Annotated in this window: 48 protein-coding genes (2 of these 48 cut by a window edge); 36 read left to right on the forward strand and 12 right to left on the reverse strand. The window is 32.8% G+C overall.

The features are described 5' to 3' along the window. From ACNQGO_RS04610 to ACNQGO_RS04655, 10 genes are all read left to right on the forward strand, one after another. A protein-coding gene (locus tag ACNQGO_RS04610; RefSeq protein WP_417984411.1) for an amino acid ABC transporter substrate-binding protein crosses the window boundary here: on the forward strand, window positions 1-1,522 show its 3' portion. It extends 437 nt beyond the left edge of the window; 1,522 of the gene's 1,959 nt are visible here — the last part of the coding sequence; its start codon lies off the left edge, out of view; the stop codon is at window positions 1,520-1,522. Beyond that, window positions 1,522-1,923: an OsmC family protein gene (locus tag ACNQGO_RS04615; protein ID WP_417984413.1), complete on the forward strand. Its 402-nt coding sequence runs from the start codon at window positions 1,522-1,524 to the stop codon at window positions 1,921-1,923. Before ACNQGO_RS04610 ends, ACNQGO_RS04615 begins: the two co-directional genes overlap by 1 nt. Window positions 1,924-2,002: 79 nt before the next feature. After that, window positions 2,003-2,236, forward strand: a complete 234-nt coding sequence (locus tag ACNQGO_RS04620) for a DUF3820 family protein (protein ID WP_309757516.1) — start codon at window positions 2,003-2,005, stop codon at window positions 2,234-2,236. Between the two features lie 152 nt (window positions 2,237-2,388). Next, the gene (locus ACNQGO_RS04625; protein WP_417968711.1) at window positions 2,389-4,002 is read left to right on the forward strand and encodes a CTP synthase; all 1,614 of its coding nucleotides are present in this window, start codon (window positions 2,389-2,391) and stop codon (window positions 4,000-4,002) included. Between the two features lie 65 nt (window positions 4,003-4,067). After that, window positions 4,068-5,972 (forward strand): membrane protein insertase YidC, encoded by a 1,905-nt coding sequence (gene yidC / locus ACNQGO_RS04630; protein ID WP_417984415.1) that lies wholly within the window; start codon window positions 4,068-4,070, stop codon window positions 5,970-5,972. A gap of 276 nt (window positions 5,973-6,248) precedes the next feature. Next, the gene (locus ACNQGO_RS04635; RefSeq protein WP_417984417.1) at window positions 6,249-6,965 is read left to right on the forward strand and encodes a toxin-antitoxin system YwqK family antitoxin; all 717 of its coding nucleotides are present in this window, start codon (window positions 6,249-6,251) and stop codon (window positions 6,963-6,965) included. Window positions 6,966-7,037: 72 nt separating this feature from the next. Next, the gene (mnmA, locus tag ACNQGO_RS04640; RefSeq protein ID WP_417984419.1) at window positions 7,038-8,225 is read left to right on the forward strand and encodes a tRNA 2-thiouridine(34) synthase MnmA; all 1,188 of its coding nucleotides are present in this window, start codon (window positions 7,038-7,040) and stop codon (window positions 8,223-8,225) included. Between the two features lie 123 nt (window positions 8,226-8,348). Then, window positions 8,349-9,965 (forward strand): S8 family peptidase, encoded by a 1,617-nt coding sequence (locus ACNQGO_RS04645; protein ID WP_417984421.1) that lies wholly within the window; start codon window positions 8,349-8,351, stop codon window positions 9,963-9,965. Between the two features lie 12 nt (window positions 9,966-9,977). Next, the gene (locus tag ACNQGO_RS04650) at window positions 9,978-10,922 is read left to right on the forward strand and encodes an NAD(P)H-dependent flavin oxidoreductase (protein ID WP_417984423.1); all 945 of its coding nucleotides are present in this window, start codon (window positions 9,978-9,980) and stop codon (window positions 10,920-10,922) included. Between the two features lie 3 nt (window positions 10,923-10,925). Then, window positions 10,926-11,336 carry a hypothetical protein gene (locus tag ACNQGO_RS04655; protein ID WP_417984425.1) on the forward strand — a complete coding sequence of 137 codons (411 nt, stop codon included), beginning with the start codon at window positions 10,926-10,928 and terminating at the stop codon, window positions 11,334-11,336. 91 nt (window positions 11,337-11,427) lie between these two features. On the opposite strand, the gene ACNQGO_RS04660 is transcribed toward ACNQGO_RS04655, so the two are convergent. Continuing rightward, window positions 11,428-11,868 (reverse strand): DUF4268 domain-containing protein, encoded by a 441-nt coding sequence (locus ACNQGO_RS04660; RefSeq protein WP_417984427.1) that lies wholly within the window; start codon window positions 11,866-11,868, stop codon window positions 11,428-11,430. A gap of 94 nt (window positions 11,869-11,962) precedes the next feature. On the opposite strand from ACNQGO_RS04660, the gene ACNQGO_RS04665 reads away from it, so the two are divergent. Further along, on the forward strand, window positions 11,963-12,610 hold the full coding sequence (locus tag ACNQGO_RS04665) for an NUDIX hydrolase (RefSeq protein WP_417984429.1): 648 nt from the start codon (window positions 11,963-11,965) through the stop codon (window positions 12,608-12,610). Between the two features lie 126 nt (window positions 12,611-12,736). Beyond that, window positions 12,737-13,546, forward strand: a complete 810-nt coding sequence (locus ACNQGO_RS04670; protein ID WP_417968699.1) for a 1-acyl-sn-glycerol-3-phosphate acyltransferase — start codon at window positions 12,737-12,739, stop codon at window positions 13,544-13,546. Between the two features lie 66 nt (window positions 13,547-13,612). Here ACNQGO_RS04670 and ACNQGO_RS04675 read toward each other — a convergent pair whose 3' ends face one another. Together ACNQGO_RS04675 and ACNQGO_RS04680 are read right to left on the reverse strand one after the other, a co-directional pair. Further along, on the reverse strand, window positions 13,613-14,245 hold the full coding sequence (locus tag ACNQGO_RS04675; RefSeq protein ID WP_417984431.1) for a hypothetical protein: 633 nt from the start codon (window positions 14,243-14,245) through the stop codon (window positions 13,613-13,615). After that, window positions 14,242-14,745 (reverse strand): RNA polymerase sigma factor, encoded by a 504-nt coding sequence (locus ACNQGO_RS04680; protein ID WP_309758835.1) that lies wholly within the window; start codon window positions 14,743-14,745, stop codon window positions 14,242-14,244. Before ACNQGO_RS04680 ends, ACNQGO_RS04675 begins: the two co-directional genes overlap by 4 nt. A 323-nt stretch (window positions 14,746-15,068) precedes the next feature. Between ACNQGO_RS04680 and ACNQGO_RS04685 the strand changes: the two genes are divergently transcribed. Further along, complete coding sequence (locus tag ACNQGO_RS04685; protein WP_417984433.1) at window positions 15,069-16,373, forward strand: NAD(P)/FAD-dependent oxidoreductase; 1,305 nt, start codon at window positions 15,069-15,071, stop codon at window positions 16,371-16,373. Between the two features lie 50 nt (window positions 16,374-16,423). Continuing rightward, window positions 16,424-17,554, forward strand: coding sequence for a DUF2971 domain-containing protein (locus ACNQGO_RS04690; protein WP_417984435.1), 1,131 nt, complete (start codon window positions 16,424-16,426; stop codon window positions 17,552-17,554). Window position 17,555: 1 nt separating this feature from the next. On the opposite strand, the gene ACNQGO_RS04695 is transcribed toward ACNQGO_RS04690, so the two are convergent. Continuing rightward, on the reverse strand, window positions 17,556-18,617 hold the full coding sequence (locus ACNQGO_RS04695) for a DUF3810 domain-containing protein (RefSeq protein WP_417984437.1): 1,062 nt from the start codon (window positions 18,615-18,617) through the stop codon (window positions 17,556-17,558). A 110-nt stretch (window positions 18,618-18,727) separates the two neighbouring features. Between ACNQGO_RS04695 and ACNQGO_RS04700 the strand changes: the two genes are divergently transcribed. Beyond that, entirely contained in the window at window positions 18,728-20,191 is a 1,464-nt protein-coding gene (locus ACNQGO_RS04700) for an aminoacyl-histidine dipeptidase (protein ID WP_417984439.1), read from the forward strand. A 333-nt stretch (window positions 20,192-20,524) separates the two neighbouring features. Here the strand turns inward: ACNQGO_RS04700 and ACNQGO_RS04705 are convergent, their stop codons facing one another. From ACNQGO_RS04705 to ACNQGO_RS04725, 5 genes are all read right to left on the reverse strand, one after another. Further along, the gene (locus ACNQGO_RS04705) at window positions 20,525-21,292 is read right to left on the reverse strand and encodes a carboxypeptidase-like regulatory domain-containing protein (protein ID WP_309755009.1); all 768 of its coding nucleotides are present in this window, start codon (window positions 21,290-21,292) and stop codon (window positions 20,525-20,527) included. Window positions 21,293-21,376: 84 nt separating this feature from the next. After that, window positions 21,377-23,308, reverse strand: a complete 1,932-nt coding sequence (locus tag ACNQGO_RS04710) for a DEAD/DEAH box helicase (protein ID WP_417984441.1) — start codon at window positions 23,306-23,308, stop codon at window positions 21,377-21,379. 205 nt (window positions 23,309-23,513) lie between these two features. Then, a complete protein-coding gene (locus tag ACNQGO_RS04715) occupies window positions 23,514-24,092 on the reverse strand; it encodes a non-canonical purine NTP diphosphatase (protein WP_417984443.1) in 579 nt (192 codons plus the stop codon). Window positions 24,093-24,209: 117 nt separating this feature from the next. Further along, window positions 24,210-24,974, reverse strand: a complete 765-nt coding sequence (locus ACNQGO_RS04720; protein WP_309755000.1) for an NYN domain-containing protein — start codon at window positions 24,972-24,974, stop codon at window positions 24,210-24,212. A 70-nt stretch (window positions 24,975-25,044) separates the two neighbouring features. Further along, a complete protein-coding gene (locus ACNQGO_RS04725; protein WP_417984508.1) occupies window positions 25,045-25,281 on the reverse strand; it encodes a non-canonical purine NTP pyrophosphatase in 237 nt (78 codons plus the stop codon). Between the two features lie 228 nt (window positions 25,282-25,509). On the opposite strand from ACNQGO_RS04725, the gene ACNQGO_RS04730 reads away from it, so the two are divergent. The 8 genes from ACNQGO_RS04730 to ACNQGO_RS04765 all read left to right on the forward strand — a co-directional run bounded on the left by ACNQGO_RS04730 (window position 25,510) and on the right by ACNQGO_RS04765 (window position 34,153). Further along, entirely contained in the window at window positions 25,510-26,700 is a 1,191-nt protein-coding gene (locus ACNQGO_RS04730) for an aspartyl protease family protein (protein ID WP_417947501.1), read from the forward strand. 30 nt (window positions 26,701-26,730) lie between these two features. Further along, window positions 26,731-27,741, forward strand: coding sequence for a sensor histidine kinase (locus tag ACNQGO_RS04735; protein WP_417947502.1), 1,011 nt, complete (start codon window positions 26,731-26,733; stop codon window positions 27,739-27,741). 3 nt (window positions 27,742-27,744) lie between these two features. Next, window positions 27,745-28,512 (forward strand): LytR/AlgR family response regulator transcription factor, encoded by a 768-nt coding sequence (locus ACNQGO_RS04740; protein ID WP_417947503.1) that lies wholly within the window; start codon window positions 27,745-27,747, stop codon window positions 28,510-28,512. 193 nt (window positions 28,513-28,705) lie between these two features. Beyond that, the gene (locus ACNQGO_RS04745; RefSeq protein ID WP_417979024.1) at window positions 28,706-29,968 is read left to right on the forward strand and encodes a cysteate-C-fatty acyltransferase; all 1,263 of its coding nucleotides are present in this window, start codon (window positions 28,706-28,708) and stop codon (window positions 29,966-29,968) included. Between the two features lie 111 nt (window positions 29,969-30,079). Continuing rightward, entirely contained in the window at window positions 30,080-30,538 is a 459-nt protein-coding gene (locus ACNQGO_RS04750; RefSeq protein ID WP_417948162.1) for a hypothetical protein, read from the forward strand. Between the two features lie 228 nt (window positions 30,539-30,766). Beyond that, window positions 30,767-31,519, forward strand: coding sequence for a GLPGLI family protein (locus tag ACNQGO_RS04755; RefSeq protein WP_417984445.1), 753 nt, complete (start codon window positions 30,767-30,769; stop codon window positions 31,517-31,519). A 277-nt stretch (window positions 31,520-31,796) separates the two neighbouring features. Further along, window positions 31,797-32,933 (forward strand): hypothetical protein, encoded by a 1,137-nt coding sequence (locus ACNQGO_RS04760; protein WP_417984447.1) that lies wholly within the window; start codon window positions 31,797-31,799, stop codon window positions 32,931-32,933. A gap of 185 nt (window positions 32,934-33,118) precedes the next feature. Continuing rightward, on the forward strand, window positions 33,119-34,153 hold the full coding sequence (locus ACNQGO_RS04765) for a hypothetical protein (protein WP_417984449.1): 1,035 nt from the start codon (window positions 33,119-33,121) through the stop codon (window positions 34,151-34,153). A gap of 75 nt (window positions 34,154-34,228) precedes the next feature. Here ACNQGO_RS04765 and ACNQGO_RS04770 read toward each other — a convergent pair whose 3' ends face one another. Further along, window positions 34,229-35,347, reverse strand: a complete 1,119-nt coding sequence (locus ACNQGO_RS04770; RefSeq protein ID WP_417984451.1) for a GTP cyclohydrolase — start codon at window positions 35,345-35,347, stop codon at window positions 34,229-34,231. Then, complete coding sequence (locus ACNQGO_RS04775; protein ID WP_417984453.1) at window positions 35,347-36,288, reverse strand: transporter; 942 nt, start codon at window positions 36,286-36,288, stop codon at window positions 35,347-35,349. Before ACNQGO_RS04775 ends, ACNQGO_RS04770 begins: the two co-directional genes overlap by 1 nt. A gap of 136 nt (window positions 36,289-36,424) precedes the next feature. On the opposite strand from ACNQGO_RS04775, the gene ACNQGO_RS04780 reads away from it, so the two are divergent. The 7 genes from ACNQGO_RS04780 (at window position 36,425) to ACNQGO_RS04810 (ending at window position 43,679) form a co-directional block, all read left to right on the forward strand. Then, entirely contained in the window at window positions 36,425-36,706 is a 282-nt protein-coding gene (locus ACNQGO_RS04780; RefSeq protein ID WP_417984455.1) for a DUF4834 family protein, read from the forward strand. Between the two features lie 48 nt (window positions 36,707-36,754). Beyond that, window positions 36,755-39,169 carry a YfhO family protein gene (locus tag ACNQGO_RS04785; protein WP_417984457.1) on the forward strand — a complete coding sequence of 805 codons (2,415 nt, stop codon included), beginning with the start codon at window positions 36,755-36,757 and terminating at the stop codon, window positions 39,167-39,169. A 58-nt stretch (window positions 39,170-39,227) separates the two neighbouring features. Then, window positions 39,228-39,392, forward strand: coding sequence for a hypothetical protein (locus tag ACNQGO_RS04790; RefSeq protein ID WP_309755303.1), 165 nt, complete (start codon window positions 39,228-39,230; stop codon window positions 39,390-39,392). A 6-nt stretch (window positions 39,393-39,398) separates the two neighbouring features. After that, window positions 39,399-39,872, forward strand: a complete 474-nt coding sequence (locus ACNQGO_RS04795; RefSeq protein ID WP_417948087.1) for a nucleotidyltransferase — start codon at window positions 39,399-39,401, stop codon at window positions 39,870-39,872. A 327-nt stretch (window positions 39,873-40,199) separates the two neighbouring features. After that, the gene (locus ACNQGO_RS04800; RefSeq protein WP_417984459.1) at window positions 40,200-41,489 is read left to right on the forward strand and encodes a glycosyltransferase family 4 protein; all 1,290 of its coding nucleotides are present in this window, start codon (window positions 40,200-40,202) and stop codon (window positions 41,487-41,489) included. A gap of 40 nt (window positions 41,490-41,529) precedes the next feature. Next, a complete protein-coding gene (locus ACNQGO_RS04805) occupies window positions 41,530-43,002 on the forward strand; it encodes an oligosaccharide flippase family protein (protein WP_417968675.1) in 1,473 nt (490 codons plus the stop codon). Window positions 43,003-43,379: 377 nt separating this feature from the next. Further along, window positions 43,380-43,679 (forward strand): hypothetical protein, encoded by a 300-nt coding sequence (locus ACNQGO_RS04810; protein ID WP_417943457.1) that lies wholly within the window; start codon window positions 43,380-43,382, stop codon window positions 43,677-43,679. Between the two features lie 5 nt (window positions 43,680-43,684). Here the strand turns inward: ACNQGO_RS04810 and uvrA are convergent, their stop codons facing one another. Beyond that, window positions 43,685-46,480, reverse strand: coding sequence for an excinuclease ABC subunit UvrA (uvrA, locus tag ACNQGO_RS04815; RefSeq protein ID WP_417984461.1), 2,796 nt, complete (start codon window positions 46,478-46,480; stop codon window positions 43,685-43,687). Between the two features lie 185 nt (window positions 46,481-46,665). Between uvrA and ACNQGO_RS04820 the strand changes: the two genes are divergently transcribed. The 6 genes from ACNQGO_RS04820 to bglX form a co-directional block, all read left to right on the forward strand. Then, complete coding sequence (locus tag ACNQGO_RS04820) at window positions 46,666-49,467, forward strand: helix-turn-helix and ligand-binding sensor domain-containing protein (RefSeq protein ID WP_417984463.1); 2,802 nt, start codon at window positions 46,666-46,668, stop codon at window positions 49,465-49,467. A 237-nt stretch (window positions 49,468-49,704) separates the two neighbouring features. After that, window positions 49,705-52,764, forward strand: a complete 3,060-nt coding sequence (locus ACNQGO_RS04825; protein ID WP_417984465.1) for a SusC/RagA family TonB-linked outer membrane protein — start codon at window positions 49,705-49,707, stop codon at window positions 52,762-52,764. A gap of 11 nt (window positions 52,765-52,775) precedes the next feature. Further along, complete coding sequence (locus tag ACNQGO_RS04830) at window positions 52,776-54,254, forward strand: RagB/SusD family nutrient uptake outer membrane protein (RefSeq protein ID WP_417984467.1); 1,479 nt, start codon at window positions 52,776-52,778, stop codon at window positions 54,252-54,254. Between the two features lie 19 nt (window positions 54,255-54,273). Beyond that, window positions 54,274-55,869 (forward strand): hypothetical protein, encoded by a 1,596-nt coding sequence (locus ACNQGO_RS04835; protein WP_417984469.1) that lies wholly within the window; start codon window positions 54,274-54,276, stop codon window positions 55,867-55,869. An 86-nt stretch (window positions 55,870-55,955) separates the two neighbouring features. Continuing rightward, complete coding sequence (locus tag ACNQGO_RS04840; RefSeq protein WP_417984471.1) at window positions 55,956-57,587, forward strand: glycoside hydrolase family 16 protein; 1,632 nt, start codon at window positions 55,956-55,958, stop codon at window positions 57,585-57,587. 72 nt (window positions 57,588-57,659) lie between these two features. After that, window positions 57,660-57,671, forward strand: partial view of a beta-glucosidase BglX gene (gene bglX / locus ACNQGO_RS04845; protein WP_417984473.1) — the 5' end (the start) only. 2,283 nt of this gene lie beyond the right edge of the window; the window shows 12 of its 2,295 coding nt (coding positions 1-12); the start codon lies at window positions 57,660-57,662; its stop codon lies beyond the right edge, outside the window.

Genomic DNA, 57,671 nt, shown 5'->3' on the forward strand with positions numbered 1-57,671 from the left:
TCAAGTTGTTTTTCATGAAGTTTTACCAAAAGAAACTAAGTATTCCATTGCTAAAAAATACGATATTAGCATTGATGAATTAGAGAAAAAAAATCCTGAGATAGTTGGCAATTTACCAGTTGGTTTCAAATTGATTATTAAAGGGAATCCTTCAACTTCGCTACCAAAAGTAGAGAGAAGTACAGTTAGGGATCCTGCCAAAGAAATGGTACAAGTACTTACTCCTGAGCCGAGTCCAAAAATTAAATATATAGAGTATACGGTTAAGCCGAAAGAAACCTTGTTCAGGTTGTCTAAAATGGCTGGATTATCGCAAGAAGAAATGATTGCATTAAATCCTGATTTAGCTAAAGGTGTAGAAGTAGGTATGGTTTTAAGAGTTCCAGCATCAGCGGCTATTCCGCAAGAAACAGAAACTAAAAAGGCTTATATTTCATTGTCAAAACAAAACGGTTTGAATGACAGAAAAAAACTGGTTTTGCTTTTGCCTTTCAACCTTTCAAAAATTGAAGGCGATACGATTAATTCGACTGCAATGCGTCTAAAAAAAGACAAGTTTTTAAACATGACATTGGATTTTTATGCTGGCGCTTTGATCGCAATTGATTCGGCTAAACAATTAGGACTAGCCATTGATGTGAGTATTTTTGATTCCCAAGAAACTAAAAATAGCTCTAATGTTGCAGCTCTTATAAAAGCTAATAATTTAGAAAATGCCTCTGCTATAATTGGGCCTTTTTATCAAAGTAACGTAGAGAAAACAGCCGAATTACTCAACAGCTACGAAGTGCCGGTGATTTCGCCATTATCAAAGGATACAGGCGCTTCCTTTAGTAATATGTTGCAAACGATTCCAACAACTACTGTAGTTAAAAATGCGGTATTCGATTTCATGAGAGCTAAAAATGGTAATATTATAGCGGTCGTAGATAAGAAAAAAGGTTCAGTGATACAATTTATTCAAGAAAATCATAAGGACGTTAAGTTTTCAACGCTTACTGCAAATGGTGGTGTATCTGCCGAAAATCTTAAAAGTTTATTTGTTAAAGATCGTATCAATTATGTAGTAATGGAAACAGAAAATACAGGGATGATCAAAGCTACGATGTCTGTTTTGTTGAATGCGATGGCAGCATTTAAGGTACAATTGGTTATTTTAGAACCCAACGAAACATTAGACACTGATGAGATTAATTTTCAGAGTTTGGCCAAATTGAAATTAATGTATCCTTCTGTTACTCGTGAGAACCAATCGCCTGAAGCCATGATTTTTGAGAAAGAATTTAAAAGAAAAAATAAAATATATCCGAGCACTTTTGCAACACGCGGATTTGATATCACTTTTGACACGATGATGCGATTGTCGCAAGATAAAAAATACCAAGAAACTATAGAAAGTACAGCAACCGAACAAGTAGACAATAAGTTCGAATTTTATAAAAAAGAAGACGGTGGCTATATTAATAAAGGCGTGTATATTTTATACTACGATACCGATTTAACCATAAAACAAGCCAACTAATGACATCAAAAGTAACGTACTTGGGGGATTTAAGGACTTCATCTGTTCACCTACAATCAGGAACTGAAATACTATCTGACGCTCCACTTGACAATAACGGAAAAGGAGAAGCCTTTTCTCCAACGGATACAGTAGCCAATGCTTTAGCAAGTTGTATGATGACAGTTATGGGTATAAAAGCGCGTGATTTTAACATTGATTTAGTAGGTTCTACTGCTGCAGTGACTAAAATCATGAATATAGATCCAAGACGTATAGGCGCCATAGAAATTATGTTTGATATGTGCGGTACAACTGATCTTAAAAACAAAACTATTCTAGAAAGAGTTGCCATGACTTGTCCAGTATTTTTGAGTTTGCACCCTGAAATAGAAAAACGCATTAGTTTTAACTGGAAATAAACAGATTTGTATTTCAAGAGACAAGAAACAAGATTCATTAGTAGTTCTTGTTTCTTGTCTCTTGATTTTTTTTAAAATAATGGAACAAAATCAAAAACAACTTATCAAATTAGCGCATACCAAAATGCCTTTTGGTAAATATGAAGGAAGGTACCTCATTGACTTGCCAGAATACTACGTAGTATGGTATAGTAATAAAGGATTCCCAAAAGGAGAGTTAGGACAACAACTGCAACTCATTTACGAACTGAAACTAAATGGATTAGAGGAATTGATTCGAAATATTAAAAAAAGATACCCGAAACCACTATAAATTAGGAAATCTATACTATTCTGAAGTTAAAATTAGTGTCTGATTGGAAACTTAAATTTCCAAATTATCTCATTTTCAAATTAGCTTTATCTCAATTTATAATTGTATTTTTGCCAAGTTTTTTACACAACTACAACACAAACAACAACAGAATGAATCAAACGAAATATATTTTTGTCACTGGCGGTGTGACTTCTTCTCTAGGGAAAGGAATTATAGCGGCATCATTGGCAAAATTGTTACAAGCAAGAGGATACCGTACAACCATCCAAAAGTTTGACCCCTATATTAATGTAGATCCAGGAACATTAAATCCTTATGAGCACGGAGAATGTTATGTAACTGATGATGGCGCAGAAACCGATTTAGATTTAGGTCATTACGAGCGTTTTTTGAATGTTCCCACTTCGCAAGCCAATAATGTTACAACTGGGAGGATTTATCTCTCGGTTATTGAAAAAGAAAGAAGAGGAGAGTTTCTTGGTAAAACGGTTCAAGTTGTCCCTCATATTACTAATGAAATCAAAGATAGAATGCAATTGCTAGGAAATTCTGGCGATTATGATATTGTGATTACAGAGATAGGTGGAACAGTAGGTGATATAGAATCCCTTCCTTATATTGAATCGGTTCGTCAACTGGTTTGGGAGTTAGGAGAGCATAACGGAATTGTTATTCACTTAACTTTAGTACCCTATTTAGCTGCTGCAGGTGAGTTGAAAACAAAGCCAACACAGCATTCCGTAAAAACCTTGATGGAAAGCGGTATCAAAGCAGACATTTTAGTTTGTAGAACTGAGCATGAAATTTCAGAGGAATTGCGTAATAAATTGGCTTTATTTTGCAATGTAAAAAGAGAAGCTGTTATTCAATCTATTGATGCGTCTACAATTTATGAGGTTCCAAATTTAATGTTAGAGGAAGGACTAGATGTAGTGGCTTTGAAAAAATTAGATTTGCCTAAAAAAGCAGCTCCAGATTTAAAGAATTGGAATATATTTTTAAAGCGATTGAAAAACCCTAAGCATACGGTAAACATAGGTTTAGTTGGGAAATACGTAGAAATGCAAGATTGTTATAAATCAATTTTGGAGGCATTTATTCATGCAGGAGCTGCCAATGAAACCAAAGTAAATGTAATTTCGATCCATTCAGAACATATTGATGCCAACAACATCAAAGAAAAGTTCTCTAATTTAGACGCGATTCTTGTAGCTCCAGGTTTTGGGGAAAGAGGAATAGAAGGGAAAATAGCTGCTGTACAATACGCTAGAGAAAATAAAGTTCCGTTTTTCGGGATTTGTTTGGGTATGCAAATGGCCATTATAGAGCACGCTAGAAATGTGTTGGGGTTTGTAGATGCCAATTCAACAGAAATGAACGAACATACAGCTCATCCGGTTGTAAACCTTATGGAGGAGCAAAAAACAGTTACTGATAAAGGTGGAACAATGCGACTTGGAGCATGGAAATGCGACATCAAGAAAGAATCATTGGCCTATAAAATATATGGGAAAGAGACTATTTCAGAGCGTCACCGTCACCGTTATGAGTACAACAGCAGTTATGTAGAACAATTGCAAAAAGCAGGATTGCTGGCTACTGGAGTAAATCCAGATACCGGATTGGTTGAGATTGTAGAAATTAAAGATCATCCGTTTTTCATAGGAGTACAATACCATCCAGAATACAAAAGTACCGTTGCCAATCCGCACCCTATTTTTGTTAATTTTGTTGCAGCGGCTGTACAAGCAAAGAAGAAATAGTAAGGATGTAGTGAAACATTTACCGAAATTTGGTACTAATAGATTAAACACTTTTAAATATTATAATGGAACAAAAAAAATTTGACCTCAATTCGATTATCGGTTTTGCCTTAATTTTTGGTATTTTAGTTTTTATCATGTACCAAAACCAACCGGATCCAAAAGTGGTTGCAGCTGAAAAAGCTCAAAAAGAGTTACAGATCAAAACAGCAAAAGCCAAGGCTATAGAAGCAAAAATTGTTGAAAAAGCAGCTATTGCTGTAGCAGCAACTGGAGATTCTACCCAATTAGCTCAATTGCAAAAAACATTAGGGAATTTTGCTTATTCTGCTACCTTGCCTTCTGCAAAAGCCGGAGTGACTACTATCGAAAATGAATTGGTAAAATTAACAATAGCCAACAAAGGAGGTTATATTGTTGAAGCTACTTTAAAAAAATTCGAAAAATTCAAAAAGGGTTCAGGTCAGTTAGTTCAACTGATAAAAGATAATAATGCGAACTTAAACGTACAATTACTCACTTCAGATAATCGAACTTTAAATACTAAAGATTTGTATTTTGAACCATCATTAACAAAAATTGGTTCAGACCAAGTTTTGTCTATGAAATTAAAGGCTGGTGCCAATGAATTTCTAGAATACAAGTATATTTTAAAACCAAATGATTACATGATTGGTTTTGATATTCGTTCACAAGGACTTCAAAAAGTTTTGAATACCTCAAAACCTTTAGACTTAGAATGGAACCTAAAAGCAAATAGAAATGAAAAAAGTATTTCATACGAAAATAAATATACTGAAATATATTTTGAGCACAAAGACGGTAAAGTAGACTATGCCGGACTTGGAGCTGCTGAGAATGAGCTGCTTGAAAAACCAACATTTATAGCATTCAAACAGCATTTTTTCTCTACTATATTAGTTTCCAAAACTCCATTTGAAAACGCGCAAGTAACATCAACTAACTTGATGAATGATGAAAAAGTAGATACAACATTTACTAAATCATTTAAAGCAAATATTCCTTTAGCTTTTACTAATGGTGAAATTGATCATAAATTAAGTTGGTACATGGGGCCATCTGATTTTAAAACATTGGCTAGTTATGATTTGAATTTAGAGAAAATTGTAACTTTAGGTTGGGGAATAATCGGTTGGATCAACCGTTTTATATTTGTACCATTATTTGGTTTCTTAGGATCGTATATTGCGTATGGTATTGCAATTATTATTTTTACAATACTGATAAAATTGGCCATGTCACCGATAACTTTCAAATCATTCTTGTCTCAAGCAAAAATGAAGTTATTGCGTCCAGAAATTGCAGAATTGGGTGAGAAATTCAAGAAAGATCCCATGAAAAAGCAACAAGAAACAATGAAATTATACAACAAAGCGGGAGTTAATCCTATGGCTGGTTGTATACCTGCATTGATTCAAATGCCTTTTTTGATGGCTTCTTTTCAGTTTTTTCCATCCGCATTTGAGTTGAGACATAAAAGTTTTCTTTGGGCAGATGACCTTTCCTCTTTTGATGAAATTGTAAAATTGCCTTTTTACATTCCTTTTTATGGAAATCATATCAGTTTGTTTCCTATTCTTGCAGCGATAGCCATTTTCTTTTATATGAAAATGACATCCGGTGATCAACAAATGGCTGCTCCACAACAAGAGGGAATGCCAGATATGGCAAAAATGATGAAAATAATGATTTATGTTTCGCCCATAATGATGTTGCTTTTCTTTAATAGTTACGGTGCTGGATTGAGTTTGTACAACTTCATTTCAAATTTGATTACTATCGGAATTATGATTGTCATCAAAAGGTACTTTATCGACAGTGATAAGATTCACGCTCAAATTCAAGAAAATAAGTTGAAAGAGCCGAAAAAACAAGGTAAATTCCAGAAAAAACTACAAGAAGTGATGGAACAAGCCGAAGCTCAAAAAGCACAACAAAAGAAAAAGTAATTCCTATACAAGCTCTCAGAAATGAGAGCTTTTTTTTTGTTTCCATAATTCAAATTAACAGTTATGGTCTTCGTATGTATCGCTGTTAAGGATTTGAATTCTACTTTTAAATAAGTTAAGTTATATCTGTAGTGAATTGAAATTTGTATCAGGAATGCAACAGTGTTACAGTGTCCTTTATAGTTGTATCCGTACTCTTTGTAAATAATTTGTAAATTTGCTAAAATAAAAATGTAAATTATCAGTTTCATAAGTATGTTCAAACACTAAGTAATAATGAAAAAACACCACATTAATTTTATTGTCCTTTTAGCTGTAATGTTTTTTAGCCAAAATATTTTAGCCCAAACCGAATTCAACAAGTTGGATGTAAACGGAAAAAAGCATGGACTCTGGAAAGGCGTTTTTGAGGAATCAAAAAGACCTCGATACGAAGGGACGTTTGATCATGGTAAGGAAATAGGGATTTTTAATTTTTATGATGATACAAAAGCCAGATCTATCATAGCCACCAGGGAATTTAATGTAAAAGACAATTCAGCCTACACAATTTTTTATGATCAAAATAAAAATAAAGTTAGTGAGGGTAAAGTAGTTAATAAATTATTTGAAGGACAGTGGAAATACTACCACCAGGCTTCAAAAAATATAATGACTACGGAGAATTATAATAAGGGTAAGCTCGATGGATTGCGTACCGTTTTTTATATCAGTGGTAAGGTAGCTGAAGAAATAAGTTATAAAAATAATTTGAAAAATGGTTTTTACAAAAAATATACTGAAAAAGGGGTTATTCTCGAAGAGTCGATTTTTAAGAATAATATTTACAATGGTTTAGCTATTTTTAGTGATGCAAATGGCAATATTGTTTCAAAAGGACAATTTGTAAACGGCAAAAAATCAGGTATTTGGCAGTTTTTTGAAAAAGGAAAATTAGTCAAAGAAACGAACATGAGTTTTCCTGAAAATGCAACGAAATCCAAAAATAAATAACGATATTCTTAACAAGTTCTGTTGTAAATGTTTTGTAACTTTGCCTCCTTATAAAATTGTAATTTTTTAAAGATGAAGCGTGTAGTTGTAGGACTTTCTGGAGGTGTAGATTCAAGTGTTGCAGCGTACTTATTGCAGCAACAAGGGTATGAAGTTATTGGACTTTTTATGAAAAATTGGCATGATGATTCGGTAACGATTTCAAATGAATGCCCATGGCTCGAGGACAGTAACGATGCCTTATTGGTGGCCGAAAAATTAGGAATTCCTTTCCAAACGGTTGATTTAAGTGAAGAATACCAAGAGAAAATCGTTGACTATATGTTTAGCGAATATGAAAAAGGGCGTACTCCAAATCCTGACGTACTTTGTAACCGCGAAATAAAATTTGAAGTTTTTATGAAAATTGCATTAAGTCTTGGAGCTGATTTTGTAGCGACAGGGCATTATTGTCAAAAAAGTGAAACCGAAGTTAACGGAGAAACGGTTTATCAACTTAAAGCAGGTGCAGATTCTAATAAAGACCAATCTTATTTTCTATGTCAATTATCGCAAGAGCAATTAGCGAAATCTTTGTTTCCTATTGGGGCATTAACCAAGCCTGAAGTTCGAGAAATAGCAACTGAAATGGAGCTAATCACTGCCGAAAAGAAAGATTCGCAAGGTTTGTGTTTTATTGGGAAAGTACGTTTGCCAGAGTTTTTACAGCAAAAATTGCAACCCAAAGAAGGCTTAATCATTCAAATCGATAAAAATGATTCGGTTTACAATACTGAAATCCCCACAGGTTTATCAATTGAAGAAGAACTAAAAGTGGTTGCTGCTCCACTACTTTATACTCCGCAAATGGGTAAAGTAGTTGGGAAACATCAAGGAGCGCATTATTTTACAACTGGACAACGCAAAGGCTTAAATGTGGGTGGAACAACAGATCCCTTGTTTATTATCGCTACCGATGTTGATACCAATACAATTTATACGGGATTAACGAGCCAGCATCCTGGACTTTTCAAAAAAGCCTTATTTATTGATAAAGCAGAGGTGCATTGGATTCGAAAAGATTTATCTTTACTCAATGGAGCAACAATGCAGGTAATTGCAAGGATTCGCTACAGGCAGCCATTGCAGCGTGCTACTTTGCATCAATTTGAAAATGGGATGTACGTAGCTTTTGATGAACCACAATCTGCAATAACCAAAGGGCAATTTGTAGCTTGGTATTTAGGGGAAGAATTAGTTGGATCAGGAGTAATTTCTTAATGTAGTGTTTCATTAAAGATAAGATCTAAGAATAGATTTTTTTGAAATTTAGTAAATTAAATGAGGTTTAAAAATAATCAGGTATTCGCATTTATCAGCTGAATCCACTTAACAAATTTAAATATGAAAAAATTTTACCTTTATCTTTTTTTACTATTGAGTGCAACTGGTTTTTCGCAACAAGATGCTTGGGTTTATTTTAACGGCAAACCTAATTCTCAAACGTTTACTTCTGATCCATTAAAAATGCTATCTCAAAGAGCGTTGGATCGAAGAACCAACCAAAATATACCATTAGATTTAAAAGATGTTCCTGTAGAGTTAACATATATTAGTCAGGTAAAAAATGCTTCGGGGATAACAGTTATGGCAAAATCGAGGTGGCTGAATGCGCTCCATATTCGAGGATCTCAAGCTAATATTAATGCCTTAGCTTCGTTACCTTTTGTTAGTAAAGTTGATTTTGCGGATAAATCATTAAACCAAACTGCAAGAATAGCAAAGAATTCAAAAACTCAAAAGGTAAATAAAGTACAGAAAATAAAGATTGACTACGCCTACGGTTCTTCATCGAATCAAATTCAGATGCTCAACGGACAAGCTTTGCACCAACAAAACTATACAGGCTCGGGTAAAATTATCGCAGTAATGGATGGTGGTTTTCCCGGTGTAAATACAGCACAGCCTTTTCAGAGATTACGAATCAATAATCAGATTTTGGGTGGTTATAATTATGTAGCACGAAATCCAAATGTGTATACTGCAGATTCACATGGAACTTTAGTGCTTTCTACAATGGGAGGCTACAAGGAAAATTCATTAGTGGGTACTGCGCCAGATGCTTCTTATTATTTATTTATTACAGAAGATGTTGCCTCAGAAAATCCTGTCGAAGAATCACTTTGGGTTGAAGCAGCAGAAAGAGCAGATAGTTTAGGAGTCGATATTATCAATACCTCTTTGGGGTATTTTGAATTTGATAATAAAGCGTACAATCACACGTATAACGAAATGAATGGAAGCACTGCTTTTATGACCCGTGGATCAGAAGTTGCATTCAGTAGAGGTATGTTGTTAGTCACTTCTGCTGGAAATTCAGGTAACTCTTCTAATCCTTATATTGGAGTTCCTGCAGATGGTATTTCAGTATTAGCCATAGGTGCTGTGAATTCTATAGAAGTTTTAACTTCATTTAGTTCGAGAGGTCCTTCTTTTGATGGAAGAATTAAACCCGATATCATGGCTCAAGGACAAGCAGCTGTAGTCTCAGATCCGGCTGGAAATATTGTAACGGCCGATGGAACTTCTTTTTCTAGTCCAATCATGGCAGGTATGGTTGCTTGTTTGTGGCAGGCCTTTCCTCAAAAAACAAATAAAGAAATTAGAGAGTTAATTGTGAAGGCATCAGATAGATTTTCTGCGCCCAATAATCAATATGGCTATGGTATTCCTGATTTTGCTTTGGCTGTTCGTAATCAATTAGCAATCGAATCAAATAATGATGATGATTTTGTAGTGTATCCTAATCCAGCTAGTGATACCATCTCGTTTGCATTACCTGCAAAATTTACAAACGGAATACTTGGTATTTACTCTATTTTAGGACAAAAAGTATTGGAGCAAAGAATCACGCCGGAAACAACAGCTATTTCTTTAAAATCATTACAAGAAGGGTTGTATTTTTATATTTTGGAAACGGATGGTTTTTCAAAAAAAGGGAAAATAATTAAAAAATCATAGTTCAATTTGTTCATGAATAAAATCACAACACTTTTTAAGATTAAATATCCAATTGTCCAAGGCGGAATGATTTGGAATAGTGGTTATAAACTTGCCAGTACAGTAAGTAATGCTGGAGGTTTAGGCTTGATTGGTGCAGGTTCTATGTATCCCGAAGTATTGCGCGAACACATTCAAAAATGTCAAAAAACCACTTCAAAACCCTTTGGTGTAAACGTTCCGATGTTGTATCCCAATATCGAAGAAATCATGAAAATTATCGTTGATGAAGGTGTAAAGATTGTTTTCACATCGGCAGGAAATCCAAAAACATGGACAGCTTACTTGAAAGAAAATGGCATAACTGTTGTTCATGTAGTTAGTAGCTCTGTTTTTGCATTAAAAGCACAAGACGCAGGAGTTGATGCAATTGTTGCTGAGGGTTTTGAAGCTGGAGGCCATAATGGAAGAGAGGAAACTACTACCCTTGCTTTAATTCCGATAGTGAAAGAAAAAATTACAATTCCCTTAATAGCCGCAGGAGGTATTGCAACCGGACGCGCAATGCTTGCCACTATGATTTTAGGAGCTGATGGAGTACAGGTAGGAAGTAGATTTGCAGCATCGATTGAATCTTCAGCACATGATAATTTCAAGGAAACAATTCTTAATGTTAAAGAGGGCGATACTCAATTGACTTTAAAAGAGCTTGCTCCAGTTCGCTTAATTAAAAATAAATTTTATCAGGATGTGCAGCAATTGTATGAAAAAGGGCCGAGTAAAGAGGAATTACTAGAATTATTAGGAAGAGCAAGAGCAAAACGCGGTATGTTTGAGGGTGATTTAATCGAAGGAGAGTTAGAGATTGGTCAAGTAGCAGGATTAATTCATGACATTAAATCAGCCGCTTCAATTATAGAGGAAATGATAACTGATTTTGAATCAGCTAAGAGAGAGGTGAATAATTTTGATTTTTAATAAATGACGAAAGCTAAAATATTTATCGGATTTTTGTTTTTACTAATGGGATTACAGCAATCTTATGGGCAAAATTATAAGTTTAAAACCACCGGCTTTAGTGTTTTAGAAAAAACAGAAAAAGGGAAATGGGGTAAATGGACTGATTTAGATTTGGTTAACATTTTAGTCTCTTTGGATACTAATAAAAATAGAATTGTAGTCTATTCTCAGATTATTCAATTATTTGAAATCATAGATTATCAGCCTATAGAAGAGAATGATACCGACATTGTGTATTCGTTTACTTGCAAAGATAATGAAGGCCTAGATTGTACCGTTTCTATCATTACTAGAAAAAAACAAGAAAATAGGAAGCAATTGTATATTAATTATGAAGATCGGATTATTGTGTATAATATTTTTAATGTGTGATGATTTGGATAAAAAACGCTTCAATTTGATTAGTAAAATCGTTCAAATTGAAGCATTTTTATTAAATATTAATTTCTATAGAGTTTGTAATTTAAAGCTTTTCAATATCTTTTATAAAATCATCATACTCTAAATAAAACAATTCCAGAGCATTCATTTTTTCATAATAAAAGGCAAATATTTCATCCCAGTAATTGCGATTACTAACTCCGACTCCTAGTTTTTCAACCCAAATTCTGCTAATTGTTTTGCCGCTTTCTAGTGTATGTTCTTTTTCGAAAACTAAATCTTTGATAAATTCTTCTTGCAAAATGTTTTTTAACGCTTCGAGTTTTTCAAAATAAGCAATTCTTTTTTCGTCGTTGCGATGCTCAATATCGATTAACACTTGCGCTTTCTTATTGTCAACATAAAATTTAAAAGAAAAATCTTTTATTTTAGTGTCGTATAGAACCCATTTTCTGGGATATTTTTCTGCAAATTCTATCCAGAATTCTCTTTTTAATCGCTGTGTTTCTTCTTTACTGTACATTTGTGATAACTTTTTGGTTTTAGAAAAACTTGCGAAAATGTATTTTCTAAACTATATTTATATGCTATTTAAAATGCAAAAATAGACTTTGATTATGGATTTTCAAGAATTTTTACAGTATGTTCCTAAATTAATTGACGCAAAGCTTCCAGCTTTTGATGCACATGTAAAAATGGCTCCACTAGAACGATTAGATAGCTTGAAAAGTTGTAATCATGATAATAAAAAGCCAAGAACAGCCGCAGTAATGATGCTTTTTTATCCTAAAAATGAAATAACACATTTGGTATTAATAGTCCGGAATTCCTATGAAGGGGTTCATTCTGCTCAAATAGCATTTCCAGGTGGAAAATACGAATTAGAAGACGAAAATTTTGCTCAAACAGCATTGCGGGAAACGCATGAGGAAATAGGAATACATCCTAATAAAATTGAAATTCTAAAACCATTTACTGAATTGTATATTCCGCCTAGCAATTTCATGGTGTATCCTTTTTTGGGTATTAGTCAGGAAGAATTGGTTTTTACACCACAGCCTTCTGAAGTGGCACATATTATAGAATTACCTTTATCTGTTTTTTTAGATGATGCGCTTGTAGTAGACACAAATATGTCCACATCATACGCTGATAACATCAGTATTCCGGCTTTCAAAATTGAGGAACATATTGTTTGGGGAGCAACGGCAATGATAATGAGTGAGTTAAAAGAGGTGGTAAACGAGGTGCTAATTCGAAAATAGGAATACTTGAGTAAAAAAAGCATTAGGTCTATAGTTTTATTATAATAACGTTATGATTGAGTCCTAAACTTCAAATATAATTTTCGTAGATTTGTAGACCAAATTCACAAAAAAACACACAATTTTATGGGATTGTTGAAGAGAAATCCTTTCGGACACCTATTATTTATAAAAAAATGGCTCATCCGAATCTTCGGAGTTGTAACGCACAGACGGTATAGAGGATTTAATGAATTGCAAATCGAAGGTTCGGAGATTATTAGAAATTTACCAGACACGAATGTACTTTTTATTTCCAATCACCAAACTTATTTTGCTGATGTTGTTGCGATGTTTCATGTTTTTAATGCAAGCTTAAGTGGTCGCGATGATACTATCAAGAATGTTTGCTATTTGTGGCAACCTAAAATGAATATTTATTATGTAGCCGCTAAGGAAACGATGCAAGCTGGTTTTTTGCCACGTATTTTGGCATACGCAGGTGCGATTTCTGTAGAACGGACTTGGCGCGCCAAAGGTGTTGATGTCAAGGAGAAAAAAGATATCAATCCAAACGATACGGAGAATATCAAAATTGCGCTGGCAGATGGTTGGGTTATTACATTTCCACAAGGGACGACTAAGTCTTTTAAGCCCGTTCGCAAGGGAACAGCGCATATTATAAAACAACACCGGCCTATTGTTGTCCCAATTGTTATCGATGGTTTTCGCCGTTCGTTTGATAAAAAAGGACTACGCATGAAGAAGAAAGGAATCCTACAATCTTTTATCATTAAAGAACCGCTGGACATTGATTACGATAACGATACCATTGAAGAAATTGTAGAAAAAGTAGAATATGCAATAGAGCAACATGCTTCATTTCTAAAAGTTATTCCAGCTGAAGAAATTAAAGAACAAGAGGAATTGAATAAATTAAGAAAATGGGAGTATTAAAAATATAATTCTAAAAAAAAAGTCTTAAAATTGAATGATTTTGAATTTTAAGACTTTTTTTTTACACTAAAGATCGATTTTCTTTAATTCTTTGTAATTGGCATACAATCGACGAAGTAGGATTCCGTATAATAATCTGTAAAACAACCAGAAAAAACCAAAAAACATCATAAAAGCAATTAGAATGCTTACTATTGTTATTGCGATAGCTTTTCCGTTATGGGCAATTTTTTCAGTTAAAGCAATAGTTTCAGGATTGTAGGAGAAAGCAATTGCAGAAGCAATTATAAAACTAATTACAATCATTCCAAGATTATACCAAACATAATATTGAACCGTTCTTCGAGTTTTTAGAATATCTTTAAGTAACTGCTTAGTGGAAACGGTTGTCGTGATAGTTATATAATTTTTATAGAAAAAATAAATAAAAACCAACATTACTCCATAACCGAAATAGCTGAAAATATCTATGTAAAGAATGATTTCATCATGATTCATTTTCTTAAAATATTCATCACTGCTAAAACATACGTTAAGTGTTGTCCACAATAAAACTTCTAAAATGCTTATTATCAAAATCCACTTCACAATCGAAGATGATTTTTTATGAATCATTTTATAAATCTCGGTTTCCGATATTTGATTAAAAGAATTATCACTCTTTTGCCAATCTTTTTTTAATAAATCCAGCTCTTTCATATTCCCATTGGATTTAAAATTTTCTTTAATTTCCCTTTTATTCTATTCATTTTCACTCTTGCATTTACTTCGCTAATTCCTAAAGTTTCTGATATTTCTTGATAATCCTTATCTTCAAGGTACATAAATATTAATGCCTTTTCAATGTCATTCAGCTGGTAAACAGCTTTGTACATTAATTTTAATTGTTCTTCCTCTTCATAATCGTATTCTACATCATTCAGGAAATGTTGTCGACCCTCAAATTCAACTGTATTTATCGATCGTTTGGTTTTTCGGTACAAAGTAATCGCCGTATTCAGCGCGACTCGATAGGCCCAAGTCGAAAATTTACTTTCGCCTCTAAATTTTGGGAAAGCTTTCCATAATTGAATCGTAATTTCCTGAAACAAATCCTTATGCGCATCGTCACCATTAGTATATAACCTACAAATCTTGTGGATTATATTCTGATTTTCTTGCAATTGCTTGACAAAAGTTTGTTCTAGGTCCGTACTCATATATACGTTAGTATTTCAATAGTAGATTTTGTTACAAAGTAAACGCTAAATTGATTATTTTCATATTCAGTTTTACTTGGTGCGAAGCCATCAGGAGCACAAACTTTTTTTTCTTCATTCAAACCAGTCCCGCTGTACATTAGAATCTTTATTTTTTTTGAAAATCAAAAAAAATAAAGGATTTCCATTGCCATCGGGGCTATTTTACACGGGTATTTTTCTGAAGACTTTTTCAAAAAAAACAAAAATTTCAAAACTATTGGATGAATTTCAACAGAGGAAAACATTGTATCTTTGAAACAACAATGCTCAACCTATAAAAAATGAACATCCCAAATTCAACTTTACCTAGAATAGTTATTATCGGAGGCGGGTTTGCAGGAATTGCATTAGCCAAAAAATTAAAAAATAAAAAAGTACAAGTAGTGCTTTTAGACAAACATAATTACCATACTTTTCAGCCTTTATTATATCAAGTAGCCACAGGCGGACTCGAAGCCGGTTCCATAGCCTACCCAATCCGTAAAGTGATTCAAGAATATGATGAATTTTATTTTAGGCTTACTAATGTCCAAGAAATAGACACTAAAAACCAAAAAATAATTGCCGAGATTGGCGAATTAAGTTTCGATTACCTCGTTATTGCTACCGGTTCTAAAACTAATTATTTCGGCAATAAGGAAATTGAGCGTAATAGCATGGCCATGAAAACCATACCGCAGTCGCTCAATATTAGGAGTCTGATTCTTGAAAATTTTGAACAAGCCGTTTTAACTACCGATGTAGCCGAACAAAACAGTCTCATAAATTTTGTACTCGTAGGTGGCGGACCAACAGGAGTAGAGCTTGCAGGAGCTTTGGCCGAAATGAAAAAAGCCATTCTGCAAAAAGATTATCCCGATCTTGATATTACCACAATGCAAATAAATTTGATTCAAAGTGGCGACAGAATCCTGAATACCATGAGTGAGAAATCCTCTCAAGCTGCCGAAGAATTTCTAACCAGTTTGGGTGTGAAAATCTGGAAAAACGTCCGTGTAACAAATTATGATGGCCGAACCATTACCACAAATTCCGATTTGACTTTTGAAACCGCAACGGTAATCTGGACAGCAGGCGTTCAAGGGGCTCTTGTTGCAGGATTGGATGGTAACTCTTTAGTTGAAAAAGTAGAACGCATACGTGTCAATGAATTCAGTCAAGTAGTAGGCTACAAAAACATTTTTGCAGTAGGAGACATTGCTTCCATGGAATCTGAAACTTATCCGCAGGGACATCCCATGATGGCGCAACCAGCTATGCAACAAGGCGAATTATTGGGTGAAAACGTAGTGAAATTAATTGAAAATAAATCCATGCAAGCTTTTGAATACAATGACAAAGGTTCTATGGCAACCATTGGAAGAAATAAAGCGGTTGTCGATTTGCCAAAATACCATTTCAGTGGTGTTTTTGCATGGTTTGTCTGGATGTTTGTTCACTTGTTTTCCCTTATTGGATTCAAAAATAAAGCTGTCGTATTCCTGAATTGGGTATATAATTACATTCGTTTTGATCGTGAAGGAAGATTAATCATTAGGCCTTACAAAAAGAAAAGTTTTACCACTTTTACGAGTGATGAAATGTAATTATATCCTGCAAGGTTCCCAAAACCTTGTAGGTGTGTAGTGATATAAATATGAAAAAGAAGAACCCTTTTAAATACAATAAATTTAAATATACTGAAAAAGGAATTGAATATCCTTCGGATAGAATTTTACCTAATGAATTATATAAGTACTATTCATTAAATAAAAATTCTTTTGATTGTGTAGTAAATGAATTTTTATTTTTCTCACATCCAGAAATGTTGAATGATTTAATTGATTCAACAAAATTTTTACTTGATTTCAGTAATTGTGATGAAGAAAAGTATAATGGCATAATGAAATATCTTTCAAAAACTTATGAAGGGCGCATTGAAAAAAGTACAATACCAAGCTTTGAAGAGGCAAAGTCTAATAATTTTGAGGAAATGTCAATATTAATTAATTACGATAAATTTTCTAATAAAGGGACACTTTCTTTATCTGAAAACAAATACGATACATTAATGATGGCTCATTATGCTAATGAATCAGGTTTTGTACTTGAATTAGATGTTGCTAAATTGGAAAAACATTTGAATGATGTTTATGCTAAAAATAATATTTTTATTTATCCTATGAACTATGATAAAAAAGTTGCTAGAATAGATTATTTTAAAAATGTAAAATATATTAAGAAACAAACAATCGATGTTTCGGATACTTATAATTCAAAGCTTATTACGAAACATGATATAATTGATTTAGTTCCAACATTATATATGACAAGTATCAAAGATGATGTTTGGACATATGAAAAAGAATGGAGAATTTTATTAAGAAAAGGCAGTATGGGAATAGCAAAAGATCCTCTACGATTTTCTGAATATCATGAAGATAATTTAAAGACTGAGAAAAGAAAAATAAATTATAATGGGGAGTGTTTAAAAAAGATAATTTTAGGGCCATTATTTCTGAATAATAAATTTTTCAAAGAAAAAATATTTGATATAAATAAGATAAATAATTATTTTTTAAATATTGAGTATCTAACAGATGAAAAATTATTAGATTCATTTAGACAATTTTTAAAAATTATTAGTTCAGAAAAATTTGTAGAGAAAGTTTACCTTCAAAACATACAAATTGATGAAAAAGGTTTTAAACGTTATAGCTTAAAATTAAAAGGGTTATCCTTTAAAAATGATGTTTTCTCTTTTATCTCTACTGATGAAAGATATTAAATCACAACTCTTTTCCCTTGTAATAATTCACCATCAAATTCACAAATTTGCTGTAGCCTTCCATACCGTCTTTTTGTTGGTTTACTTTCAAGAATTGGTCGTAAAAAGCATGGAAACCTTTATCGATAATTGTGTCGTATTGCTTCCAGAACTGCTCGCTTTCCTTGTAGTTTTTTAAAATTCCGGGATGAACTGTTTTTAATAATTGCTTAAAAATAGCCTCGTCTTTGGCTTGCCAATTGCTTAAACAATACCGCAAAGCCATGCTGTAACCTGAATATTGGATGTGTAAATTATCGTTTTTTACAGAAGCCAGAAAGCCAATAAAATTGCATTCACTTTCACTAGCATAACCCATTTGGTGCGCCATTTCATGATTAGCAGTCATTGGGAAACTATACATTGGGCCCAAATAATTAACCTGTGCTTCATTAGTAAACGGATTCAAATAGCCGCCAAAACCCATATAGGTCAAGGGCAAACTGATCAGTGATTTTTTAACGCTTAAATGGGTGTAGGTGAAATACGAATGTTCTTCAGCTAGTTTTTTGTATCCATTTAAATTCATCTTAAAAACTTGATTTTGGGAGTAAGGAAATACTACTTTCAAATTATCATTTTTTGCAAGTTGTTTTTGAATGGCGTTTGTTTTAGTGATTAACTTTTTGGTAAAAGCCAATAAATCAGCATCAGAATAGTCTTTTTTAATTTCCATTTTTTCAAAAAGCGGTTGGCGGTAATAATTCAAAGCCCACAGCGAATGAAACAAAAAATAGAATACCGAAACAAAACTTAACAGCGATAACATATTGCTTTTCCATTCTAATTTCCACGATTTTCGTTGGTTCCAAAACCATTTCAAAATGAAGGCGATGACAACAACATAAATTAAATCGCCTAGAGAAAATGGAATACGACCTATCATTAATCTGGAAAATTGTGAAACTATTGGATAGAAACCGTTGCTATAAAATTGTTCCACTTGTAACGGAAAATAAGGGAGGACTTGTAGGACTAGTATCTGGACAAAAAGTAGGATAGAAAGAATATATTTTGTTCGCACAAGTTGAATTTTAGTCTTGTAAATATAATTACAATATCAATTAGTATCAATAAAGAATTTAAACTTTGTAACTTTGAGCTTTGTAAATATAAAACCTCAAATATTAATAAATGAGTCAAGAAATAAGAAATCTGGAACCAAAAGCGCTTTGGAATAAGTTTGCCGATTTAAATGCTGTACCGCGACCTTCTAAAAAAGAAGATCGAGTAATTGCGTTTATGAAAAACTTTGGCGAAAGCCTTGGATTAGAAACTTTTGAAGATGAAATTCGCAATGTAATTATCCGTAAACCTGCAACGGCTGGGATGGAAAACCGAAAAGCAATTGTGCTTCAAGGACATTTGGATATGGTGCATCAAAAAAATTCGGATACTGTATTTGATTTTGAAACACAAGGAATCGATATGTATGTTGATGGAGATTGGGTTCGTGCTCGCGGAACCACTCTTGGTGCTGATAACGGTCTTGGAGTTGCGGCTATCATGGCAATTTTAGAAAGTACTGATATACCGCATCCTGCGATAGAAGCTTTGTTTACTATTGATGAAGAGACCGGAATGACGGGTGCATTGAACTTAAAAGGAGATGTTTTGCAAGGACAAATCTTGTTGAACATGGATACTGAAGAAGACGATGAAATAGACATAGGTTGCGCAGGAGGAATTGATGTTACGGCCACTGCGGAGTATGATGAAGAGGAAACTCCAGAAGGATCTGTAGGATATACGATCACCGTAAAAGGCTTGAAAGGCGGGCATTCCGGAATGGATATTCATAAAGGGTTGGGTAATGCTAATAAAATTATGAACCGCTTGTTATTTGATGGTTTTGATAATTTTGGTTTGCAGATCTCGGAAATAAAAGGCGGGAGTTTACGCAACGCGATTCCGAGAGAAAGTCAGGCAAAAGTAATTATTGCTGAAGTGTATGACGAAGCTTTTGTTTTTGACATGCAGCAAATTGTAAACGAAATCAAAACGGAGTTAAAAACAACAGAACCATCTTTAGAAGTTGTTTTTGAAAAAATGGATGCAACTCCTGCTAAAGTAATGCCTTCAATTGCGCAGTTTTACTTTGTAAGAGCAATGTACACAGCTCATAATGGCGTTTATAGAATGAGTGCTGATTTTGATAATTTGGTGGAAACATCAAACAATATTGCAAAAGTAATTGTTGGCGAAGGACAACTTTCAGTACAATGTTTAACACGTTCTTCGGTTGAAACTTCAAAATTTGATTTGGCTAATGGGTTGCGTTCTGCTTTTGAATTAATGGGCTGCGAAGTGGAATTTTCGGGTTCCTATCCGGGTTGGACACCAAATTCTAATTCAGAGATTTTAGATGTTTTAGTGCCAATTTATGAAAAACAAAACGGCGAAAAACCAAAAGTAGTGGCGTGTCACGCAGGATTAGAATGTGGAATTCTAGGAACGAATTATCCAGAAATGGACATGATTTCTTTTGGACCAACGATTCACGGTGCACATTCCCCTGATGAAAGAGCAAGTATTTCTTCTTCTCAGAAATTCTGGAAATTTGTATTAGAGATTTTAGCTAATATTCCAGTGAAATAGTATTCAGTGTTCAGTATCAAAAAAAAATAGTGTTCAGTAACAAGCGAAACTGAACACTATAATTTGAATACTGAACACTAATTTTTAGTCTCTTTTAGGACTGTTCTTTTTATCTCTTTTTTCTTCTTTTTTTTCTTTAGCCGTTTTTAACGGTTCTTTTTTTGCTGTTTTTTTAGCGTCTTGACTTTTTGCCATGATATCGGTTTTTAGTTTTGTTTAACTTTTGATCTAAGTAAATATAAATAATATTTTTGATTTGTTTTTAAATATTATCTTAAAAAATCCCCAACTGCTTTCGGAATTGAGGGTTTCGTAACATACAATTTTTTGTATTTATTTCTTTTTCAGTACTTTGTATTCTTCATAACATCCGCTTATTGCGTCCATGATTTGAAGATCATTTGCTGTTTTTATGAACGATTCAGAGTAGTTGCAACGTTGCAAAATTTCAGGTATTTCATTTTTGTCAATACCTAAAAGTACGGCAATCGTTTCCCTGTCAAATTTTGATTCCAGAAGATTACGGACTGTGTCATCCTTCTTCATTTCTTTAAGTTTCTTTAGTTCTTTTGGCTTGTTACCAAAAAAATTATACAACATATCTGCCGGATTAAATATGGAGCCAAGAACTTTTCCAAAGGCATTGGGCGAATATGCACCCGCTTCATACCCTTGCGTCAAACCAGAAATACTGTAGCGATAGTTTTCTTTCACAGGGATTATTTTAGTGTCTACTTCAAGATAACCGGTAAGATTAAAAGGTCTAATTACTACTTCTTCCAGCGCAATAGCTTTTTCAGTAAGTTGAATTTTGGTGCTTTTGTTTTTTATCCAGTCGTTTGTCACGCGTACCCGCAAAGATTGAAAACCAAGGCTGGTAATGTGCAGGGTGTCATTTACTTGTACATCGATTTCAAAATACCCATTAGAATTGGTAGTAGCACCGCGTACCTTATTCACATTTATGATATTAACACTAGATAACGGTTGCTTTGTTGTATTGCTTAAAATCAAACCGTCAACTTTATGGGACGCTTCTTGAATTTGGGCATGTACTGTTATGGACAACAGTAAAAATAAAAAAACTACAAAATATTTCATACATTAATTTAAGACTTTAAAAGTAATAAATCAAGATTAAATATTTTGTAGTTCCAGTATAATTATAAGAAAATTAACTAAACGTTAGTCTCTTCTTGGTCTTCTTGGTCTTGGTGTGTCACCAAAGTTTTCTGAACGTCTTGGTGCTCTATCAGATGAACCTTCTGTTCTTGGTCTGTCTGATGTAAAACCACCTTCTCTTCTTGGAGCTGATGAGCTTCTTGGTCCAAAACCACCTTCTCTTGGTGCTGAACTTCTGTCGCTTCTAAATCCTCCACCAGAACCTTCACGTCTTGGAGCAAAGCTTCCTTCTTTTCTTGGAGCTGAACTTCTTCCGCCTCCAAAACTTCCGCCTGAGCTTCTTCCGTTATGATCACGTCTTCCACCACCGTCATTTTTAGAAATTTCAACATTGATTCTACGTCCTTCTAATTGTACGTTGTTCAATATTTCCATTACTTTATCGGTATGTTCTGGATCAGTGTTAAAGAAAGAGAAGCCTTCTTTTACATCTACTTTGAAAACGTCATCACGACCTAAGTCCAATGTTTCTTTCAAGTAATCTTTCAATGACATCCAATCAAAGTTATCTCTTGAACCTATGTTTACAAAATATCTCGTTGCACCACCATTGTTGTTTTCTCTTGGAGCACCATCTCTGTCATCACGTTCACGTCTTTCAGAACCTGAAGTTTGATTAGAGATGTCTCTGTTTTTCTTATAGTAATTGATAAAACGATTGAATTCAACCGATACCATTTTCTTGATTAATTCTTCTTTCGATAAATCTTCAAGTACACTGTTAATTGCAGGAAGGTATGTGTCAATTTCGTGATCAACCTCTGTGTCTTTAATTTTAGTTGCTAAGTGCAACAATTGGATTTCACAGATTTCAATTCCAGATGGGATTGTTTTCTCTTCGAATTTTTGTTTGATAATTCTTTCTATTGAAGAAATCTTACGCAATTCACTTTTTGTTACAATTACGATTGATGTCCCCAATTTTCCTGCACGTCCCGTACGACCAGAACGGTGATTGTACGTTTCAATTTCGTCAGGAAGTTGGTAATTTACAACGTGAGTAATATTGTCAACATCAATTCCACGGGCTGCTACATCAGTTGCAACAAGCATTTGGATTTGTCTACCTCTAAAAGATTTCATTACACCATCACGTTGCGCCTGAGATAAATCTCCATGCAAGGCAGCAGCGCTGTATCCATCTTCAATTAATTTTTCGGCAACAGCTTGTGTATCACGTTTAGTTCTACAAAAAACTACTGAGAAAATGTCTGGATTAGAATCGGCTAAACGTTTCAAAGCTTCATAACGGTCACGAGCATTTACTAAGTAAAATTCGTGAGATACGGTAGCTGAACCTGAATTTTTAGTTCCAACTGTAATTTCAATTGGATCTTTCATGAATTGTTTTCCAATACGTGCTACTTCAGCAGGCATTGTTGCAGAGAATAACCATGTGTTTTTTTCGTCTGGCGTAGTTGATAGGATGTTTACGATATCTTCGTAGAAACCCATGTTCAACATTTCGTCAGCTTCGTCAAGGATACAAAAGCTGATTTGAGAGATGTTTACCAATCCTCTATTAATCATGTCTTGCATTCTTCCTGGAGTTGCCACAATAATTTGCGCGCCTCTCTTTATGTCTCTCGCTTGTTCTGTAATGCTAGCACCACCGTAAACTGCTACCACATTAATACCTTTTTCGTATTTAGAGTAGTTTTTAATTTCGTTGGTAATCTGCAAACAAAGTTCGCGTGTTGGAGATAAAATTAATGCTTGTGTATTCCTGTTGTTGGCATCAATTTTCTGAATAACTGGAAAACCAAATGCTGCCGTTTTCCCTGTCCCTGTCTGAGCCAACGCAACCATATCTGTGTCTTTTTCCAATAATAGGGGAATCGCTTTCTCCTGTACTTCGGTCGGATTTTCAAATCCTAGATCTAAAATCGCCTTCAGTAACGATTCACTCAATCCTAATTGTTCAAATTTATTCATATGTATTTTTAAAATAGGGTGCAAAATTACTGTTAATAATCGATATAAACTAATGCTATTTTAAGATTTAATAATTTATTACCGTTTGATTGTCAGAAAGTTATATTTTATATTTAGGAATTGTTTATTTTGATTTCAAATTTTAGTCTAAAATAGTGTTGCTAAAGTTGTTTTTTTGTAATCAAAATGTTGTATTGATTGTTGTTTATCTATTTAATTTTAAAAAATCAATTAACTGTTGCGTAGCTTTTCCCCTGTGGCTGATTTTATTTTTAATGTCTAACGATAATTGTGCAAAAGTCTCTTGGTATTGTAGAGGTCTAAAAATGGGATCATAACCAAAGCCCTGATTCCCTATTTTTTCTAAAGTTATTTCTCCAGGAGCAATTCCTGTAAAAAGATGCTGTTTCCCGTCTATGTTTAGTGCTATTACAGTTTTGAATTGTGCTTTCCTATTGTTTATGTCCGCTAAGTTTTCTAAAACTTTATTCATATTATCGTCGGCATTGCGTTGTTCTCCCGCATATCTGGCAGAATAAACGCCTGGCGCTCCATTCAAAGCATCTATTTCAAGTCCAGTATCATCAGCAAAACATTCGTAACCGTATTTTTCAGTAACATAATTTGCTTTTAGAATCGCATTCCCTTCAATAGTATCGGAAGTTTCGGGGATATCTTCAAAACAACCAATACTTTCAAGACTTCTAATGGTTATGTTCTCAGGAAGCATACTTTGTAATTCAAAGATTTTATTTTTGTTATTTGAAGCGAAAACGAGTTGCATGGTTTGGGTTTTTTATTGGATTGAAATGGTATGACTTGTAGATTTTAATTTATTGCTAGTTGCCAAATTTGATACGATCAGTCAACAACAGTTTCTGATATAGATAACTGGTATTGTCTAACTAAATCGCAATCGTACATAAACGTGTTTAATCCCTTTTTTATCAGAATCTCTCTCGTCTATTTCTAGAATGTCGGTAAGCGATTTTAACATGGGAGTCAATTTTGAAAATCCATAATTTCGTGGATCAAATTCTGGTTTTTTCTTAACAATTAGATTTCCAACATCTCCAAGAAAAGCCCAACCACTATCATCGCCAATATCTTCAATTGTAGATTCGATGAGTTCTATCGTTTGTAAATCTATTTTATTAAGGCTTTTTGGCGTGGCCTTTTTAGCATCAGTTGCTGTTCTTTTTGGTTCTTTCTTTTTTATTGCTCCATCTAAAACTTCGATATAAACAAATCGGTCACAGGCAACAATGAACGAATTTGGTGTTTTTTGTTCACCAATACCAATTACTTTCATTCCAGATTCACGAAGTCTGATTGCTAAACGTGTAAAATCAGAATCACTAGAAACAATACAAAAGCCATCTACTTTATCTGAGTATAATAAATCCATAGCGTCAATAATCATGGCGGAATCGGATGAATTTTTACCTACCGTATAACTGTATTGCTGTATAGGTGTAATGGCATGCTCGAGTAATACGCTTTTCCAACCTCCTGCATTTGGTTTAGTCCAGTCTGCATAAATACGTTTGGTAGTTGGAGTGCCAAATTTGGCTATTTCCTCCATCATACCTTTTACATTGCTGTAGGGAACGTTGTCGGCATCAATAAGGACGGCTAATTTTAATTCCTTTGTATTGTTAGACATAAGTTTAAAATTTATTTTAGTAAGTCAAAGATAAAAGAATATTTTGAAAGCCTACTTTTTTTGTGTGTTGCTAAATTGGTAATAATTTGTTCATGCTGTCATCAGCATTTCTTTGTTTGCAAGTATATCTAGCTGAAAACACCAGGTTGTAATTTAAAACTTTAATTTCAAGACCAGTATCGACCGTAAAACAAATATAACCATGATTTTCGGGAATGTAATTTACTTTTTGCATCGTATTTACTTCTATTGAAGCCGATGTTTCATGAATATCTTCTAGACAACCTATACTTTCTAAACTAACTATTTTGAACGTTTTCTGGAAGTATACTTTGAATTACAATAATTTTATTGGGATTTTTGGTTGCAAAAACTATTTTCATGATTTAAATAAACAAACAGTAAAGAAATCAAATTCAATTAATTTTGTTTTTCCTTTGTTCAATTAAAATTTCCTTGTATTGGTTATTTTTAGCTGTTTAGATTTTTAGTTTCAACATAATTTAGTCTCAGAAAACAATTAAAAGTTATTATTATGACAAAGTTAATTTTCACTTTAATTATACTATTATTAACAAGTTGTAATTATTTAGTAAATAATACCTTACAAAATGCAAACGTAAATAAAACCAATTTTATAGAAGAAATTGATTTTAATTTTGATAACGGACTTCCATTAGTAACTGTCAATATTAAAGGTCAAGAATACATTTTTCTTTTAGATACTGGAGCGCCAACGGTTATTTCTCCTAAAATTGCTAATTTATTACAATTGCAATCACTTGCGAATTCAAAAGTTGAAGATTCTCAAGGAAATGTTAAAAAGCAAAATTTTGTGACTATTAAAAATTTAAAAATAGGAAATCTAAATTTTGAAAATATTGGAGCGGTGGTTTTCGATGTTCAACAAAACGCAACAATGAAATGCCTAAAATATGACGGAATAGTTGGAGCGAATCTCATGAGTAAAGCCATTTGGGAAATTGATTATCAAAGCAAAAAGATTAGAATTACAGATGCGAAAGAAAAATTAGAAATCTCAAAAAATGCTATTTATTTAAATTTTATTACTAAAGCACAAAAAACCCCGTTGGTTTCTATTAAAATTGGAAAAAAAACTGAACAGAAAGTTATTTTTGATACAGGAGCAAATATTAGTTTTAATTTGTCAGCAACTGGTTTTGTAAACGAAATTAAAAATCAAAAAACAATACAACAAATAGGGAAATCTGCAATAGGTATTTATGGAAATAGTTCTAAAAATAAAACTTTGTATTCAAAAGTTCAAAATTTAAATATTGGAAATTTAAGAGTACAAAATCAAATTGTAAGATTTAATGAAAATGGAACAAATGTAATAGGAAACGATTTTTTGAAGCATTTTAAAGTAGTTTTAAATTGGAATGAAAGTAAAATTTATCTTGCTAATGTTTCTGAATTAAAAAACAATACGTTAACAAATTATGGACTTACAGCAACTTATAACGTCAATAAATTTTTAGTTTCTAGCGTATATTTAAATTCTGAAGCAGATAAAAAAGGCATAAAATTAGGAGATGAAATCATTGAGATTAACGGTTTTAGTTTAAAAAATCTAAATGAAGAACAGATTTGCAACTTTACTTTAAATGGAATTTTCGGAAACACAGAAGTGGCAAACCTCAAGATTTTGATGAATAATGTAATTTTGAATATTGATTTAAAAAAATCAATATTATTAGAATAATTTTGAAAATTAATCAAAAAATAATTGACCATGTTAACAAAATATTTTGACAACCCGGAAAAATCTGACTATATTATAATTGCAGTTTATTGGTGTTTTGCGTTGTTGTTCATAGTTCCCGAATATCTCAATGATTACACTCTTTTGCAAACTATTTTTGCTACTGTTTATAATGTTTTAATTGATACTGGGTTTATATTAATTTTGATTTATTTTGTTTTACCAATTAGTCTTAAAAATAAAAAATATTGGTTTGTAATTCTAATGATAATATTAGTTTTAATATTTTCAGTTATCTTTTATAAATTAGGTTATGGCTTGATTTTAAACCAAAAACCACATTGGAATTTAATAAGTATATTTTCAAATATTATTCGACAAGCACAGAGTTATGGAATCTTATTATCAATATTAGCCATGAAAAAATTTTATTCATCGCAGCAAGATATTCTTAATCTCGAAAAAGCCAATGCTGAAAGCAATTTAAAGGTTTTGAGCAATCAAATTGCGCCTCATTTTTTGTTCAATAATCTTAATGTTTTGCAATCATTAATCCAGTCTAGCCCTAGTCAAGCGACTGAATTTGTGAAATATTTATCGGCAATTTATAGGTATTTGCTAAAACACAAAGACGAAGAAGTAGTTAAAGTACAAGAAGAATTAAGTTTTGCCAAGGATTATATATATCTTTTAAATCAACGGTTTGGCAACGCTTATGTTTTTGAAACTTTTACAAATAATAAAAATGCACTGATCAAACTAGTCCCATCGTGTTGTTTGCAAGTTTTGTTAGAAAACATTGTAAAACACAATCAAGGGAACGAACAAAATCCTCTTGTAACATCAATTATTATAAATGAAAATGAAATAATTATTAGTAATGAAATGCGTCCAAAAATTAATCAAAATGATTTTTCAGGGACTGGTTTGCAAAATTTGAATGAACGATATCAATTGTTGTCAAATCAGTCAATTACAGTCGATAAAAATCAAAAATTCAAAGTAGTTTTACCACTAATCAACCAACTTAATACTTTTTAAACAATGAATATTCTAATAATTGAAGACGAACCATTGGCTGTAAAACAACTAGAAAATTTCATTAAAGAAACTCATTTAAAAAGCAATATTCTAGCTAGTTTGAATAGTATTTCGCAATGTTTTAATTGGTTTGACAACAATGAACAACCCGATTTAATTTTTTCGGATATTGAATTATTAGATGGAAATGTCTTTAATTTTTTTGACAAACAAACGATTAATTGTCCAATAATTTTTACAACGGCCTACGATCAATTTTTAATGAAAGCCTTCGAGGGAAACGGAATTGCTTATTTGTTAAAGCCGTTTACAAAAGAATTGGTAGAAAAAGCCATCACTAAATTTAATAATTTTCAGAATAAACATGAAGCTACAATTAACCCAAATATTTTGCAATTATTACAAAAATCGTTGCATCAAAAAGCTACAAATTTATACAAACAACGCTTTACCATAAAAACAAATAAAGGAATTTTTTTGTTGCCAGTTACAGACATTGCTTTTGTTCAGGCAGATGGCGTTTTGATTTATGCTCATGATTTTGATGGTAAAAAATATCCATTAACAGGAACTTTAATTGCAAATGAACAACAATTAAATCCTGAAAATTTCTTTAAAATAAATAGAAGTGATATTGTTTTTATAGATGCTATCGAAAAAATTGCTCCTCATATTGGGGATAGATTGGCGGTTTACATTAGAGGTCAAAAACAATTTGTAATTACAAGTGCTCAAAAAACAGCAATTTTTAGAAAATGGATTGATAGATAAATTATATTTGAAAGTTATTTAAGAATTGACAGCCGTAGCCCTGATGGAAGGGAAAAACGTTTTCTGGTGATTTTTTTTTCACCAAAAAACTTTTGGAATGACAGCGGGAAAAAGCTCCAAAAAATAATTTCAAATTTGTATCATATTAAGATAGGAATTATTAATTTTGCAAATTGTAAAAAGTATAATTTAGATGGTAAAAGATTTATTCGAGAGAATTCAAAACAATAAAGGTCCTTTGGGGAAATGGGCTTCACAAGCTGAAGGGTATTTTGTTTTTCCAAAATTAGAAGGTGAGTTGGGACCAAGAATGCAGTTTGGTGGAAAAGATATTTTGAATTGGAGTTTGAATGACTATTTAGGTCTAGCTAATCATCCAGAAGTGCGTCAAGCAGATACTGATGCAGCTATTCAATATGGAGCTGCTTACCCAATGGGAGCGCGAATGATGAGCGGACATACTAAATATCATGAGCAATTAGAGAATGAATTGGCTGCTTTTGTAATGAAAGAATCAGCGTATTTATTGAATTTTGGATACCAAGGAATTATGTCCACTATTGATGCATTAGTAACGCGAAATGACATAATTGTTTATGATGTTGATGCCCATGCTTGCATCATTGATGGAGTGCGTTTACATAGCGGAAAAAGATATACTTACAAGCACAATGATCTTGAAAGTATGGAAAAAAATCTGCAACGTGCTACAAAAATGGCTATTGAAACAGGTGGTGGGATTTTGTTTATTACCGAAGGTGTTTTTGGTATGCGCGGACAACAGGGTAAACTTAAAGAAATAGTTGCTTTAAAAGAAAAGTACAATTTCCGTTTGCTAGTTGATGATGCACACGGTTTTGGAACCTTAGGAAAAACAGGAGCTGGAGCAGGAGAAGAGCAAGATTGTCAAGATGGTATTGATGTATATTTTTCTACTTTTGCAAAGTCTATGGCTAATATTGGTGCTTTTGTAGCTGCTGATAAAGATATTATTGACTATTTGAAATACAATTTACGTTCTCAAATGTTTGCCAAAGCTTTACCGATGATTCAAACTATTGGTTCATTAAAACGTTTGGAGTTGTTGCGTAATCACCCAGAATTAAAAGATAAATTGTGGGAAAATGTAAATGCACTACAAAACGGATTAAGAGAGCGTAACTTTAATATTGGGGATACCAATACTTGTGTTACGCCAGTTTATCTTGAAGGAAGTGTGCCAGAAGCAATGATTATGGTAAATGATTTAAGAGAAAATTACGGTATTTTCTTGTCGATAGTAATTTATCCTGTAATTCCAAAAGGTATTATTTTATTGAGAATGATTCCTACTACATCACATACTTTATCCGATGTAGATGAAACACTTACAGCTTTTGAAGCAATTCGTGAAAAATTAGAAAATGGTACTTATAAAGAAATAGCAAGCAGAACAACGGTTGATTTAGACGCCTAGTTTTACTATATTTCATTAGAATTAAACACTATCCATCAACATAAGTTGGTGGATTTTTTTGTGTTAATTCAAAAATTAATCTTATATTTCAATAACTTAAATTTTAAAATTATGAAAAAAGTAATAGTAGCATTCGTTTTTGTGAGTTTATTTATTTCCTGTAAAAAAGAAAAAGATGCGAGTCTACCGGTGCCTGAAGAAGTGGTTGCAGAAGCAAAATCAGAATGCTATTCTTCGATTAAGAGTAAAGATACAGTCACGATGGATTTGAAAATCGATAAAGATTTATCAGTTGTAGGGAACTTGTGTTATCGATTTTTCGAAAAAGATAAAAATGATGGCACTGTAATAGGAAAACTGCAAGGCGATACACTTATTGCCGATTACACTTTTATGTCGGAGGGAGTTTCTTCTTTACGCCAAGTTGTGTTTGTAAAAAAAGGAAATACGTATGTGGAAGGTTTCGGAGACATAACTACTGATTCCAATGGGAAAGTAACTTACAAAGACCTACAAACGTTAAAATTTGGCGATGGTGTCGTACTAGCAAAAGTAGATTGTGAGCAATAGTTGAAATTCATGGACTTGTACCGGGACATGTAATACTACGACTGTTACACTAGCACTTATTGCAGATGAGTAAATGAATACCTGTGGATCCGATCCAGCTAGTGATTGACTGAAATAAGTAAATGAAATTTAGTAGTTGCTACATTTGAGTTTATCAAATTCAATTTAATATTGCTTTTAACATTAGGCCGTCATATAATTCAATATAGCCTTTTTAATTTTATTTTCATGAAATATTTGTTCATTTTTTTATTTTCAAACCTTATTTTTTCTCAGAAAGCGGATGGTTATATTGATTATCAATACATTCATAAAGTAGATCTAGTTGATAAAGCTAAAATTAGAAAAGCACAGTTTAGAATGTTTTTTACGCCAAGCAAAACTTTCGCTTTTGATCTTAACAAGTATAATAGAAGTCTTGAAATTGCGAAGCAATTGGGTGATCAAAATCCTGAATTTAAAAATGAAAAAAATCAAATTAAACCCAATGATTTTATAATTATAAATTTACAAAAACAAATTTATAACTCATTTGAGTATAAAAATAGTAGCTATTTAGTAAAAGATACTATACTACAAGATTGGACTATTCTAGAAGATAAAAAACAAATTTTAAACTATAGTTGTCAAAAAGCAATCACTACTTTTAGAGGGAGAGATTATGAAGCTTGGTTTACTTCTGATATTCCTGTATCATTTGGTCCATGGAAATTTAATGGTTTACCTGGAGCCATTTTGTCTGTTGTTGATAAAACGGGAGATGTAGAATTTAGCGCTATAAAAATCAGTACTGCACAAGTTGACAATATAATTGAAGAACCATTATATTATGAAGAGGTTACCAAAGAAAAATTGGCTGAAATTAATGATAACTATACGAGTCAAATTAATACTAATTTTACGGTGACCAAAAATGGAGAACAATATGCACCAGTTCCAAAAATTAAGAAGAAAATAAATAATCCAATTGAATTACAATAATCAGTTGATAATGAAATTGTTTTATAGTTTATTCTTTATCTTTTTTTTATTTTTTTTTAGTGTAACTTTTGCACAAAATGTTACGATAACTGGTAAAGTTAGTTACTTAGACATACCAGCGAACGATGTTTTTTTATACATTGTTTAAAAAGATAATAGCACTATAAAAAAGTTTACAAAAACTAATGAAAAAGGTGTTTTTAGTTTTGAAATTCAAAAAAACTTTTTTACAAATCATGAAATTCTTGTAAAAAGCTTACGTTACGAAACTAGTACTTTGCCACTACTTCAGACTCAACTTTTTTATGAATTCAAACTCTCCGAAAAGCCAAGAATTTTAGATGAAGTTGTTGTAAAAAGAGATCTTCTTGTTCGTAAACAAGGTGATTCCATTAAGTATAAATTGAAAGATTTTGCTAATCTTAACGATCGTAAATTAGAAGATGCTTTAAGAATTATACCCGGATTAGAAATTGATGGTAGTGGAACCATCAAGTACCAAGGTATGTCATTGTCTAATTTTTATATCGAGGGTGATGATATTTTATCTAAAAATTATAAAATTGCAACACAAAATTTTAACACGGAGATTATTGACGAAATACAAATACTCGAAAATAATCAACCTATTAAATTATTACAAGGAAAGGTAATTCCAAAAAATGCAGCTCTTAACATCAAATTAAAATCAGACTATAAAAATACGTGGATTCATAATTTAGATTTAGGACTAGGTATTTCGAATCTTTACAAAATGAATTACTTCAATACGCTTATTTCCAAAAAAATAAAGGTCGTTAATATATTGAAATTCAATAATGTAGGACAAGATCTTAATGCTATGTTTGCTAGTACAGAATTTAGTGATCTTTTTACTAAGTTTGATTTAAATTTCAGAGAAAATATACTCTCAGCATCCAATACCTCATTGCCTCCGTTGAGTAAAAATAGATTTGAAAATAGAATATTTGCAGCTAGTACAAATACATCCTTTAAATTGAATAATGATGTGGATTTTAAAACTAATTCTATTTTTTATAATGATTTTAACCCATATCAAGTAAATAATACGACAACTTTCAATAATGTTGATACAGCAATTGGTTATGTTGAAAATAATATTTTTTCAAAAAAAGGCAATTACTTTATTCAAAATAGTACTGTTAGAAAAAACACAAATACTATTTATTGGACTAACGATTTCAAAGTAGAATTTTACAAGGAGAAAAGTTATTCTGAACTAAACAATGCAAGTAACACTCAAGATCTTAAGAACCATTTGTTCCAGTTTACAAATATATTTAATGTTATAAAAACAATAGTAAATACGCTTTTTAATTTAAATTCATATTTATATGTTGGAAGTCTTAAAGACGAATTAATCAGAAAAAAGGTCTTTTCCCAAATCTATTAAACAATAATGTAAACTATCTTACTACAAATCAAATTATTAATAATAGAATTTTCTTTTTTAAAAATGCGGCAAATTTTAGTTACACTAAAAATTTATGGAAATTCCAATCAGAATTTTCAAATATACTCTCGAATAGGGACAACAATACAGACTTATCACTTACTCAAAACAGTGGTGAAGTAACAGTGTTACCAGAATATTTCAATCAAAACAAAACCATATTTAGTAAAACATCTGTTTTAGCAAGAATAACTTTAAAAAAAGAACAACTTAAATGGGAATCGTCTTTTGCACCAACTTTTTATAACTTCATTTCGTTAAGTAACAAAAATGTATTCTCAAAGGTATTTCAAACCGAAGTGGAACAAAAATTTGGTAGAGAAAACATGTTCAATATCGAATATTCTTTTAATAATGTTCCGAGAAATGTTCTTGATAATTATGATAATTATTATTTGCAAAATTTTCGAAGTTTTTACAGAAATCAATTAGATTGTTTTCAAACGGATAGTCATAAAATAGCTTCAAGACTTGTTTTGCAGCGCACATCTAAACTTCTTTTTATAAATTTAGATTTTGAAAAAACTTTTAATCGAGCAAATTTTATAGGATCCAATATTTTTTCTTCGGCATCAAATAGATTTGAATATATTTTATTTGAAAACTATAGCAAAAAAACAAAAGTTTCTCTTGGCATTTCGAAGTACTTTTTTAGATTAAAATCAAATTTTAAAATAAATATTAACTACAATGTAGTTGCTCAAAATCAGCTTAATAATAATATTTTAATTCCTTTTGAAAACAAAAATCAAGAAATTCGATTAAACTTTAACCCTAAATTTTTTAAAACTATAGGTTTTATCTCCGAATATTCTTTTCAAAAAAACACCAATAAAAATAAAAACACAGGGTTTAAAAACCAAGTGATTTTTCATTCTAGTAAAAACAACTTTGACGTTAATTTTACAGAAAAATTTTCGCTTAGACTTTCAAACGAGTTTATACAGTTTAGAAATCTTAACAAGAATACAAACCATTATTTAGATGCCTTTTTAAATTATAAAAATCCAAAGTTTAAATTTACATATGAATTAAAGTGGTCTAATATCTTGAATAGAGACAAATATAGTATTCAAAACAATACAGAATTTATTTTGAGTGAGACAACTTTTTTCATATGGCCTCAAAATTTATTGGTAACGATTTTTTATAAGTTTTAAATAGAAAAACCTAATAAGTATGATTTATAATAAATTCAAAATCATTTGAGACTAGAATTTCTTAAACCGTATTTTTTATAAACTCTTGATGAAAGTACATCTTCTTTTGTGAACAAGAGGATTAAAATGTTTCCATAAATTTTGAATAGCCAGATTGTTTGCTAATTCTGGTGTTCTATAACAGTTGAGTATGCCTTTTTCTTTAAATGTTTCGTAACACTCTTTAAAAAGGACTGCGGTTACAGCTTTGTTCTGGTATTCGGGCAATACACCAATAAGGTAAAAAAGTACATTTTTACTTTGTCTTTTTGCTTTTAGCAAATGTATAAATCCGAAAGGAAACAATTTACCTTTGGATTTTTGTAAAGCTTGAGCAAAATCAGGCATTACAATACTAAACGCAACAATATTATGGTCTTTATCTTCAACAAACTTTATGAATTCAGGATTGATAAAGCTGATGTATTTTTTCTTAAAATATTCTTTTTGAGTATCGGTGATCGCTACAAACGAGGATAATGAGGCGTATGATTTGTTAAATAAATCAAACATTTTATCAACGTGGGGCATTACTTCTTTGGTAGTTTTAAAATTGAGCGGATTTAATTGATACCTTCTTTTTACCAAGTCGTTTGCTTTTTCAAAAAACTCCAGTTTTACGTTTTCAAAAGGGAATTTACTCTCTAAATATTCTTTTTCAACATTAAATCCCAATTGCTCAAAATGGCGGGCATAATACGGATGATTGTACCACGTAATCATGGTTCCAATTTCCTCAAAACCTTCTGTTAGGACTCCTACTTTATCTAAATTTGAAAAACCCATAGGGCCTTCAACATGGTCTAAATTATTTTTTCGTCCTAGTTCGTATACTTTTCCCAGTAGTGCTTTTGTTACTTCAATATCGTCAATTACATCAAACCAACCAAAACGAGTTTTGCGTTTTTTTTGATCATTTACCTCACCCCAATTAATAATCGCTGCAATCCGACCAACAATTTCATTGTTTTTGTATGCGATGTAAAAATAGGCTTCGGCATTTTCAAAAGCCGGATTTTTGGTTTTATCAAAGGTTTCCAGCTCATCAACAATAATGGGTGGTACCCAATACTTATTATTTTTATATAGTGTGAATGGAAACTTAATATAATCTGTTAATTCACTTTTGGTAACGGCTTCTTTTATTGTAATCATTATCCTTTTTTTGTCTTTTTGGCTCTTTTTTCTGCTTTAGACCCCGTATTTTTATCGTTATTGTCAATGTTTATTCTCACTTCTTTGTACTTAGCATCATATCGCCAGGAAAAGCCAAAGCCTCCATACACTATAGAAGGCGTTGTTTTCAAGCTTGTACTAATTGAAGCGTCAATTTGCATGTCTTTGCTTAATAAATAAGCGGCACCACCACGAACAATTGCATCGCTATAAAAATCACTTTTAAACCCTTGATTTTCCACAAATCCAGACCATTTATCATTAAACCCGCGAGTTAATGTTAGTACGTAGCCATAACTAGGAAAATCGGTACCAACATAATCGGCAATGATATTTGTTACAAAAACCCATTTTCCATCACCCAAATGGTTTTGAGTTATCAAGATAATTTTTGGTGATATGCTGGATTCTGGAGAAAAAGAATACGGGTTTTCCGCCATCGTAAAATTAGCTCCTGCAAACACAGAAACTGCTGGGACTAATTGGCGCCAACTGAATTTTCTATTGGCTTTCCAACTATGAATATTTATTTTTTTTTCATAATTTTTAAAAGGATCATAGATTAAATATTTTGCTCCAAAAACGGTTTGTTTGAAGTCTGCAATTTTAGTACTGCTGAACAACTCATTGTAGGTCTCGTTTTGGTATTGAATATCGGCGATCAATTCTAGATTTTCTAGGAATAAACCCCATCGTAAAGTGGCATCGATACCAAAGCCATTTGAATTATAATTCAATAAACTATGTTTCTGTTTGATGCCATAAACGCCTGTTTCTATTTGGATTACTGATTTACCTACAGAGTAAGCTGACATGGTTTCTCCAGGTCTGTTAGAGTTTATTTCGTCTGTATGTTGACCATAATGAATACTTGGTTGTAATAAAATAAAGGCGATCAGCAAGATTTTTATTTTAAACATAGTAATTTTTTTTGGGTTGAAAAGTAATAACGCATTTCAAATGTACTATATTTTATCATTTATTTAAGAATGATATTTTAATTTTGTCTCGAAGTTTCAATATGGATTTATTATTTTTGAAAAAAAATATATTAATATGCAAATAGCATCATTTACGGGTTTTATAAAAGTACTTTTTTACATGATTGCTTTCTATTATATTTTCAGATTTTTAGCAAAACTGTTTCTGCCATTATTGGTAAAAAAAGTAGTTGAAAAAGCAGGTGAAAATATGCAAAAGCAACAACAACAGGCGCAAGATGCTTCCTGGAAAAAGACACAAACAAAGGATGAGGTGCTTTATAATACGGCTAATGCCAAAAATCCTCGCGAAACCAAAAAAGTGGGTGATTATGTTGATTACGAAGAAATAGATTAAGTTTGTCGTTTTTAGCATTGTATTTACTCTAATTCAAACCATTTTACATTGAAAATATTAAATAAATTTTATCCACACGCGGCAGCCATATTGGGTTTTGTACTAATTTCTATTCTTTATTTTTATCCTGTATTGCAAGGAAAGCAAATTTTCCAATCGGATATTGTTCAGTACACGGGGATGGCCAAAGAACAAAATGATTTTAGAGCAACTAACGATCTTGAACCCTACTGGACAAATTCAGCATTTGGTGGAATGCCTACTTATCAATTGGGAGCGAAATACCCACACGATTATATTGGTGCAATAGATGATATGTTACGTTTTTTACCGCGTCCTGCTGATTATTTATTCTTGTATTTTCTTGGGTTTTATGGATTGATGTTGGTGTTAAAAATAGATCCATTAAAAGCATTTTTTGGGGCAATAGCCTTTGGTTTTTCTACCTATTTAATAATTATCCTTGGTGTGGGTCATAATGCAAAGGCACATGCTATTGCGTACATGCCACTGGTTATTGCTGGTTTTATTCTGGTATTTCAAAAAAAATACATTCTGGGAGGATTAGTTACGCTTTTTGCGGCTGCATTAGAAATTAATGCGAATCACTTCCAAATGACGTATTACTTACTGATTTTTCTATTGATTCTGTCTGTTTATTTTTGTTATAATTTTATAAAAGAAAAGGAATATAAGTCCCTGTTGTTTTCTTTTGGGATATTAGCAGCTGCTGGAATTTTAGCTATTGGTGCCAATGCTGCCAATTTAATGGCTACCACTGAATATGCTGATTTTAGTATTCGTGGCAAAAGCGAACTGACATTCAATCCAAACGGTTCAAAAAACGAGACAAGTTCATCCATGTCAAAAGACTATATTACGGAGTACAGTTATGGCGTTATGGAAAGCTTCAATCTTATTGCACCTCGACTTTTTGGGGGTTCAAATAATGAAGCAGTTGGCAAAGACAGTAATATGTATGAATTCATGATAGGGCAGGGAGTTCCTGAGGATCAGGCAACTGATTTTGTGTCTGGAATGCCAACCTATTGGGGAGATCAACCTATTGTTGCTGCTCCTGCATACATTGGAATTGTAGTTTTCTTTCTGGCGATTATAGCTTTGTTTATTGATAAACGAAAGATTAAATATGTATTTCTTGCCGGTTCGATTGTAGCCTTAATGTTATCTTGGGGTAAAAATTTCCCTATTTTAACGAACTTCTTTATCGATTACGTTCCCTTGTATGATAAATTCAGAGCCGTTTCTTCGATTCAGGTGGTGCTTGAATTATGTTTTCCTGTTTTGGCTATTATGGGATTGCAGTCTTACTTTCAATTAGACAAAAAATTACAGTGGAAAGCGTTGTATGAGTCGGTAATTTTAAGCTTAGGTATTATTGTGATTTTGTTTTTGTGCAAAAGCATGTTCAGTTTTACTGGTGGGAATGATGCGAGTTACCAGGAAATGTATGGTCCTGATTTTGTCAATGCCTTAAAATTGGATCGAATGAGTTTGTTTAGTGCTGATTTATTGCGTTCAGGATTTTTTATCCTTGCAACGGGATTGGTATTATGGTTGTCAATAAAAGAAAGATTTGCTCAAAACACAGCAATACTAATTGTGGGACTTTTGATGGTTTCCGATTTGTTTTTTGTAGATAAAAAATATGTTTCGGGAAAGGATTTTGTAAGTCGTAGTCAGGTTGAGGTTCCTTTTCAAGAGTCGCCAGCAGATGCTGAAATACTAAAAGACACTTCAAATTACCGTGTTTTTGAAGTTGGCGATATCATGGGAGCGAGAGCTTCTTATTTTCATAAATCTATTGGTGGCTACAGCGCTGTTCGTCCAAGAAGAGTGCAACAATTAATTGATTACCAAATCAGTAAAAACAACATTGAGGTTCTTAATTTACTCAATGTTAAATATCTAATTCAAAAAGACAAAGAAGGTAGAGAATTTCCAGTTGCTAATCCAGATGCGAATGGAAACGCATGGTTCGTGAGCCAAGTAAAATTGGTAAATTCTGCTGATGAAGAGATGAAAGCCTTGGATAGTTTAGATTCTAAAAACGTTGCAATAATAAATCAAAAAGAGTTTCAAATAAAAAATACGGCTTTCGCCAAAGACAGTTTAGCAACTATAACTTTAACTACATATAATCCTAATTATTTGAAATATACATCGGAAAACACAAAAAAAGGATTAGCCATATTTTCTGAAATGTATTACGGAAAAGGCTGGAATGCTTACATTGACGGTAAAAGTGTAGCGCATATTAGAGCGGATTATGTTTTAAGAGGCTTGCAAATTCCCGCGGGGAAACACAACATAGAATTCAAGTTTGAACCACAAGTAATAAAAACGGGCGGAATGATTACACTGATTAGTTCGATTTTAATGTTAGTAGCATTAGTAGGTGGAATTTATTTTGAAAGGAAGAAAAACGCGTTAGCTGTCTAATATTTATTTGTAAATTTAATCCAATAAATTTATGAATAGATTCTAAATTTGAAATGAAATGGGTAAAGTAAAATTAAATCACGAACATCCAGCAGTTAAGGAGGAAAGATATATTGAAGAAGTAAAACAATTGAGCTATCAGCAACGTTTTGAAAAACTCATTGCAATAATTGAACTTTCTAACGTTTTAAAATTGGCAAAAAAATATCCAACATCAAAATAATTTGAAATGAATATTCATAAACAAATACTAGATGTTTGGAAGTACTTGTCAGAAAACAACGTAAACTATCTAACCATAGGTGGTTTTGCTGTAAATATTTATGGCTACGGAAGAAATACAGGAGATATTGATATTTTTATTGAAGATACGGTTGCTAATCGTGAAAACTTAAGGATTGCAATTAAACAAATGGGATTAGGTAATTTTGAAAGTATTAAAACGATGCAATTCCTTCCGGGTTGGACAGATTTTACCCTAAATATTAATTTTAGATTGGATATTATGACTTCTGTTAAAGGTCTAGAAAATAAGCCTTTCGCAACACTTTTAGAAAAAGCAAATATCATTGATATAGATGGGATCCCAGTAGTTTTTATTGATTACGATAATTTGATTATTGCAAAAAAAGCGGTTAATAGATTAAAAGATCAGTTAGATATTGAAGAGTTGGAAAAACTAAATAATAAAAATATTTATTAAAATCATGAAAGAACTTTTCGGTTTAAAATCGTTTCAACAGATATTGTTTTTGATCTTTTTTTTAGGCTTAACTCTTGGAGTATTTGTTGGTATTTATCTCTTTAATCCTGAAAATTTTGAATACTATCTAATAATCCCATCTTTCCCCGCTTTTTATAAAATTGTAATGGGTTTATATAGAAATGTAACCTTATTTAGGGTAGATTTAAAGTCCATGACCAAAAGTAATTTCTCAAATATTTAACCCTATTCATTAAAGAAGAATCCTAACTATTATTGGTAAAGAGTCTTTAATAGTAGTAATGACTAAATAACACGTAACTTATTTTGGCCCCAAAAAAAATCCTTATTATTACTTATTATTGGCCACCCGCTGGCGGACCGGGTGTGCAGCGTTGGTTAAAATTCGTTAAGTACTTGCCTGAATTTGGCGTTCAGCCAATCGTTTATATTCCGGAGAATCCTACGTATCCTATTGTGGATCAGAATCTAGTTCAGGACGTTTCTGAGCAAGCCATTATTTTAAGACAAAAGATATTTGAACCGTATCAATTAGCTTCATTTCTTTCCAAGAATAAAACTAAAAAGATGAATTCCGGGATTATTCCCAATCAGAAAAAGCAAAGGTTTCTTGATAAAACGTTACTCTGGATTCGAGGCAATCTATTTATTCCGGATGCTCGTGTTTTTTGGGTAAAACCATCGGTGGCTTTTTTGGAGAAATACATTGTTGAAAATAATATTGACACAATTGTTACTTCGGGACCACCTCATAGTTTGCATCTTATTGGATTAGAATTAAAGCAAAAATTAGATTTGAAATGGTTTGCCGATTTTAGAGATCCGTGGACGACTATTGGCTATCATAAATCCTTACGATTGTCTCATTATTCGGATAAAAAGCACAAAGTACTGGAGCATCAGGTTTTGAATACAGCGGATACTATTATCGTGACAAGTAAAACCACTAAAGCAGAATTTCAAGCGATTACAAATAAACCAATTGAGGTCATAACTAATGGCTACGATACGGAAGAAGTGGCGAAACAACCGTTAGATTCTAAATTTGCATTGGCGCATATTGGTTCTTTTCTTTCAGAGAGAAATCCTTTAATTTTATGGGAAAGTTTAGCTGAATTGACTGCTGAAATTCCAGATTTTAAATCCCATTTAGAAATAAAATTAATTGGTGCTGTAAGCCAGGAAGTTTTGCAGACGATTACTCAAGTTGGGTTACATTCCTATTTGAAGAATATGGGTTATGTTTCGCATGCAGAGGCGATTGCGCACCAAAGGAAATCACAGGTTTTGTTGCTTATCGAAATTGATTCTCCTGAAACCAAAAGCATTATCCCTGGAAAATTATTCGAATATATGGTGTCAAACCGGCCGATAATTGCGATTGGTCCCAATGGATCAGATTTTGCCGAAATCATAACCGAGACCAATACGGGTATATTTTTTGATTATTCAGAAAAAATGAAACTTAAAAGTGTAATTTTGGACTTTTACAAGCAGTTTTTGGAGGGTAAATTGCATTCAAATGGAGTTGGATTACAAAAATATTCTAGAAAAAATCTTACCAGAGAATTGGTCGAAGTAATTAACAAAATATAATTTAAAAGTGAGTTTGCTTCGTGCCTCGCAATAAAATAAAATGGGAATAGTATTAAATCAGTCCTTAAAGAATACCGTAATTACCTATATTGGATTTGGAATTGGTGGTGTAAATACTATTTATTTGTATCCTGTTTTTCTTGGGGCTACTTTTTACGGATTAACGAATTACATTACCTCTTGCGCAAATGTGATCATGCCATTATTTGCAATTGGGATGCAAAATACACTAGTTAAATTTTATTCTCAATACCAGACAGAGGAAGAAAAGTCTCGTTTTTTATCCTTTACAGTTTTATTCCCTTTATTGTTAATAATTCCAATGTTGATCATTGGACTTTTCTTTTACGATGAAATATTATTCTTCTTGTCAAAAAAGAACCCAATTGTAAAAAGCTTTATCTGGCTAATACCTTTTATTGGTTTGTGTATGGCATATTTCGAAATTTTTTATGCTTGGTTGCGGGTTCACATGCACTCTGTTTTTGGTAATTTTATAAAAGAAGTAGGGCTGCGCTTGTTTTCATTGTTATTATTAATTGCTGTTTATTATGATATACTCACCGTCGAAGGGTTTGTGTTCGCAACAGCCGGTTTGTACTTTTTGGCATTACTAGTGACAATGTTCTACGCATTTAGCATACAAAAACCCGCTTTTCAGTTTGTCATACCAGTAAATACAAAAGAAATATTAACGTATACTTTTTATATTATTCTGTCTGGTAGTGTTGCCAATTTACTATTGGATGGAGATAAAATTATGCTTAACCAATATATGGTTATTGATAATATTGCTTTTTATTCGATAGCAACATTCATCGCATTGGTAATATCAGTTCCCAGTCGGGCCATGCACCAAATCGTTTATCCAATAACAGCTCGATTAATGCACGAAAATAAGCAGCAAGAGTTAAATGATTTGTACAAAAAAACATCCATTAATCTTCAAGTTGTGGGCGGTTTGGTTATGTTGGGTATTTTTGTCAATATTAATAAATTGTACGATATGCCTCAATTGCATGACTATAAAGAAGGAATAATGGTTGTATTCATGATTGGGTTATCTAAATATTTTGAATTGATATTAGGCAATAATAATGCTATCATTTTTAATACCAAATATTATAAAACAGTTTTGTTTCTTGGAGTGCTTTTAGTTGTCATAGCTGTTGTCCTGAATGCAATATTTATTCCTATTTATGGTATTATTGGTTCTGCTTTTGCTACTTTATTATCGATTACAATATACAGTTTGGCTAAATTACTTTTTGTGGTAAAGCGTTTGCACTTGTATCCATTTACAAAACAAACGGTAACTTCTCTTGTGGTTACTTTTTTATTATTTATTGCTTTTTATTTTTGGGAATTTCCTTTTACCCCAATAATCAGTATTGGTTTCAAATCAATTTTGGTTACACTTTTATATGTTTACATCAATTACAAATTTGTAATCTCAATCGAAATCAATCAAGTTTTAGATGTTGTTTTGAAAAAATTGAAGCTCAAACTATAATTTTTGATCTTTACTTAAGTACTTCTTAAATCTAATTTTTAAAAGGAATTTTTCTCGTCTATATCAAATAGGGATTTGAAGAATTTATTTAAAAAAAAATACTGTTTTCTATTCTAAAAAGTTACGTACTAGCCTTGCTTATCTGTGAATAATGTAAGTTTAATTAATTATTGTATAACTATAAATAGGTCCTTTGAAAATACATTTGTAAAGAACTTTAATAGTAATACTGATTAGCTGTTTGATATTTAAATAGATTAAAAATCACTAAAAGTGGGTATTGTGAAAACTATATATAGCGTTTACTTTTGCATTATATAATTTTATCAAACTATTTTTTAGAAAAATAATAGCTAAGGTAATTTATTCTAATAATTATGACAAGCAATACGTATGTTAACGAAGAAAGTCTGCAACAATTTACCTCAATTCTTGCAAGTAAAATTCATCATGGATTTACAATTATAGAAAAAAATGATTCGTTACCTTTTGCAGTTTTATCTAAAAGCAGGAAAGAGGTCGATCATGGATTAAATTTTTTACTTTGTTGCATGACTTTAGGAGTATGGTCAGTTGGCTGGATTTATGTAACTTATGTTTCCTCCAAAGAAAAAAACATTGTAATTGCCATTGATGAAGATGGTAATACGTTTGAAGAAAAATGCTATACCGATTAGAAATCTTATAATTTATCTTTTAAATATTTCCCAGTTACCGAATCTTTTATTTTTACAATTTGTTCGGGCGTTCCTACTGCCAATAATTTACCACCGTTTTCGCCTCCTTCGGGGCCTAAGTCAATCACCCAGTCTGCACATTTGATCAAATCAAGGTTGTGTTCAATAACTAATATTGAATGTCCTTTTTCTATAAGCGCATCAAATGAGGCTAATAATTTCTTGATATCATGAAAATGCAATCCTGTTGTAGGCTCATCAAAAACAAATAAAGCTTTGTCCTTTGTCGCGCCTTTTACCAGGAATGAAGCGAGTTTTATACGTTGTGCTTCTCCACCTGAAAGTGTAGAGGAGGATTGTCCTAATTGCACATATCCCAAACCAACATCTTGTAATGGTTGTAGTTTTTGAGTGATTTTAGCTTGTTTATGAGCTATAAAAAATGCAATTGCATCATCTATCGTCATCGTGAGTATATCGTGAATGTTCTTGCCTTCAAAAGCGACTTCCAGTACTTCTTTCTTAAATCGTTTTCCACTACAGGTTTCACATGGCAATTGCACATCGGCCATAAAAACCATTTCTACATTTATGGAGCCCTCCCCTTTACAAGTTTCACATCGTCCACCATCAACATTAAAAGAAAAATGCTTGGCTTGATAGCCTCTTATTTTTGATAATTTTTCTTTAGCATATAATTCCCGAATGTCATCGTATGCTTTGATATACGTAACCGGATTGGAACGCGAACTTCTTCCTATTGGATTTTGATCAACGTATTCAATGTGTTTGATTTGCAAAAAAGAACCAGATAGTTCGCTAAATTGCCCTGCTTTTTCTCCTACATTCTCCAGCTTTTTTTGCATCGCTGGAAAAAGTATCTTTTTAACAAGCGTACTTTTTCCGCTTCCTGAAACTCCTGTGATTACTGTTAATACATCCAAGGGAAAGGTCACATCTATATTTTGTAGATTATTTTCCCTAGCGCCTTTTATTTCGATGAAATTCTTGAAAGTTCTTCGTTTTTTTGGAACTGAAATTTCTAAGTCACCGTTGAGATATTTTGCCGTAAGCGAAGTTGATTTTAGAATTTCGTCATAAGTTCCTTGTGCAACTAAATTCCCTCCTAGAGTACCTGCCTCAGGACCAATATCAATAATCATATCGGCTGCTTTCATGATATCTTCATCATGTTCGACCACAATAACGGTATTTCCTAAATCTCGCAGGGAGAGCAATACTTTGATCAATCGTTCTGTATCTTTTGGGTGTAAACCAATGCTAGGTTCATCTAAAATATACATAGATCCCACCAAACTACTGCCTAGCGAAGTCGCTAAATTGATACGCTGTGATTCCCCTCCAGAAAGTGTTGCCGAATTTCTGTTTAAGGTCAAATAATCGAGCCCTACTTCGGTTAAAAATGATAGGCGGTTGTTAATTTCGACTAACAATCGTTTTGCTATTTGTTTTTCATAAACATCTAGTTCAATATTTTCGAAAAAAGTAACCAAATGTTTAATTGGTAAATCAACTAAATCAGAAACCGTCTTAGCATTGATTTTTACATACGAGGCTTCAATTCTTAGGCGTTTGCCTTTACAAGAGTAACATTTAGTTTTCCCTCTGTAGCGAGAAAGCATTACTCTGTTTTGTATTTTATAATTCTTTTCTTCTAGCTCTTTAAAGAAATCATTCAAACCTTGAAAATAACTGTTTCCAGTCCAAATTAATTCTTTTTGATCCTCAGATAATTGGAAATACGGCTTGTGAATTGGGAAGTCAAATTTGTAAGCCTTGTTGACCAACTCATCTCTAAACCAGCTCATACTCTCACCTCTCCAAGGAAAAATGGCATTTTCAAAAACGGATAAAGTGGTATTGGGGACTACTAATTCTGCATCAATTCCTATTATATTCCCATAGCCCTCGCAAACAGGGCAGGCACCGTACGGATTATTAAAGCTGAACAAATGCACGTTGGGTTCTAAAAATGTAATTCCATCTAACTCGAAATTATTAGAATATGAATGCTTTTTGTCGGAGTTTAGTTCTTGCAAATGGCAAATGCCTTTACCTTCAAAAAAAGCAGTTTGTACGGCATCGGCCAACCGATTATAAAATTCATCTTCTCCTGAAGTTGATGGATTAACAACGATTCGGTCTACGATTAAATAGATATTTTTAGTATCTAATGAATCCGGTAAATCATCAAGACGAACCATTTCATTATTAACTAATATTCGAGCAAAACCTTGTTGCAAAAGCACTTTTAGTTTGTCTTCCAGTTTTCGTCCTTCTTCTAGATGAATAGGAGCGAGGAGGAGCCATTTGCTTTCTGGTTCCAACTTTTTTACATCATTGATGACATCTGTAACCGTATTTTTTTTGACTTCACGATCTGATATGGGAGAATAGGTACGTCCAATTCTAGCAAAAAGCAACTTTATATAATCGTAGATTTCGGTCGATGTTCCTACTGTAGAACGCGCGTTTGTTGTATTTACTTTTTGTTCAATAGCAATTGCTGGAGCAATTCCTTTAATGTATTCTACTTTCGGTTTGTCTAAACGTCCTAAAAATTGTCGGGCATAGGAGGACAAGCTTTCTACATATCGGCGTTGCCCTTCGGCATACAAAGTATCAAAAGCTAAACTAGATTTTCCAGAACCTGATAGTCCTGTAATCACTACTAATTTATTTCTGGGTATAGCAACATCTACATTTTTTAGGTTATGTACTTGTGCGCCTTTTATGATGATATTTTTCTTAGGATCTAATGTAGAAAGGTCAACTTGCATAAAACAATAATTTTCACAAAAGTAATCAATTTTCAACCGACTAAAAGAATTCAACAAGTCACAAATAATCTTTAAATACTGCAAATAATAGTGATTTTGGGATATGTATAGTTTTTATGTTTTCTATCCCATAAATAAATGCTATTTTTAAGTTTATTTTTGAAATAATTAACATCAAGATTCCTTTGAAAGCAAAACTACATCTTTTACTATTTTTATTTTCCTACTGTGCTTTTTCTCAAGAGTTACCGCCCATTGTCAAATATGCTTCTACAACTTATGGAGCAGGCAACCAGAACTGGATGATTTCCCAAGATGCAAATCAGTATGTTTTCTTTGCCAATAATGAAGGATTATTAGAGTTTAATGGGTCTAATTGGGAATTGTATCCGTCCCCTAATGAAACCATTGTTAGATCTGTAAAAGTGATAGGAAAAAAAATTTTTACAGGCTGCTATATGGAATTTGGTTTTTGGATCCGACAGTCAAACGGCAAATTAAAGTATACATCACTGAGTCAGACTATTAAAAATAAAATTCTTGACGATGAGCAATTTTGGAACATATTGAATTACGATCAATGGGTTGTTTTTCAATCCTTGAGTCGCATTTATATTTATGACACTAAAACGGGAGGTTTTCAAATTATTGCTTCTAAAAATAATATTACAAAGTCGTTCCGAACCAAAAATGCGATCTATTTTCAAAGTATCAAAGAAGGCCTTTTTGAAATTGAAAGTGGCAAAGGACGCCTAGTTTCTAACAATCCTGTTTTGCAAAACAATAAGATTGTAAATATTTTTAGTATCGATGAAGGGCTTTTAATTCAAACCCAACTAAATGGTTTTTACAAATTGATTGGAACTGTTTTGACTAAATTCAGTACTGAAATTGACACTGAATTAGCCTCAAGTAGTGTTTATAGCAGTCAATTGCTTTCGGATGGCAGTTTTGCATTAGGGACAGTTTCAGATGGGATTTTTATTTTGAGCAATAGTGGAAAAATTAAATATCACATTACACAAAACAAAGGATTGAGCAATAATACAGCGCTCTCCTTATACGAAGATGTAGATAAAAACTTATGGGTAGGATTAGACAATGGTATCAACTGCATCAATCTACAATCTCCCATTCAAAATTTTGTTGACGATACGGGAATTTTGGGGACTGTTTACACCTCAAAACTTTACAACGGCAATTTATACGTAGGAACCAATCAAGGTTTATTTTATAAAAAATACCAAACTTCTGATGAATTTAAGTTTATAATTGGAACCAAAGGTCAGGTTTGGTCTTTGTTTGAACAGGAAGGAACGCTTTTTTGTGGTCATGATTCGGGGACTTTTGTAATTGAAAACGGCGTTGCAAAAAATATATTTTCGGCTTCAGGAACTTGGAAATTTGAGACCGTTCCTAATCAAAGAGGATTACTAGTTCAGGGGAATTATTATGGACTTTCAGTGCTTTCGAAAATAAATAATCAATGGACTTTTAGAAATAAAATAGCTGGATTTGATTATTCTTCAAAATATTTTGAAATCATGAATAATTTAAATGTTTTTGTAAGTCATGAATACAAAGGGGTGTATAGACTTGAGTTAGATAATAAATTAACTAAGACAAAGCCTTTTATTACATATAATATTCCAAAAAAAGGTAAAAATGCGAGTTTGACAAAATTTAATAATACCATTTATTACGCATATAAAGAAGGTATTTTTAAGCTAAATGAAAAATCAAAAGAATTTAGTAAAGATGTCATTTTAAGTGCTGTCTTTGAAAAAGATGAATATACATCAGGGAAGTTAATTGTCGATAATTCGAATAAAATATGGTTGTTTTCAAAAAATTACATTCATTACTTTTCCTTAAGTAAATTGAGTAATCAATTAAAGCAAAATGTTATTCCTATTCCAGCGTCCTTGACCAACTCGATGTTAGGGTACGAAAATATAACACAAATTTCAAATTCCAATTATCTAATAGGTACTACTGATGGATATTATATTTTAAATCTTAACGAACTGAGTTTTAAAAATCAAAATATTTCTATTGCGGGCATTACAACAAATAAACTAAGTGAAAGTCCAGCGAACCGTTCTATTGCTGAAGATGGAAGTTTTGAATACAGTGAAAATAATATTACTATTACGTATACAGTTCCTGAATATAATAAATACATCAATGCTGAATTTCAATATCTATTAGAGGGATTTCAGGACGATTGGAGTGAATGGAACGCTAAAAATTCAGTAAGCTTCAAGAATTTACCGCCAGGAAACTACACGTTTAAAGTAAGAGCTAAATTTGCAAATTCAACATTGGAGGATACAGCAGTGTATTCCTTTACTGTAGAAAAACCGTGGTATCTAACTTATTTTGCATTGCTTATTTATCTGATTTTATTTGTAATAATGGCTCGATTCATTCACAAGGCTTATAAGCGATATTACCAAAAGCAAGAAGAAAAATTGATTGAAGAGAATAACCTTTTATTAGAAATTAAGGAGCTTGAAAACGAGCAAGAGTTAATGCGTATTCGAAACGAACAACTTTCCCTTGATGTGGATACCAAAAATAGAGAATTAGCTGTTTCTACAATGAGTTTAAATAGTAAAAATGAGTTACTGGCATTCATCAAAGCTGATTTAAAGAAAAATCCGGATGATGGTAATAGAAGTATCAAATCTGTAATTTCGACCATTAACAAAAACATAACCGAAGGGGACAGTTGGAGCGTTTTCAAAGAAGCTTTTGACAATGCCGATAAAGATTTTCTTAAAAAAATTAAAGCATCGCATCCTTCTTTAACACCAAATGATTTGAGATTATGCGCCTACCTTAGACTGAACCTTTCATCGAAGGAAGTAGCACCTTTGCTCAATATATCTGTTAGAAGTGTTGAAATTAAAAGATATCGTTTGCGTAAAAAAATGGAATTATCACACGAACAAGGACTTGTTGAGTACATTTTAGCTGTATAGGTATTCCTGTTTTTACACTAATTAACTATACATTGCCACAACATTAACGTTATTGTTGTGGTTTTTTTATTTTTTGTAAAGATTAGGAATGTTTGTTTTAGTCTTATTATACAATACTTTTTTAACTATTGTAAATTAAATGCTTAATTTTTTGCATTGTATGTTTTTTGTTGAGGTTCTTTTTGATTTATTGTTAGTTGTTCCGTTTAATTTTATAATTCACAAAAAAAATAAATTATGAAGTCAAACTATCTACTAATCCTTTTTCTATTTCTATCCTCTTTTGGTTTTGCCCAAGGATTTGATGTAGGAGGAGTTGTCAAAGAAACGGGTTCAGGTTTACCAATACCTGGAGTAAATATTCAAGTTAAAAATACAACTAATGGAACCGCAACCGATTACGATGGTCGTTTTTCTCTTAAAGGGGTTTCCTCTGGCGCAACATTAGTATTTACGTACCTAGGATATAAAAATTTAGAGTATAAAGTAATCTCCAGTAATAGTGCACTTTCTATTATGTTAGTTGAAGATTCGAAAGTATTGGACGAAGTAGTTGTTATTGGTTACGGAACTCAAAGAAAACGGGAAGTAACTGGTGCTGTGTCCGTAGTAGATAGCAAAACAATTGAAGCTTTAAAACCGGTAAGAATTGAACAGGCACTTCAAGGAACGGTTTCCGGAGTAAATGTTACAACTACTTCAGGTGCTCCGGGTGCCGCTTTGGATATTCGCATCAGAGGTATTGCAACTAACGGTGAAAACAGACCTACAACGATTATTGATGGCTATATTGGAGAACTTGGATTACTGAATCCAAATGATGTTGAGTCCATCACTGTTTTGAAAGATGCACAAGCTGCTATATATGGTACAATTGGTGCAAACGGAATTATCCTTATCACAACTAAATCAGGAAAGAAAAACTCCAAATCAAAAATAAGTTACAATACATATTCCGGTTTTCAGGAAACGTCAAGAACTTTACCAATGCTTAATGCTACTGAATACGCCTTATTGTTAAATGAAAGTTATGCAAATGGCGGCAATGCTATACCATTTCCTAATGTTTCTGGTTTAGGTAAAGGAACAAATTGGCAAAATGAAGTTTTTAGTACCAGTGTACCTATTATCAATCATGACATTTCTTTTTCTGGTGGATCTGATAAAATTACCTACGCGGTGAGTGGTTCGCATTTAGATCAAGAAGGAATTATTGGACGTGATAAATCTGGATTTTTGAGAAATACGGCAAGGGTTTCACTTGGTGCTGATGTTACTGAAAGACTTAAATTAAAAACAAACGTAATTTATACGTATTTTAATAGAAAATCATTAAACGAAAGTGGTTTAGGTTCTGTTTTGTTCAATGCTTTGAATACGCCTGCAACATTAACTCCTTATGATGCGAATGGTGATTTTACAAAAGTGCCTACAAATACTGGTTTAGGAATTGAAATTATAAATCCATTGGCACAAATCGCTAATACTTATAATGACTATAACTTTAAGAAAATCAATGGTAATTTTGGATTAGATTACAAAGTTTTCAAAGATTTTACGATTTCAAGTTCTATTGGTTTTAATACTTCAAACAGCGAGTCGAAATCGTTTGCCAAGCAAATTTTGTATTGGATAAATCCTTCCGATAAAGTATTTGATGTCTTGAGAAGTTCAGTTTCCCAAAGCGCTATCAATGATAATGACTACTCTTTTGATTTGTTTGGAACATATACTAAGAAGATTGCTGAAAATCATAATGTTGTAGCTACAATTGGTAATACGATATTTAAAACATTCGGAAATGGATTATTTGCAACTGGATTTGATGTTCCCTATAATTCCTGGGAATTTGCAGATATTGCATTAACACGAGGTATTTCTGAAACGGCACCAACAGGTTCTTACAATTATGATGATCGAAGATTGTCCTACTTCGCAAGAGGTCAATATGATTATAAAGGGAAGTATCTTTTTTCTGCCATGATTCGCCGTGATGCTTCGACAAGATTTGGACCCGGTAACAAAGTGGGTTATTTTCCATCCTTCACCGCGGGTTGGGTTGTGTCAGATGAAGGATTTTTTGGCTCAGATAAAGTGATAAACTTTATGAAATTAAGAGGTAGTTATGGAACGCTAGGGAATGATCAAATTCCACCTAATGGTTTCCGTTCGCAGCTTAATGGCGAAGCTACTTATGTGTTTGATGGGGCTTTAGTCAACGGATTAGCAACGGGGCAAATTCCTAATGCTAATTTAAAATGGGAAGAAGCTCGTAAGTTTGATGTAGGATTGGATTTGAAATTAAGTCAAAATAAAGTTTCGATAGTAGCCGATTATTTCATCGATACACGTGCGGACTTATTAATCTCCAATATACCTGTTTCAGGTATCAATGGGACTGCAGCTCCTGGCGCTGGTGCTCCAACAATCAATGCAGGAACTGTCAGAAATTCAGGACTGGAATTTGCAATCGATTATAAAAATAAATTTTCAGATAATTTTTCCCTGAGCGTAGGGTACAATGTTACTTTTCTTAAAAATGAAGTTTTAGAAGTTAATAACGGAACTGGATACATTGAAGGTGGTGCATTTAGTGTTGGCCAGCAAGCTCCTGCAAGGATGGAAGTAGGACATCCAATGGGATATTTTTACGGTTTAAAAACTAATGGAATTTTCCAAAATCAGGCTGAAGTGGCTGCACATCCTTCACAGTTGTCTTTGGGTGCAGAGGCAAATCCTGGTGATCTTCGTTTTGTAGACGTAAATGGAGATGGTCTTATTAATTCAAGTGATAGAACTAACATCGGAGATCCAATCCCTGAAGCTACAATGGGTTTCAATTTACAAATGAATTATAAAAACTTTGATTTTGCAATTTACACATTTGCTTCTGTAGGCAATGATATGGTTCGAAATTATGAACGAAACCTTACAGATGTTAACCGTTTAAATTATGTGTTAGATCGATGGACGGGTGAAGGTAGCACCAATAGTACCCCAAGAGTTACAACAAGTGCTTCAGGAAATTCTACTTTCTCCAGTTATTTTGTTGAAGATGCTTCTTATTTACGCATCCAAAACATGCAATTAGGCTATGCACTTAATCCTAAATATTCAGAAAAGGTTGGTATTACCAAAATACGTTTATATGCCGGTGTAAACAACTTATACACGTTCACAAAATACAAAGGTTTCGATCCAGGTGCCTCTAACGGAGCCCCAATTGGAGGTGGAATAGATTATGGTTTTTATCCAATTCCTAGAACCTACTTATTGGGTTTAAACATTAATTTTTAATTCGATTTAAAATGAAAAAATATATATTTATTATCCTGATAGTAACAACAATTTTCTCTACCGTAGCAGTTTCATGCAGTGATGATTTTGTTGATCGACCAATAGAATATTCTATTGACTCTGAGAATTATTTTAATTCAAAATCAGATTATGACAATGCTTTAATTGCAGCGTATGATTTATTACAAACTACATATCTTAATTCATTATTAGGAGAAATTGCCTCAGATAATACTTTGGCAGGTGGTGAAAGCCAATCAGATGTACCTGGTTTTCAACAAATAGATAAAATGATTCATACTCCTGTAAACAGTAATTTAAAAAATTTATGGGACTGGATGTTTGCTGGTGTTCAAAGAGCCAATTACATTCTAGAATTTAAAGATAAGACTGACTTTCAAGGAAAAAATCAGATTATAGCTGAGGCGCGTTTTCTTAGAGCATATTATCATTTTGAATTAGTGAAATGGTTTGGTGGCATTCCTATGAAAGGCGATGCAAGGTTTAGTCCTGGTGATGAGAAAAAAATTCCACGATCTTCGGTTGCAGGAGTATACGCTTCTATTGAAGCAGACTTAATTTTTGCTGCAGACAATTTAGCAGCTACAGCTGCACAAAAAGGTAGAGCTACAAAAGGCGCTGCGCTAGCATTACTTGGAAAGGCTTATTTATACCAAAATAAATTTGCACCAGCGGCAACAACTTTTGATCGTTTATTTGCGGCATCTCCTTACTCCCTAGTAACAGATTACAATTCTATTTTTGAAAATGAAGGTGAAAATGGCGCAGAATCAGTGTTCGAAGTTCAATATACTGATGTAGAAGGAGCAGGTTTTGGATGCCTCCAATGCAGTGAAGGCAATGTAGCTGTTGGTTTTAGCGGACCAAGGAACTATTCTGGAGATCTTTTTACCTCGGGTTTTAGTTTTAACGTACCAACTCTAAAAATTGTTAATGCTTTTGAAGCAGGAGATCGAAGAAAAGCAGTAGCGATTTTAGACATAGAGGCATGGGCTACTTCATCTGGAGCAACTTTTGGCAAGGGATACGAACATACAGGCTATTTTAATCGAAAATACATTCCAAGAAAAAGGCGTACCGAAGCGCAAGGAGATTTAAACTTGACCAATCCAAATAACTATCGAGCGATTCGCTACGCTGATGTACTATTGATGGCTGCCGAAGCAAATAATCGCGGCGGAATTGACGATGCAAAAGCAAGAGGCTACTTAAATCAAGTCCGTAGACGTGCTTTTGGAGATTTGAATCATGATATTTCAGTTTCTGGTGCTGCTTTAACTGATTTTATTTTAGCCGAACGAAGAGTAGAATTAGCAGGCGAAGGACATCGTTTCTTTGACTTAGTTCGTACTGGGAAGGCGGGACAAGAAATTACTGGTTTTAAAGCAGCAAAGAATGAATTATTTCCTATTCCAATTGAGGAAATTCAATTTGCAGGCGGTAATTGGACACAAAATCCTGGATATTAAAAACTAATATTATTTATATATGAAAAAGTTAAAATTAATACTAAGCATTTCTTTAATAGCGCTATTTTTTGGCTGTTCAGAAGAGAATAATGATGTGGATTTAGATGGAATAGATGCACCATCAAATATATCTGCGCTTACCACTATTACACAAGATAATTCAGGGAATGTTACTTTTTTGCCAAAAGGAGAGGGAGTTACGCAATTTGAAATTTATTACGGTGATGGAACTGTTGCGCCGGGGTTTGTAAATCCGGGAGGGAAAGTATCTCATAAATACAAAGAAGGTAAATTTCAAGCAAAAATTGTAGGTACCACGATCAATGGTAAAAAAACAGAGACCATGCAAGAGGTAATGGTTTCTTTTTTGGCACCTAAAAATTTAGAATCAACGATAACTATTGGCAGTAATCTTGCCATCAACGTAACGGCAAAAGCGGACTTGGAGACTTTTTTTCAAGTATATTTTGGTGATGTTGCAAATGAAGTTCCTGTAAATTTTATGGAAGGCGAAGTGGTAACACACACCTACGCTAGAGCTGGAACTTACCAGGTTAAAGTCGTTGCCTTAAGTGGTGGAGTTGCAACAAGTCAAAAAATTGAGAGTGTAACTGTGACAAACCTATTTGCTGCTCCAGTTCCTACAATTCCTGCTGCTAATGTAATTTCTATGTTCAGTGATAGCTATACAAATGTTGCGGTAGATACGTGGAGAACTGCTTGGTCACAAGCAACTTTAGAAGATATTGATATTAGTGGCAACAAAACAAAAAAATATAGTGCTTTGGGATTTGTAGGTATCGAGGCTACTACAACACCAATCAATGCTTCGGCAATGACTTTCTTCCATACTGATATTTGGTCTGCTGATTTTACAGAGTTTAAAGTTAAGCTAGTCGATTTTGGTGCAGATGGTGTTTTTGGGGGTGGCGACGACAAAGAGCATGAAATAACTATTGCTAATCCAGCGAAAGAAAAATGGGTGAGTTTAGACATTCCGTTAAGCGATTTCACAGGATTGACGACACGCAGTCATATTGCACAGTTAATTTTTGTAGGAGCTCCTTTTGGAAATACAACGGTTTATGTTGATAATGTTTTCTTTTACAATCAAGCCGCATCTGTAACAGCAGCACCAACTCCTACAGTCGCTTCTTCAAAGGTGATTTCTATGTTTAGCGATGCATATACCAATGTCCCTGTTAATACTTGGAGAACATCATGGTCAAGTGCTACTTTAACAGACCTATCGATTAATGGGAATGCAACAAAAAAATACAGTGCACTTGATTTTGTTGGTATTGAAGCAACAACAACTCCTATCGATGCAACAGCAATGACACATTTTCATACAGATGTTTGGTCCGCTGATTTTACCGTTTTCAAAGTAAAATTAGTCGATTTTGGTGCTAATGGAGCCTTTGGTGGTGGAGATGACAAAGAGCATGAAATAACCATTACCGCTCCTGCAAAAGGATCTTGGGTTAGTTTAGATATCCCCTTGAGTGATTTTACAGGACTAACGACGCGAGCTCATATCGCACAGTTAATCTACGTAGGAGCACCATCTGGTAATAACACTGTTTATGTTGATAATGTGTACTTTCACAATTAATACGATAGATATAATCTGTTAATTATAAAGTATTTAGAAGTTGATATGATGTATGTGCTTCAACTGCACTTAAAAAAATAAAAAAAATGAAAAAAATTATAAAAAACATAGTATCCATTTTCGTCCTTCTTTTAATGGTCAATTGCCAAGAGGACAATTTAGGTTTTGGAGAATTGGATTCGCCAACTGCATTAACAGTTACCGCCGAAATAGTTGGAAAATCAGTTGCTTTTCCTAATGGAGATGGCTCAGGAAAAGTAAAATTTAACAGTACGGCTCAAAACGCTATTTCCTATAAATATATTTATAGTGATGGTTTATCCGATAATTCAGCAAGTGGTATTTTAGAAAAGAGTTTTGCAACATCTGGAACTATTACCTATACCGTTACAGTAATTGCATCAGGTCCGGGAGGTGTTTCTACAACCACTACTATAGAAGTGACCGTATTTAGTAGTTTCAAAGATGAAAAAGCTGTTCAATTTTTAACAGGTGGTTCTAGCAAAAAATGGTATTGGTCACAAAGTGAACCAGATCATTTAGGTGTAGGTCCTAATGTGGCTTGGGCAGATGCTACTTTTGGAAAACAAAATTATTACCCATCTTTTTACGGAGCTAAGCCTAATGAAAAATCGACCACTTGTTTGTACAACAGTGTGATGACCTTTTCTTTAGAGGGTCAAACAATGAAATTTTTATTAGATAACAAAGGTCAAACCTATTACAATGGCGCTATCAAAGGTGGAGACGATGCTTGCTACGACTTAAATACAGGTGGTACAAAAACAGTAACTTTAAGTAAATCGGATTCTTTTGTATCTAAAAATCCTGATGCTGCAACCCAAACTAGAGGAACTGTCATGAACTTTTCTGATGGGGGCTTTATGGGGTATTTCGTTGGCGGAAGTTCTTATGAGATTTTATCAATTACAGATAATCGTATGAAAGTTAGAGTGGTACAGCCAGGAAATCCATTTTTGGCTTGGTATCATATTTTTACGACAACAGCTCCAGGAGCTGCTGCATCTCCAACAGATTATACTACCTTAAAATTTTCTGATGAATTTAATACCGATGGCGCTCCAGATCCCGCAAAATGGGGTTATGATTTAGGTGCTGGAGGCTGGGGTAATGCCGAAGCTCAGTCCTATACAAATGCAGCTGATAACGTAATTGTTGCCGGAGGTAATTTAAAAATTACTGCAAAAAAAATAGGTTCAAGTTACACATCAGCACGATTAAAATCTGAAAATAAATTTGAATTTACCTACGGTAAAGTAGAGGTTAGAGCTAAGTTAACAACCGGAGCAGGAACTTGGCCTGCCATATGGATGTTAGGCGAAAATTACGCTACTAATACTTGGCCAAGTTGCGGTGAAATTGATATCATGGAATTCAAAGGAAGTCAACCTACTACTATTTACGGTACTTTACACTATCCAGGTAATTCTGGTGGTAATGCAAATAGTGGTTCTACAACAGTGGCAAACGTTGCTTCTCAATTTCACATTTACAAAACCATCTGGACTCCTGCTTCAGTAAAAATTTATGTAGACGATGTGCTTTTCCATACTGTAGCTAATACGGGTACATTACCATTTAATAAAGATTTTTTCTTAATCTTAAATGTTGCCATGGGAGGAACTTTTGGTGGAGCTATTGATCCTGCCTTTAGTCAATCGTCTATGGAAATTGATTATGTTAGAGTATATCAATAAACACATTTGAAAAAGTATCATTAGTAAAAGGTAGGTTTTTAGGCCTGCCTTTTGCTTTAATAAAAAATACAAATGAAGCAATCA

Source organism: Flavobacterium frigidum (genome assembly GCF_048286735.1).
GTDB lineage: Bacteria > Bacteroidota > Bacteroidia > Flavobacteriales > Flavobacteriaceae > Flavobacterium.

Bases quoted from the DNA above. Each gene is read 5' to 3' on its own strand.
- ACNQGO_RS04625 (WP_417968711.1), top strand. From the start codon at position 2,389: ATGAATCAAACGAAATATATTTTTGTCACTGGCGGTGTGACTTCTTCT.
- ACNQGO_RS04675 (WP_417984431.1), bottom strand. From the start codon at position 14,245: ATGAAAGAGCTGGATTTATTAAAAAAAGATTGGCAAAAGAGTGATAAT.
- ACNQGO_RS04830 (WP_417984467.1), top strand. From the start codon at position 52,776: ATGAAAAAATATATATTTATTATCCTGATAGTAACAACAATTTTCTCT.
- ACNQGO_RS04700 (WP_417984439.1), top strand. From the start codon at position 18,728: ATGAGTCAAGAAATAAGAAATCTGGAACCAAAAGCGCTTTGGAATAAG.
- ACNQGO_RS04635 (WP_417984417.1), top strand. From the start codon at position 6,249: ATGAAAAAACACCACATTAATTTTATTGTCCTTTTAGCTGTAATGTTT.
- ACNQGO_RS04685 (WP_417984433.1), top strand. From the start codon at position 15,069: ATGAACATCCCAAATTCAACTTTACCTAGAATAGTTATTATCGGAGGC.
- ACNQGO_RS04810 (WP_417943457.1), top strand. From the start codon at position 43,380: ATGACAAGCAATACGTATGTTAACGAAGAAAGTCTGCAACAATTTACC.
- ACNQGO_RS04755 (WP_417984445.1), top strand. From the start codon at position 30,767: ATGAAATATTTGTTCATTTTTTTATTTTCAAACCTTATTTTTTCTCAG.
- ACNQGO_RS04840 (WP_417984471.1), top strand. From the start codon at position 55,956: ATGAAAAAAATTATAAAAAACATAGTATCCATTTTCGTCCTTCTTTTA.
- ACNQGO_RS04645 (WP_417984421.1), top strand. From the start codon at position 8,349: ATGAAAAAATTTTACCTTTATCTTTTTTTACTATTGAGTGCAACTGGT.
- ACNQGO_RS04650 (WP_417984423.1), top strand. From the start codon at position 9,978: ATGAATAAAATCACAACACTTTTTAAGATTAAATATCCAATTGTCCAA.
- ACNQGO_RS04715 (WP_417984443.1), bottom strand. From the start codon at position 24,092: ATGCAACTCGTTTTCGCTTCAAATAACAAAAATAAAATCTTTGAATTA.
- ACNQGO_RS04705 (WP_309755009.1), bottom strand. From the start codon at position 21,292: ATGAAATATTTTGTAGTTTTTTTATTTTTACTGTTGTCCATAACAGTA.
- ACNQGO_RS04745 (WP_417979024.1), top strand. From the start codon at position 28,706: ATGGTAAAAGATTTATTCGAGAGAATTCAAAACAATAAAGGTCCTTTG.
- ACNQGO_RS04735 (WP_417947502.1), top strand. From the start codon at position 26,731: ATGTTAACAAAATATTTTGACAACCCGGAAAAATCTGACTATATTATA.
- yidC (WP_417984415.1), top strand. From the start codon at position 4,068: ATGGAACAAAAAAAATTTGACCTCAATTCGATTATCGGTTTTGCCTTA.
- ACNQGO_RS04835 (WP_417984469.1), top strand. From the start codon at position 54,274: ATGAAAAAGTTAAAATTAATACTAAGCATTTCTTTAATAGCGCTATTT.
- ACNQGO_RS04665 (WP_417984429.1), top strand. From the start codon at position 11,963: ATGGATTTTCAAGAATTTTTACAGTATGTTCCTAAATTAATTGACGCA.
- ACNQGO_RS04655 (WP_417984425.1), top strand. From the start codon at position 10,926: ATGACGAAAGCTAAAATATTTATCGGATTTTTGTTTTTACTAATGGGA.
- ACNQGO_RS04750 (WP_417948162.1), top strand. From the start codon at position 30,080: ATGAAAAAAGTAATAGTAGCATTCGTTTTTGTGAGTTTATTTATTTCC.
- ACNQGO_RS04740 (WP_417947503.1), top strand. From the start codon at position 27,745: ATGAATATTCTAATAATTGAAGACGAACCATTGGCTGTAAAACAACTA.
- ACNQGO_RS04825 (WP_417984465.1), top strand. From the start codon at position 49,705: ATGAAGTCAAACTATCTACTAATCCTTTTTCTATTTCTATCCTCTTTT.
- ACNQGO_RS04615 (WP_417984413.1), top strand. From the start codon at position 1,522: ATGACATCAAAAGTAACGTACTTGGGGGATTTAAGGACTTCATCTGTT.
- ACNQGO_RS04770 (WP_417984451.1), bottom strand. From the start codon at position 35,347: ATGATTACAATAAAAGAAGCCGTTACCAAAAGTGAATTAACAGATTAT.
- ACNQGO_RS04620 (WP_309757516.1), top strand. From the start codon at position 2,003: ATGGAACAAAATCAAAAACAACTTATCAAATTAGCGCATACCAAAATG.
- uvrA (WP_417984461.1), bottom strand. From the start codon at position 46,480: ATGCAAGTTGACCTTTCTACATTAGATCCTAAGAAAAATATCATCATA.
- ACNQGO_RS04780 (WP_417984455.1), top strand. From the start codon at position 36,425: ATGCAAATAGCATCATTTACGGGTTTTATAAAAGTACTTTTTTACATG.
- ACNQGO_RS04710 (WP_417984441.1), bottom strand. From the start codon at position 23,308: ATGAATAAATTTGAACAATTAGGATTGAGTGAATCGTTACTGAAGGCG.
- ACNQGO_RS04730 (WP_417947501.1), top strand. From the start codon at position 25,510: ATGACAAAGTTAATTTTCACTTTAATTATACTATTATTAACAAGTTGT.
- ACNQGO_RS04775 (WP_417984453.1), bottom strand. From the start codon at position 36,288: ATGTTTAAAATAAAAATCTTGCTGATCGCCTTTATTTTATTACAACCA.
- ACNQGO_RS04720 (WP_309755000.1), bottom strand. From the start codon at position 24,974: ATGTCTAACAATACAAAGGAATTAAAATTAGCCGTCCTTATTGATGCC.
- ACNQGO_RS04680 (WP_309758835.1), bottom strand. From the start codon at position 14,745: ATGAGTACGGACCTAGAACAAACTTTTGTCAAGCAATTGCAAGAAAAT.
- mnmA (WP_417984419.1), top strand. From the start codon at position 7,038: ATGAAGCGTGTAGTTGTAGGACTTTCTGGAGGTGTAGATTCAAGTGTT.
- ACNQGO_RS04660 (WP_417984427.1), bottom strand. From the start codon at position 11,868: ATGTACAGTAAAGAAGAAACACAGCGATTAAAAAGAGAATTCTGGATA.
- ACNQGO_RS04805 (WP_417968675.1), top strand. From the start codon at position 41,530: ATGGGAATAGTATTAAATCAGTCCTTAAAGAATACCGTAATTACCTAT.
- ACNQGO_RS04690 (WP_417984435.1), top strand. From the start codon at position 16,424: ATGAAAAAGAAGAACCCTTTTAAATACAATAAATTTAAATATACTGAA.
- ACNQGO_RS04670 (WP_417968699.1), top strand. From the start codon at position 12,737: ATGGGATTGTTGAAGAGAAATCCTTTCGGACACCTATTATTTATAAAA.
- ACNQGO_RS04790 (WP_309755303.1), top strand. From the start codon at position 39,228: ATGGGTAAAGTAAAATTAAATCACGAACATCCAGCAGTTAAGGAGGAA.
- ACNQGO_RS04795 (WP_417948087.1), top strand. From the start codon at position 39,399: ATGAATATTCATAAACAAATACTAGATGTTTGGAAGTACTTGTCAGAA.